This window comes from Streptomyces sp. Q2 (assembly GCF_056820935.1).
The window spans coordinates 1-55,544 of record NZ_JBXEJE010000010.1 but is presented as its reverse complement, the minus strand read 5'-3'; the positions used below and the strand labels follow the sequence as shown (position 1 = coordinate 55,544).

Annotated in this window: 53 protein-coding genes (1 of these 53 running past the window's edge); 26 read left to right on the top strand and 27 right to left on the bottom strand. The window is 72.5% G+C overall.

Annotated elements, in window-relative coordinates; all coding sequences use genetic code 11:
• On the bottom strand, window positions 1-290 hold the 5' portion of the coding sequence (locus tag ACWBNA_RS12865) for an NAD(P)H-dependent flavin oxidoreductase (protein ID WP_482704445.1). It extends 820 nt beyond the left edge of the window; the window shows 290 of its 1,110 coding nt (coding positions 1-290); its start codon is at window positions 288-290; its stop codon lies off the left edge, out of view.
• 198 nt (window positions 291-488) lie between these two features.
• Here ACWBNA_RS12865 and ACWBNA_RS12860 point away from each other — a divergent pair, with 198 nt between their 5' ends.
• A complete protein-coding gene (locus ACWBNA_RS12860) occupies window positions 489-2,285 on the top strand; it encodes a serine hydrolase domain-containing protein (RefSeq protein WP_482704444.1) in 1,797 nt (598 codons plus the stop codon).
• 52 nt (window positions 2,286-2,337) lie between these two features.
• On the opposite strand, the gene ACWBNA_RS12855 is transcribed toward ACWBNA_RS12860, so the two are convergent.
• From ACWBNA_RS12855 to ACWBNA_RS12835, 5 genes are all read right to left on the bottom strand, one after another.
• Window positions 2,338-3,915, bottom strand: a complete 1,578-nt coding sequence (locus ACWBNA_RS12855) for a phytoene desaturase family protein (protein ID WP_482704443.1) — start codon at window positions 3,913-3,915, stop codon at window positions 2,338-2,340.
• A 54-nt stretch (window positions 3,916-3,969) separates the two neighbouring features.
• Window positions 3,970-6,210, bottom strand: a complete 2,241-nt coding sequence (locus ACWBNA_RS12850; protein WP_482704442.1) for a serine/threonine-protein kinase — start codon at window positions 6,208-6,210, stop codon at window positions 3,970-3,972.
• Between the two features lie 21 nt (window positions 6,211-6,231).
• The gene (locus ACWBNA_RS12845) at window positions 6,232-7,131 is read right to left on the bottom strand and encodes an oxygenase MpaB family protein (protein ID WP_482704441.1); all 900 of its coding nucleotides are present in this window, start codon (window positions 7,129-7,131) and stop codon (window positions 6,232-6,234) included.
• Between the two features lie 9 nt (window positions 7,132-7,140).
• Complete coding sequence (locus ACWBNA_RS12840) at window positions 7,141-8,310, bottom strand: acyl-CoA dehydrogenase family protein (protein ID WP_482704440.1); 1,170 nt, start codon at window positions 8,308-8,310, stop codon at window positions 7,141-7,143.
• 112 nt (window positions 8,311-8,422) lie between these two features.
• Window positions 8,423-8,797 (bottom strand): four-helix bundle copper-binding protein, encoded by a 375-nt coding sequence (locus ACWBNA_RS12835; protein ID WP_482704439.1) that lies wholly within the window; start codon window positions 8,795-8,797, stop codon window positions 8,423-8,425.
• 130 nt (window positions 8,798-8,927) lie between these two features.
• Between ACWBNA_RS12835 and ACWBNA_RS12830 the strand changes: the two genes are divergently transcribed.
• Together ACWBNA_RS12830 and ACWBNA_RS12825 are read left to right on the top strand one after the other, a co-directional pair.
• On the top strand, window positions 8,928-9,293 hold the full coding sequence (locus ACWBNA_RS12830) for a DUF6479 family protein (RefSeq protein ID WP_482704438.1): 366 nt from the start codon (window positions 8,928-8,930) through the stop codon (window positions 9,291-9,293).
• A gap of 117 nt (window positions 9,294-9,410) precedes the next feature.
• Window positions 9,411-9,764 carry a DUF8129 domain-containing protein gene (locus ACWBNA_RS12825; protein WP_482704437.1) on the top strand — a complete coding sequence of 118 codons (354 nt, stop codon included), beginning with the start codon at window positions 9,411-9,413 and terminating at the stop codon, window positions 9,762-9,764.
• Between the two features lie 75 nt (window positions 9,765-9,839).
• On the opposite strand, the gene ACWBNA_RS12820 is transcribed toward ACWBNA_RS12825, so the two are convergent.
• The 5 genes from ACWBNA_RS12820 to ACWBNA_RS12800 form a co-directional block, all read right to left on the bottom strand.
• Window positions 9,840-10,535: a type 1 glutamine amidotransferase domain-containing protein gene (locus tag ACWBNA_RS12820; RefSeq protein WP_482704436.1), complete on the bottom strand. Its 696-nt coding sequence runs from the start codon at window positions 10,533-10,535 to the stop codon at window positions 9,840-9,842.
• Between the two features lie 164 nt (window positions 10,536-10,699).
• Window positions 10,700-11,260 (bottom strand): isochorismatase family protein, encoded by a 561-nt coding sequence (locus tag ACWBNA_RS12815; protein ID WP_482704435.1) that lies wholly within the window; start codon window positions 11,258-11,260, stop codon window positions 10,700-10,702.
• Window positions 11,261-11,355: 95 nt separating this feature from the next.
• Window positions 11,356-11,640: a hypothetical protein gene (locus tag ACWBNA_RS12810; protein ID WP_482704611.1), complete on the bottom strand. Its 285-nt coding sequence runs from the start codon at window positions 11,638-11,640 to the stop codon at window positions 11,356-11,358.
• Between the two features lie 203 nt (window positions 11,641-11,843).
• A complete protein-coding gene (locus ACWBNA_RS12805; protein WP_482704434.1) occupies window positions 11,844-12,431 on the bottom strand; it encodes a SigE family RNA polymerase sigma factor in 588 nt (195 codons plus the stop codon).
• Window positions 12,428-13,990 carry a sodium:solute symporter family protein gene (locus ACWBNA_RS12800; RefSeq protein WP_482704433.1) on the bottom strand — a complete coding sequence of 521 codons (1,563 nt, stop codon included), beginning with the start codon at window positions 13,988-13,990 and terminating at the stop codon, window positions 12,428-12,430. Before ACWBNA_RS12800 ends, ACWBNA_RS12805 begins: the two co-directional genes overlap by 4 nt.
• A 166-nt stretch (window positions 13,991-14,156) precedes the next feature.
• Here ACWBNA_RS12800 and ACWBNA_RS12795 point away from each other — a divergent pair, with 166 nt between their 5' ends.
• The 4 genes from ACWBNA_RS12795 to ACWBNA_RS12780 all read left to right on the top strand — a co-directional run bounded on the left by ACWBNA_RS12795 (window position 14,157) and on the right by ACWBNA_RS12780 (window position 18,122).
• Complete coding sequence (locus tag ACWBNA_RS12795; protein WP_482704432.1) at window positions 14,157-14,378, top strand: DUF3311 domain-containing protein; 222 nt, start codon at window positions 14,157-14,159, stop codon at window positions 14,376-14,378.
• 83 nt (window positions 14,379-14,461) lie between these two features.
• Window positions 14,462-16,633, top strand: a complete 2,172-nt coding sequence (locus ACWBNA_RS12790; protein ID WP_482704431.1) for a carbon starvation CstA family protein — start codon at window positions 14,462-14,464, stop codon at window positions 16,631-16,633.
• Window positions 16,630-16,818: a YbdD/YjiX family protein gene (locus ACWBNA_RS12785; protein WP_482704430.1), complete on the top strand. Its 189-nt coding sequence runs from the start codon at window positions 16,630-16,632 to the stop codon at window positions 16,816-16,818. The genes ACWBNA_RS12790 and ACWBNA_RS12785 overlap by 4 nt, the downstream gene beginning before the upstream one ends.
• Before the next feature lie 128 nt (window positions 16,819-16,946).
• Window positions 16,947-18,122 carry a pyridoxal phosphate-dependent aminotransferase gene (locus ACWBNA_RS12780; RefSeq protein WP_482704429.1) on the top strand — a complete coding sequence of 392 codons (1,176 nt, stop codon included), beginning with the start codon at window positions 16,947-16,949 and terminating at the stop codon, window positions 18,120-18,122.
• A gap of 8 nt (window positions 18,123-18,130) precedes the next feature.
• On the opposite strand, the gene ACWBNA_RS12775 is transcribed toward ACWBNA_RS12780, so the two are convergent.
• Window positions 18,131-18,727 (bottom strand): TetR/AcrR family transcriptional regulator, encoded by a 597-nt coding sequence (locus ACWBNA_RS12775; RefSeq protein WP_482704610.1) that lies wholly within the window; start codon window positions 18,725-18,727, stop codon window positions 18,131-18,133.
• Between the two features lie 146 nt (window positions 18,728-18,873).
• Here ACWBNA_RS12775 and ACWBNA_RS12770 point away from each other — a divergent pair, with 146 nt between their 5' ends.
• The 4 genes from ACWBNA_RS12770 to ACWBNA_RS12755 all read left to right on the top strand — a co-directional run bounded on the left by ACWBNA_RS12770 (window position 18,874) and on the right by ACWBNA_RS12755 (window position 21,880).
• Window positions 18,874-19,761, top strand: a complete 888-nt coding sequence (locus ACWBNA_RS12770) for an NAD(P)-dependent oxidoreductase (protein WP_482704428.1) — start codon at window positions 18,874-18,876, stop codon at window positions 19,759-19,761.
• A gap of 74 nt (window positions 19,762-19,835) precedes the next feature.
• Entirely contained in the window at window positions 19,836-20,828 is a 993-nt protein-coding gene (gene dhaK / locus ACWBNA_RS12765) for a dihydroxyacetone kinase subunit DhaK (protein WP_482704427.1), read from the top strand.
• Between the two features lie 49 nt (window positions 20,829-20,877).
• Window positions 20,878-21,477 carry a dihydroxyacetone kinase subunit DhaL gene (dhaL, locus tag ACWBNA_RS12760; RefSeq protein WP_482704426.1) on the top strand — a complete coding sequence of 200 codons (600 nt, stop codon included), beginning with the start codon at window positions 20,878-20,880 and terminating at the stop codon, window positions 21,475-21,477.
• Entirely contained in the window at window positions 21,470-21,880 is a 411-nt protein-coding gene (locus tag ACWBNA_RS12755; RefSeq protein WP_482704425.1) for a PTS-dependent dihydroxyacetone kinase phosphotransferase subunit DhaM, read from the top strand. The genes dhaL and ACWBNA_RS12755 overlap by 8 nt, the downstream gene beginning before the upstream one ends.
• 248 nt (window positions 21,881-22,128) lie before the next feature.
• Here ACWBNA_RS12755 and ACWBNA_RS12750 read toward each other — a convergent pair whose 3' ends face one another.
• Entirely contained in the window at window positions 22,129-22,767 is a 639-nt protein-coding gene (locus ACWBNA_RS12750; protein WP_482704424.1) for a TetR/AcrR family transcriptional regulator, read from the bottom strand.
• Between the two features lie 147 nt (window positions 22,768-22,914).
• Here ACWBNA_RS12750 and ACWBNA_RS12745 point away from each other — a divergent pair, with 147 nt between their 5' ends.
• Window positions 22,915-23,676: an SDR family NAD(P)-dependent oxidoreductase gene (locus tag ACWBNA_RS12745; protein WP_482704423.1), complete on the top strand. Its 762-nt coding sequence runs from the start codon at window positions 22,915-22,917 to the stop codon at window positions 23,674-23,676.
• A gap of 175 nt (window positions 23,677-23,851) precedes the next feature.
• On the opposite strand, the gene ACWBNA_RS12740 is transcribed toward ACWBNA_RS12745, so the two are convergent.
• Window positions 23,852-24,562, bottom strand: a complete 711-nt coding sequence (locus tag ACWBNA_RS12740; protein ID WP_482704609.1) for a glycoside hydrolase family 75 protein — start codon at window positions 24,560-24,562, stop codon at window positions 23,852-23,854.
• A 1,350-nt stretch (window positions 24,563-25,912) separates the two neighbouring features.
• On the opposite strand from ACWBNA_RS12740, the gene ACWBNA_RS12735 reads away from it, so the two are divergent.
• Entirely contained in the window at window positions 25,913-26,920 is a 1,008-nt protein-coding gene (locus ACWBNA_RS12735; RefSeq protein ID WP_482704422.1) for a fibronectin type III domain-containing protein, read from the top strand.
• Between the two features lie 181 nt (window positions 26,921-27,101).
• Entirely contained in the window at window positions 27,102-27,638 is a 537-nt protein-coding gene (locus ACWBNA_RS12730; RefSeq protein WP_482704421.1) for a hypothetical protein, read from the top strand.
• A 46-nt stretch (window positions 27,639-27,684) separates the two neighbouring features.
• On the opposite strand, the gene ACWBNA_RS12725 is transcribed toward ACWBNA_RS12730, so the two are convergent.
• The 5 genes from ACWBNA_RS12725 to ACWBNA_RS12705 all read right to left on the bottom strand — a co-directional run bounded on the left by ACWBNA_RS12725 (window position 27,685) and on the right by ACWBNA_RS12705 (window position 32,895).
• Window positions 27,685-28,233, bottom strand: coding sequence for a PadR family transcriptional regulator (locus tag ACWBNA_RS12725; protein WP_482704420.1), 549 nt, complete (start codon window positions 28,231-28,233; stop codon window positions 27,685-27,687).
• A 31-nt stretch (window positions 28,234-28,264) separates the two neighbouring features.
• Window positions 28,265-30,280 (bottom strand): NADPH-dependent 2,4-dienoyl-CoA reductase, encoded by a 2,016-nt coding sequence (locus ACWBNA_RS12720; protein WP_482704419.1) that lies wholly within the window; start codon window positions 30,278-30,280, stop codon window positions 28,265-28,267.
• A 103-nt stretch (window positions 30,281-30,383) separates the two neighbouring features.
• Window positions 30,384-31,229, bottom strand: a complete 846-nt coding sequence (locus tag ACWBNA_RS12715; RefSeq protein ID WP_482704418.1) for an oxidoreductase — start codon at window positions 31,227-31,229, stop codon at window positions 30,384-30,386.
• A gap of 293 nt (window positions 31,230-31,522) precedes the next feature.
• Window positions 31,523-31,888, bottom strand: coding sequence for a hypothetical protein (locus ACWBNA_RS12710; RefSeq protein ID WP_482704417.1), 366 nt, complete (start codon window positions 31,886-31,888; stop codon window positions 31,523-31,525).
• A 131-nt stretch (window positions 31,889-32,019) separates the two neighbouring features.
• Complete coding sequence (locus ACWBNA_RS12705; protein ID WP_482704416.1) at window positions 32,020-32,895, bottom strand: hypothetical protein; 876 nt, start codon at window positions 32,893-32,895, stop codon at window positions 32,020-32,022.
• Window positions 32,896-33,204: 309 nt separating this feature from the next.
• On the opposite strand from ACWBNA_RS12705, the gene ACWBNA_RS12700 reads away from it, so the two are divergent.
• Window positions 33,205-35,280 (top strand): SpoIIE family protein phosphatase, encoded by a 2,076-nt coding sequence (locus ACWBNA_RS12700; protein WP_482704608.1) that lies wholly within the window; start codon window positions 33,205-33,207, stop codon window positions 35,278-35,280.
• Window positions 35,281-35,324: 44 nt separating this feature from the next.
• On the opposite strand, the gene ACWBNA_RS12695 is transcribed toward ACWBNA_RS12700, so the two are convergent.
• On the bottom strand, window positions 35,325-36,203 hold the full coding sequence (locus ACWBNA_RS12695; protein ID WP_482704415.1) for a putative protein N(5)-glutamine methyltransferase: 879 nt from the start codon (window positions 36,201-36,203) through the stop codon (window positions 35,325-35,327).
• A 263-nt stretch (window positions 36,204-36,466) separates the two neighbouring features.
• On the opposite strand from ACWBNA_RS12695, the gene ACWBNA_RS12690 reads away from it, so the two are divergent.
• Window positions 36,467-36,868, top strand: coding sequence for a MarR family winged helix-turn-helix transcriptional regulator (locus ACWBNA_RS12690; RefSeq protein ID WP_482704607.1), 402 nt, complete (start codon window positions 36,467-36,469; stop codon window positions 36,866-36,868).
• A gap of 23 nt (window positions 36,869-36,891) precedes the next feature.
• Here the strand turns inward: ACWBNA_RS12690 and ACWBNA_RS12685 are convergent, their stop codons facing one another.
• Window positions 36,892-37,659 (bottom strand): GNAT family N-acetyltransferase, encoded by a 768-nt coding sequence (locus ACWBNA_RS12685; protein WP_482704606.1) that lies wholly within the window; start codon window positions 37,657-37,659, stop codon window positions 36,892-36,894.
• Between the two features lie 20 nt (window positions 37,660-37,679).
• Window positions 37,680-38,606, bottom strand: a complete 927-nt coding sequence (locus tag ACWBNA_RS12680; RefSeq protein ID WP_482704414.1) for an NADP-dependent oxidoreductase — start codon at window positions 38,604-38,606, stop codon at window positions 37,680-37,682.
• A gap of 216 nt (window positions 38,607-38,822) precedes the next feature.
• Here ACWBNA_RS12680 and ACWBNA_RS12675 point away from each other — a divergent pair, with 216 nt between their 5' ends.
• From ACWBNA_RS12675 to ACWBNA_RS12665, 3 genes are all read left to right on the top strand, one after another.
• The gene (locus ACWBNA_RS12675) at window positions 38,823-39,428 is read left to right on the top strand and encodes a sulfite oxidase-like oxidoreductase (RefSeq protein WP_482704413.1); all 606 of its coding nucleotides are present in this window, start codon (window positions 38,823-38,825) and stop codon (window positions 39,426-39,428) included.
• Between the two features lie 97 nt (window positions 39,429-39,525).
• Complete coding sequence (locus ACWBNA_RS12670) at window positions 39,526-40,245, top strand: ferredoxin reductase (protein ID WP_482704604.1); 720 nt, start codon at window positions 39,526-39,528, stop codon at window positions 40,243-40,245.
• Window positions 40,246-40,477: 232 nt separating this feature from the next.
• Window positions 40,478-41,062 (top strand): Rv1733c family protein, encoded by a 585-nt coding sequence (locus ACWBNA_RS12665; RefSeq protein ID WP_482704412.1) that lies wholly within the window; start codon window positions 40,478-40,480, stop codon window positions 41,060-41,062.
• A 297-nt stretch (window positions 41,063-41,359) separates the two neighbouring features.
• Here ACWBNA_RS12665 and ACWBNA_RS12660 read toward each other — a convergent pair whose 3' ends face one another.
• Entirely contained in the window at window positions 41,360-42,736 is a 1,377-nt protein-coding gene (locus ACWBNA_RS12660) for an 8-oxoguanine deaminase (RefSeq protein WP_482704411.1), read from the bottom strand.
• 104 nt (window positions 42,737-42,840) lie between these two features.
• Here ACWBNA_RS12660 and ACWBNA_RS12655 point away from each other — a divergent pair, with 104 nt between their 5' ends.
• The 3 genes from ACWBNA_RS12655 (at window position 42,841) to ACWBNA_RS12645 (ending at window position 45,528) form a co-directional block, all read left to right on the top strand.
• Entirely contained in the window at window positions 42,841-43,809 is a 969-nt protein-coding gene (locus ACWBNA_RS12655; RefSeq protein WP_482704410.1) for an acetylxylan esterase, read from the top strand.
• 10 nt (window positions 43,810-43,819) lie between these two features.
• The gene (locus ACWBNA_RS12650; RefSeq protein ID WP_482704409.1) at window positions 43,820-44,224 is read left to right on the top strand and encodes a nuclear transport factor 2 family protein; all 405 of its coding nucleotides are present in this window, start codon (window positions 43,820-43,822) and stop codon (window positions 44,222-44,224) included.
• A gap of 137 nt (window positions 44,225-44,361) precedes the next feature.
• Window positions 44,362-45,528: a serine hydrolase domain-containing protein gene (locus ACWBNA_RS12645; RefSeq protein ID WP_482704408.1), complete on the top strand. Its 1,167-nt coding sequence runs from the start codon at window positions 44,362-44,364 to the stop codon at window positions 45,526-45,528.
• Between the two features lie 167 nt (window positions 45,529-45,695).
• Here ACWBNA_RS12645 and ACWBNA_RS12640 read toward each other — a convergent pair whose 3' ends face one another.
• Window positions 45,696-46,421, bottom strand: a complete 726-nt coding sequence (locus ACWBNA_RS12640) for a class I SAM-dependent methyltransferase (protein WP_482704407.1) — start codon at window positions 46,419-46,421, stop codon at window positions 45,696-45,698.
• 93 nt (window positions 46,422-46,514) lie between these two features.
• Between ACWBNA_RS12640 and ACWBNA_RS12635 the strand changes: the two genes are divergently transcribed.
• Window positions 46,515-46,739 carry a hypothetical protein gene (locus tag ACWBNA_RS12635; RefSeq protein ID WP_482704406.1) on the top strand — a complete coding sequence of 75 codons (225 nt, stop codon included), beginning with the start codon at window positions 46,515-46,517 and terminating at the stop codon, window positions 46,737-46,739.
• Between the two features lie 235 nt (window positions 46,740-46,974).
• On the opposite strand, the gene ACWBNA_RS12630 is transcribed toward ACWBNA_RS12635, so the two are convergent.
• A complete protein-coding gene (locus tag ACWBNA_RS12630) occupies window positions 46,975-47,190 on the bottom strand; it encodes an SDR family NAD(P)-dependent oxidoreductase (protein ID WP_482704405.1) in 216 nt (71 codons plus the stop codon).
• A 45-nt stretch (window positions 47,191-47,235) separates the two neighbouring features.
• Window positions 47,236-47,388 (bottom strand): hypothetical protein, encoded by a 153-nt coding sequence (locus ACWBNA_RS12625; protein ID WP_482704404.1) that lies wholly within the window; start codon window positions 47,386-47,388, stop codon window positions 47,236-47,238.
• A gap of 628 nt (window positions 47,389-48,016) precedes the next feature.
• Here ACWBNA_RS12625 and ACWBNA_RS12620 point away from each other — a divergent pair.
• Entirely contained in the window at window positions 48,017-49,273 is a 1,257-nt protein-coding gene (locus ACWBNA_RS12620; RefSeq protein ID WP_482704403.1) for a glycoside hydrolase family 16 protein, read from the top strand.
• Window positions 49,274-49,517: 244 nt separating this feature from the next.
• Here ACWBNA_RS12620 and ACWBNA_RS12615 read toward each other — a convergent pair whose 3' ends face one another.
• The gene (locus tag ACWBNA_RS12615; protein WP_482704402.1) at window positions 49,518-52,655 is read right to left on the bottom strand and encodes an ATP-binding SpoIIE family protein phosphatase; all 3,138 of its coding nucleotides are present in this window, start codon (window positions 52,653-52,655) and stop codon (window positions 49,518-49,520) included.
• 407 nt (window positions 52,656-53,062) lie between these two features.
• On the opposite strand from ACWBNA_RS12615, the gene ACWBNA_RS12610 reads away from it, so the two are divergent.
• The gene (locus ACWBNA_RS12610) at window positions 53,063-53,890 is read left to right on the top strand and encodes a class I SAM-dependent methyltransferase (protein ID WP_482704401.1); all 828 of its coding nucleotides are present in this window, start codon (window positions 53,063-53,065) and stop codon (window positions 53,888-53,890) included.
• A 286-nt stretch (window positions 53,891-54,176) separates the two neighbouring features.
• Complete coding sequence (rho, locus tag ACWBNA_RS12605; protein ID WP_482704400.1) at window positions 54,177-55,319, top strand: transcription termination factor Rho; 1,143 nt, start codon at window positions 54,177-54,179, stop codon at window positions 55,317-55,319.
• Window positions 55,320-55,544: the final 225 nt, after the last annotated feature.

The following is a 55,544-nucleotide window of genomic DNA, read 5'->3' as shown; positions in this document are numbered from 1 at the left end:
TCCTTGACGTACTGGCGATGGCCTTCGGGGATCATCGCCTCCACGTCCGCCTCGGTGACGCCCTCCACCTTCCTGGCGGGCATGACGACGTCCAGCCCGTACGGCCTGCCGTCGACGTTCGCCTCGATCCAGTCGAGGTCGCGTTTGAGGTCGTCGGGGGCCGTGTAGCGGACCGCGCCGAGCACTCCGAAGCCGCCGGCCCGGCTGATGGCCGCGGCGACGGCGGGGAACGGCGTGAAGCCGAAGACGGCGTGCTCGACTCCCAGTGTCTTGCTCAGCTCCGTCTGCATGGGCGCAGGATGCCGCAGTCCCCCGGACGAGGGAAGAGCATTCCTGATGCTCCGTCAGATTTCTGTGAGGTCCGCATGACTCCTGGATACCGACACGGACGGCCGCACGCCCCGTTGACACACCGCACACCTGACACGAAAGTTTCACACCGCAAGGTGATCCCGGAAAGATACTTTCAGACAGCGGGAGGTTCACCCATGACACAAGACGCGGCCGACAGAGCAACGGCCGGATCCGGACCAAGCCTGACCCGACGTCAACTGGCCAGACACACCCTCGCACTGGGCGGCGCCCTCGCCATCGCCCCCTTCCCCGCGGGCCCGGCGTCCGCCGCCCCACAGAGCGCGCACCCCACCCTGCGCCACGGGTCCCCCGAGCGCGCCGGTCTGCTCCCTGCCCACCTGCGGCAACTCGTCACGGACGCCGAGACGTTCCTCGCCCCCTCCCCCAAACACCCCTGGTACGCGGGCGCCGTGCTGCTCGCCGGCCGCGGCTCCACCGTGGCCCTGCATCAGCCCATCGGCATGGCGGTGCGCTACCGGGCGTACGACGAGAAGACCGACACCGGCGTCGAGTTCCCGGCCGACCGGCAGATCCCCATGGCCGAGGACACCGTCTTCGACCTCGCCTCGGTGTCGAAGCTGTTCACGTCGATCCTCGCCGTGCAGCAGATCGAGCGGGGCGCGCTGGAACTGGAGGGAAAGGTCGCCGGGTACCTCCCGGAGTTCGGCGGGGCGGGCAAGCAGGACGTCACCGTCCGCCAACTCCTCACCCACACCTCGGGTTTCCGCGCCTGGATCCCGCTGTACAACGCGCCGACGTACGAGGAGAAGCTCCAGCTCGTCTGGAAGGAGGCGCCGCTCAACGCGCCCGGCTCCACGTACCTCTACTCGGACCTGAACCTGATCTCGCTCCAGCTCGTGCTGGAGAAGGTCACGGGCCGCCCGCTGGACACGCTCCTCCACGACGAGGTCACCGCCCCGCTCGGCCTGCACCACACCCGCTACAACCCGCCCGCCTCCTGGAAGCCGGGGATCGCCGCCACGGAGGACGCCCGCAGGCCCTGGTCAGGGCTGGAACGGGGCCTCGTGTGGGGCGAGGTGCACGACGAGAACGCCTTCGCTCTCGGCGGCGTCGCCGGCCACGCGGGCGTGTTCTCCACCGCGTGGGACCTGGCCGTTCTGGGCCGGACGCTGCTCAACGGCGGCAGGTACGGCCGGATGCGCATCCTGCGCCCCGAGTCCGTGGAGTTGATGTTCACCGACTTCAACACCGCCTTCCCCGGTGACGAGCACGGCCTCGGCTTCGAGCTCTACCAGCACTGGTACATGGGCGCGATGGCCACACCGCGTACGGCGGGACACACCGGCTTCACCGGTACCTCGCTGGTGCTCGACCCGACGACCGACTCCTTCCTCGTCGTCCTCGGCAACTCCGTCCACCCGGTGCGCAGTTGGCGATCCGGCTCCGCTCCCCGGGTCGCCGCGGGGAACCACATGGCGCGCGCCGTGCCGGTCCGCCCCGCGTACGGCCGTACCGCCTGGTTCTCCGGAACGGCGAGCGCCACCACCGCCACCCTCGCGCTGCCCGCACTCGACACGGCCTCGGGCGCCGCCCGGCTGCGCTGCGCGCTGTGGTGGGACACCGAGCCGACGGCCGACGTGCTCGTCCTGGAGGCCACGACGGACGGCGGCACGACCTGGCAGCCCGTCCCGTTCACGACCGTCCGCCACGGGGACGAGCCGCACGAGCACCCCGCCGGCACGGTCACCGGCTGGTCGGGACGCGTCTGGCACCGGCTCCGGGCGGACCTCCCGGCCGCCCCGCGACTGGGCCTGCGCTGGCGGTACACGACCGACAAGCTGTACGCCGGCCGCGGCGCCTACGTCGACGGACTGCGGGTCGAGGCGGCCGACGGCGTCCTCTTCGACGAGGCCCGTCCGGCGGACGCGGCGCGGATCGACGCGCAGGGCTGGGCGGCGTCCGCCGACTGACGGTCCGGCCCGGGACGTCGAGGCGCTGCGTGTGCACGCGCGGGCCTGACTGTCAGCCGTCGAGTTCCTCCAGCACGGCCATGGCGGCGTTGTGCCCGGGCACCCCGCTCACTCCTCCTCCGCGTACCGCGCCCGCCCCGCACAGCAGCACGTTCGCGTGCCGGGTCTCCACGCCCCAGCGGCCGGTGCCCTCCTGGGCGTACGGCCAGGTCAGTTCGCGGTGGAAGATGTTGCCGCCGGGCAGCCGCAGGTCCCGCTCCAGGTCCAGCGGTGTCCTGGCCTCGATGCAGGGCCGCCCGTCGGCGTCGGTCGCCAGGCAGTCGGCGAGCGGCTCGGCGAGATGGGCGTCCAACTGCGCGAGCGTCGACTTCAACAGTTCCTCGCGCACGGCGTCGTTGTCCCGGTCGAAGAGCCGGGCGGGCGTGTGCAGGCCGAACAAGGTCAGTGTCTGGTAGCCCTGTTCGACGAGGTCCGGGCCGAGGATCGTCGGGTCGGTCAGCGAGTGGCAGTAGATCTCGGAGGGCGGGGCGGCGGGCAGTTCACCGGCGGCTGCCTGGGTGTGCGCGGCGGCCAGTTGCTCGTAGCCCTCGGCGATGTGGAAGGTGCCGGAGAACGCCTCGCGGGGGTCGACAGAGTCGTCGCGCAGCCTCGGCAGACGGGTGAGGAGCATGTTCACCTTGAGCTGGGCGCCCTCGGCCGGGGTGGGCGGCTCGTCGCCGGTGAGCGCGGCCAGCTCCCGCGGAGAGGCGTTGACGAGGACGTGCCGGGCGGTGACGACGCCCTCTCCGTCGGCGGTGCGGTAGGTGATCTCGGCGGTACGACCGTCCGTGTCGACGCGCGTGGCCTCGTGGCCGGTGGCGAGGACGGCGCCCGCGTTGCGAGCTGCCGTGGCGAGGGCGTCGGTGAGGGCGCCCATGCCGCCGACGGGTACGTCCCAGGCGCCGGTGCCGCCGCCGATCACGTGGTAAAGGAAGCAGCGGTTCTGCGGGAGAGCGGGGTCGTGGGCGTCGGCGAAGGTCCCGATGAGAGCGTCGGTGAGGACCACGCCCCGCACCAGGTCGTCGCTGAAGCGCTCCTCGATCGCCGCCCCGATCGGTTCCTCGAAGAGGGTCCGCCAGGCGTCCTCGTCGTCGATGCGCTGGCGCAGTCCGTCGCGGCTGGGCAGCGGCTCGGTGAGGGTCGGGAAGACCCGCTGGGCCACGTGGGCGGTCATGCCGTAGAAGCGCTGCCACGCCTCGTACTCGCGCTCGCCGCCGGTGAGCCGCGCGAACGCCTCCCGGGTGCGGCGCTCGCCCCCGCCGACCAGGAGTCCGGTCGGCCGGCCGTCGCGTTCCACGGGGGTGTACGACGAGACGGTGCGGGTCCGGACGCGGAAGTCCAGGCCGAGGTCCCGCACGACCTTCTTCGGCAGCAGGCTGACCAGGTAGGAGTAGCGCGACAGCCGCGCGTCCACCCCGGCGAACGGGCGGGTGGAGACGGCGGCGCCGCCGGTGTGGTCCAGCCGCTCCAGCACCAGTACGGAGCGTCCGGCCCGGGCCAGGTAGGCGGCGGCGACGAGGCCGTTGTGGCCGCCGCCGACGATGACGGCGTCGTACGTGCGGTGTGCCGGGTGTCCCTCGTGTGCAGGCATGGTTCTTGGTAACACGGGGTGATCCACATCGGCCAGCGATGGACCGCGCCGGTGTCAGTGGCCGCCCGGCGACCGCTGCTGCCGCAGCACCGCCACCCTGCGGTACAGCTCGACCGCCTCCGCGCCCCGGCCCAGCTGTTCCAGGCAGTGGGCCTCGTCGTTGCGGCTGGCGAGGGTGTCGGGGTGGTCCGGGCCCAGGACGCGCTCGCGGGCGTCGGCGACGCGCCGGTACTCGGTGAGCGCGTCCGGCCAGCGGCCGAGCCAGCCGAGGCCGACGGCGACCTCACGGCGGCTGACCAGGGTGTCCGGGTGGTCGGGGCCCAGGACGCGCTCGCGGATGGCGCACACGTCGCGGGACTCGGCGAGGGCTTCCTCCCAGCGGCCGAGGCGGCCGAGGTTGACGCCGAGACCGTGGCGGGCGCGGAGGGTCTCGGGGTGGGCGGCGCCGTGGACGCGGGTGCGGTCGTCGATGAGGTCGCGGTAGAGCTGGAGGGCCTCCGCGCTGCGGCCGAGGCGGCCGAGGCTGATGCCGATCTCGTAGCGGGCGGCGAGGGTGTCGGCGTGGTCGGGGCCGAGGGCCTGGGCGCGGGCGTCGGCGACCTCGCGGTAGGTCTGCAGGGCCTCCGGCCAGCGCCCCAACTGGCCGAGTGCGTAGGCGACCTCGTACCGGGTGACGAGAGTGTCGGGGTGGTGCGGGCCGAGGACGCGGGCGCGGGCGGCCGCCACCTCGCAGGCCATCCGGTACGAGTCCTCCAGGCGGCCGAGTCTGCTGAGGTTGAAGGCGAGGTTGTGGCGGCAGCGCAGGGTGTCGGGGTGGTCGGCGCCCATGGCGCGCTCGCGGGCGGCGAGGACGGAGTTGTAGACCTGGTGGGCGTCGAAGTGGCGGCCCAACTGGCCGAGGACGTACGCCATTTCCTGGCGGGCGGCGAGGGTGTCGGGGTGGTCCGGGCCGAGCGCGATGCTTCTGGCCCGGGTGACGTGCTTGTACTCGCGCAGGGCGTCTGCGGCGCGGCCGGTGCGGCTGAGGGTGAAGGCGACCTCGTAGCGGCTGGCCAGCGTGTCGGGGTGGTCGGGGCCGAGCAGGTGCTCGCGTTCGGCGGCGACCGCGCGGTGCACCTCGCCGGCCTCGGCCCAGCGGCCCAGCCGTCCCAGACTGAGCCCGGCGTTGTGCCGTGCGGCGAGCGCGGTGACCGCTTGCGCCGAGGGGGTGGGCGGTGCGGCCGGTACGGGTTCCGCGGTCCGTCCGGTGAGGGAGCGCGCGATCCACTCGCCGGTGAGGCCCGCTCCGGCGTCCGGGGGTGCGGTGCCGAGGCCCGCGCCGGTGGCCTTGTGGCCGGTGGTCATGCCGCGCGTCCAGGACGGCAGGCGCACCTCACGGGGGCGTGCGGACTCGGGCGGGCCGAGGTCGGGCTGCGGGGTGACGACGGTCGGCACGTAGGCCGGGGTGGACCGGCCCGCGTCGATCCGGCGGCCCACCTCCCTGGCGTCGTCGGGGCGTTGGCCGGGTTCCTTGGCCAGCAGGTCGAGGATGACCCGGTCCAGGTAGGCGGGCAGTTCGGAGCGGTGGCTGCGCGGCGGGCGGGGCGGTGTGTCACGGTGGCCGATGAGGATCGCCCAGGCGTCTTCGAGGTCGAACGGCGGCGCCCCGGTGGCGATCTCGTACAGCACGCAGCCCAGCGAGTACAGGTCGCTGCGCTGGTCCACCTCGTCGCCGCCGATCTGCTCCGGCGACATGTAGTGCGGGGTGCCCATCGCGATGCCGGTGCCGGTCAGCCGTGAGGTGAAGCCGATGTCCGCGCCGAGCCGGGCGATGCCGAAGTCGCAGATCTTCACCGTGCCGTCGGTGAGCCGGACGATGTTCGCGGGTTTCAGGTCACGGTGCACGATGCCCTGCCGGTGCGTGTACGCGAGGGCGGCGGCCACCTGGTCGGCGATCTCGACGACGTCGGCCACGGGCAGCGGGTGCTGTTTGTTGTCCTCCAGGAGCTGGCTGAGGTTACGGCCCTCCAGGAGCTCCATGACGAGGTACAGGACGCCGTCGTACTCGCCGAAGTCGTGGACGACGGTCACGCCCCGGTGCTGGAGGGAGGCCGCCACCCGGGCCTCGCGCCGGAACCGCTCTCTCAGGACCCGGGTGAAGGCCTGGTCGTGCTGCGCGCCCAGCGGCTTGAGGCACTTCACGGCGACATGCCGGCCCAGCGACTCGTCCCGCGCCCGCCAGACCTCGCCCATGCCACCGCGCCCGATCACCTCGAGCAACCGGTACCGGCCCTGGATAAGCCTGCTGTCCCCCATCTCCTGCGACCGCCCCCGTCGTCACCGCGCCCCGCCCTCCCCTGACTCGTCCAGTATGGCGAGCTGTCGTCCGAGTTTGTACGGCGCGGGTCGGGAGCCCGGCCCCAGGCGGGCCATGGCGCGCAGGATGTGTTTGGGCGGGAGCTGCCAGCGCAGACGTGCGGGGATACAGCGCAGCAGGGTGCCCGTGGCGCGCAACTGCCGGGTGACGGTGGAGGGTTCCGGGGCGGGTCTGCCGTACAGCTCGTGGGCGTACGGCGGCAGGGCGGCGTACGCCAGGTGCGCCACGCGCCGCCACAGCACCCCGCGCGCCGGGATGAGAAGAGGGTGCGTCGGAGGGCGGAGGAGGAAGTCGTCCACCGCGCGTGCCTCCTCTCCGGCGGCGAGTTCGGGCCGGACCTTCTCGAAGTAGGCGTTCATCTGGGCCAGGTCGGCTGGTACGGCGTCCGGGTCGAGGCCCACCAGGCGGGCGCTGACCCGGTGCTCGGCCACGTAGCGGTCGGCCTGCGCGTCGGTGAGCGGGAAGCCGGAGCGGCGCGCCACCTGCAGATACGAGTCGATCTCGGCGCAGTGCACCCACAGCAGCAGCTCGGGTTCGTCGACGCCGTAGTGTTCGCCGGTGTCGGGGTCGGTCGCCCCCAGCCTGCTGTGGATCTTCCGGACCCGGGCGCCCGCCTTCTCTGCGGCCTCGGTGGTGCCGTACGTCGTGGTGCCGACGAAACTGGCGGTGCGGAACAGCCGGCCCCAGGCGTCGGCCCGGAAGTCGGAGTTCTGCATGACGCCCCGGACCGCGCGCGGGTGCAGTGCCTGGAGGTAGAGGGCACGGACGCCCGCGACCCACATCATCGGATCACTGTGCACCTGCCAGGTCACCGAGTCGGGACCGAAGAGTCCTGGGTCACCTGTTCGGGGATCCGCCATGTCAGCAGGCTAACGCCGCACCCTCGGCATCCCCAGCCCGATCCACGAGATGATCTCCCGCTGGATCTCGTTGTTGCCGCCGCCGAAGGTGAAGATGACCGCCGAGCGGTAGCCGCGTTCCAGTTCCCCCCGGAGCACCGCGCCCGCCGAGCCCTCCTTCAGCGCGCTCGCGGCTCCCACGATCTCCATGAGCCAGGCGTACGCGTCCCGGCGGGCCTCGGAGCCGTACACCTTGACCGCGGAGGCGTCCTGCGGGGTGAGGGTGCCGTCCTCGACGGCGTTCACCATCCGCCAGTTGAGGAGCTTGAGCGCGTCGAGCCTGGTGTGGGTACGGGCGAGCAGGCGTCGCACCCAGGGCAGGTCGACGACGCGGCGGCCGTCGGCCAGCTTGGTCTCCATGGCCCAGCGCTGGACGTCGTGCAGGGCGCGGATCGCCATGGTGCCGTGCGCGGCCAGGGTGACGCGCTCGTGGTTGAGCTGGTTGGTGATCAGGCGCCAGCCGCCGTTCTCCTCGCCGACCCGGTGGGCGACGGGGACGCGGACGTTCTCGTAGTAGCTGGCCGTGGTGTCGTGCGAGGCGAGGGTGTTGATGACGGTGCAGGAGTAGCCGGGGTCGGTGGTCGGCATCAGGAGCATGGTGATGCCCTTGTGGGGCGGCGCGTCGGGGTCGGTGCGGACCGCGAGCCAGACCCAGTCGGCCGTGTCGCCGTTGGTGGTCCAGATCTTGTGGCCATTGACGACGTACTCGTCTCCGTCCCGGACGGCACGGGTCTTCAGGGACGCCAGGTCGGTGCCGGCGTCGGGCTCGCTGTAGCCGATCGCGAAGTCGATCTCGCCGGAGAGGATCTTCGGGAGGAAGGACGACTTCTGTTCCTCGGTGCCGTACCGCATGATCGTCGGGCCCACGGTGTTCAGGGCCATCAGCGGCAGCGGTACGCCGGCCTGGGCGGCCTCGTCAAAGAAGATGAACTGTTCCATCGCGGTCAGGCCGCGGCCGCCGTACTCCTTCGGCCAGCCGACGCCGAGCCAGCCGTCCCTGCCGAGGCGGCGGACGGTGTCGCGGTAGAAGCGTTTCTGGGCGGCCCGGTCGGTGAGGGTGGCGTCTCCCACCAGGCCGGCGAAGTAGACGCGCAGTTCGGTGCGCAGTCGCTGCTGCTCGGGCGTGTGATCGAGATGCACGGCGCCTCCAGGCTCCCAGGCCGGTCCTGACGGCGCACACCGTAGAACGTGTTCCAGAAATTGGGAATGGGCATGCGTGCGGGCACCTGGGACGCCCTGGTCGTCCGGGCTCTCAGACCAGCGTGGCCATGAAGTCCGAACACGCCTGCGCGCACTCCCGGCACGCCTTCGCGCTGTCCTCGGCGCCCGGGTACTGGTCGAAGACGTGCGCGCACTCCAGGCACACGGACCGGCACCATTCCAGCTGGGCGCGGATTCCCTCCTCGTCCAGGTGGTTCTGCTCGGAGAGCACCCGGCACGTCGCGTCGCAGACCTCCGCGCACATGACGCCCTTGCGGCGTACGAGTTCCTGTTCCTGGGTGGCGTCCGGATCCACGAGGCTGGCGCGCAGGGCGCAGGCCCGTGCGCACTCGGTGCAGGCCTGGGCGCAGGCGAACCTGTCCTCCAGGAACCGGAAGAGCTCCTGCTGGGATGTCGTCGATGTCACCTCGGTCGGGTAGCCGCCGCAGAGCGGGCCAAACCCGGTGTTCGCAAGGGTTCCGGCGTGTTTCCGGTTGCCGTGCCCCGACCGCGCGGGGCGTCGGTTCACCTGCGAGGCCCAGGGGTACTCGCGTTCCATGGATACCTCATGGATGGACATCGCCGCAGGCCGGGGCGCTCTCGGCATCGGCCTGGTCGTGGCGGGTGCGGTGGTCGTGGCGGTGCTGATCGGCGCCTTCGCTCTGGGTGTCCGCGTCAAGCGCCGGGAGCTGCCTCGCCCGACGCCGGAGGAGCAGCCGCGGCCGCCGGAGGGCGGTCCGGTACGAGAGGTGCGGGAGCACCGGGAACCCGACGAGGTCCCGGAGAGCGACCACCGTCTCACCCCGCACCAGCTGCCCGGTCACGGCAACGCCTCGACCCGGACCAGCGCGTCGCAGGACCGGCCCCGCTGGGACGAGGGCAGCAGCGGTTCCTTCGGCAGCGGCGGGGCGGGCGGGCGCTGACACCAGCGCCGGGCACCGGCGCCGACGCCACCGAGCCGGTCGTAGTGCCGCGTTCCACCGCGTCACAGGGGCCATCACAGACTCGTAGAGCCCACAGCACAGAGGGAAGTGAGATCCATGGCCGACTCCGGCCGCGACAGCCTGCCGCTGCCCGACTACGACCAGCTGCCGATCGGCGGTCTGGAGAGCCGCGTACGGTCACTGACCGCGCAGGACGTCGAGGAGCTGCTGGCATACGAGCGGACGCACGCCGACCGCGTCCCGGTGACCGCCGTGCTGACGGCACGTCTGGAGCAACTGGAGGCGGGCGCCGAACCGACGTCCGGCGACCCGGGCGCCCTGCGTCCCGAGCAGGCCGCCTCCCACGCCGGCTCCCGCGTGTCGCCCGCGACCTCGCCGCAGCCCTTCAGCCCGCCGCCGCACGGCACCCCGGACCAGCGGGGCAGGCCGAAGGGTGACCGTACGCAGTGACCAGCGAGGGGGTCACGGACGGGGCGGCCACCGTCGCCGTCCCGTCCGCGCCCCGCCCTCGTCACGGCTGGGGATTCACGCCAGCTTCTTGAGCAGCTCGGCGGCGAGGAGCGCCGAGGACGCGGGGTTCTGGCCGGTGACCAGGTTGCGGTCGGTCTCGACGTGCGGGGCCCAGGGTGCGCCGGCCTCGACCTTGATGCCCGCCTCGGTCAGGCGGTCCTGGAGCAGCCACTTGGCGCGCTCGGCGTTGCCGGCGAGCTGCTCCTCGGTGTTGGTGAAGGCCGTGACGCGGTATCCGGCGAAGGCGTTGGTGCCGTCTTCCTTGACCGAGGCGAGCAGCGCCGCCGGGCCGTGGCAGACCACGCCGACCGGCATGCCGCTGCCCACCGCCCGCGTGAGGATGCCGCCCGAGTCGGCGTTCACGGCCAGGTCCTCCATCGGGCCGTGGCCGCCGGGGACGTAGACCGCGTCGTAGTCGTCGAGGCGTACGTCGGTCAGCGTGATCGGGGACTGGAACTCGGGGGCCGTCTCGATGACGGCGCGGATCTTGGCGGCCTGCTCCGGGCCGCCGTTGGCGTCGGAGCCGAGGCTGCCCTCGTCGACGGGCGGGACCACGCCGCCGGGGGTGGCCACGGTGACCTCGTGCCCGGCGGCCCTGAAGGCCTGGTACGGCACCGCGGCCTCCTCGGCCCAGTAGCCCGTGGGGTGCGTGCTGCCGTCGGCCAGCGTCCACCGGTCGGCGCCGGTCATCACAAAAAGGATCTTCGCCATCGTCATCTCCTCAAGCACGGTCCGTCTCGGACAGGAAGGGGGCTGCCGTGACGGACGGTGATCGCGCGGCTCTCTCGGGTGCATCATCGCCACCCTTGCTTACTGCCGCCAGCGGGCGACCTTCTCTCGACCGTAGGCGCAAGGCTCGCCCGGAATCCAATCCTTCAGGACGCACCGCCGAAGTCGACGTCCTTGGTCCCGACGGTCCCGGCCGTCCGTCCCGGCGCCGTCTGGTAGGTCCAGTACAGGTTCGTGTGGGCGATGACCTGCTCCGGCGGCGGCGCTCCCCATGCCGTCTGGTCGTCCGTCGTGTGAGCGTCGCTGACCAGGGTCGCGTCGTATCCGCGGACGAGCGCACCGTGGAGTGTCGAGCGGATGCACGCGTCCGTCGACGCGCCGACGACGACGAGTCGCCCGACGCCGAGGCCCGACAGCACGGTCTCCAGCATGGTGTCCTCGAAGGAGTCGCCGTAGTTCTTCTCGACGAGTGGCTCGCCGATGCCCGGAGTCAGCTCGGGGACGATCCGCCAGTCGTCGCTCCCCTTCACGATCTCCTCGTCGGAATGCTGGACCCAGACGACGGGCACCCGTTCCTGCCGCGCCTTCTCGACGAGAGTGCCGACGTTCGCCACGACCGTGTCGCGCTCGTGGGCTTCCTCGACGACGCCCTTCTGCACGTCGACGACGAGGAGTGCCGTATTCGGACGGTTGTCGAGTGTGGTCATCGGTTTCCTTTGATCCAGGCCGGGTTCCGGTGTCCCACGACAGTAGACCCGCCCACCGACAAGCGGGCCGGCCCCAACTCCGTGCCGCACGCCCCTTATCCCGGCCCCACCGTCGCTCCGCCGTGGACCACGGCCCCTCCGGCGCCGGAGAAGATGACGCCGGGGTCGGCCGGGGCCTGGTTGAGGACCCACAGGCCGATCAGCGTGGCCAGGGTGAAGACGACGGCGATCAGGACGGTCAGGACGAGTCGGCGGCGGCGTTCACGGCGCAGCCACTCGCCGCGGGCCGTGCGGTAGGCGTCGGGCGCGGCCCGTACTCCGCCGGCCAGCGCCTCCAGGGCTTCGGTAAGTTCTCGCTCCGTCCGGCCCCTGTCCGCCACTCCTTCCGGCGCCCGGCCGCGCTCGTGTTCCCCGCGGTTTTCCTCCGTGCCGTCCTTCCCAGGCTGTTCGTTCTCGGTGCGTCCGGGCTCCGTGCGCCCAGGGTCCGTGCGCTGAGTGTCCGTGCGTTCCTCGTCGGTGCGTTCGCTGTCGGTGCGTTCGTTGTCGGTGCGTTCGTTGTCGGTGCGACCCCGACCGGTGTCGTTCATCGCCGAGCCTCCATCGCCTGACTCAGGGCGGCGATGCCGCGCGAGGTGTGTGTCTTGACCGACCCGCAGGAGATCCCCATCGCGGCGGCGATCTCACTCTCCTTCAGTCCGAGCCAGTGCCGCAGCACGAGCGCCTCGCGCTGCCGGGCCGGCAACTGCTGGAGGGCGTCGATCAGCACCCGCTGGTCGTCGTGCAGGAGGGCGGTGCTCTCGGCGGAGGCGACGACCTCCTCCGGCGGGTTCTCCACATGTCTGCGGGCCACCTGAAGGTGGCGTATCCGCATCCGGGTCAGATTGCAGACGGTGGAGCGCAGGTACGCCTCCGCCGCCGCGATGTCCCGCAATCGCCGCCACTTGCGGTAGATCTGGTAGTACGCCTCGGCCACCACGTTCTCCGGGTCGTCCGCGCCGAGCAGCACGGCCAGGCGCAGCATCGAGGCGTAGTGCAGCTCGAACAGGCTGGCCAGGGCGGCCTCCCGTTCCACGTCGGCCGGGTCGCTCACCGTGGGCACGAGGGGATCGGCCGGAGGGGCGGGCGGCGGCACGGGCGGCAGCGTGAGGGGGATGTTCTGTCTGCGTCTCACGGATTGTTCGCTCCCGTCTCGGGGCGCCGCCTGACGGCCAGGCGGGTCGGCAGGTCGGTGAGGTCGGCGCCGCGCGGGACGCCGAGACGTTCCAGGGCCGGGGTCGCGGCCAGGGCGACGGTCAGATTGAGCAGGAGGGCGACGAGCCCGGCGTAGATCTCCGCGGACGGGCCGCCGATGCCGATCGGCACGACGGACGAGAACCCCTCCCGCACCACCAGGACGGTTCCGGCCACCATGCCCACGACCCAGCCGGCCAGCAGCGCCCGTGGATGCAGCCGGCCGGTGAACAGTCCGACGGCCACGGCTGGGAAGATCTGCAGGATCCAGACGCCGCCGAGCAGTTGGAGATTGATCGCGTCCTGGTCGCGCAGCCCGAACACGAACGCGACCGCGCCCACCTTCGCGGTCAGCGACACCGCCTTGGCGATGCGCACCTGCCGTTTGGGGGTGGCGGTCGGGTGGACGTACTCGACGTACACGTTCCGGACGAAGCTGGTGGCGGCGGCGATGGACATCACGGCGGCCGGGACCAGCGCCCCCACGGTGATCGCGGCGAACACCAGCCCGGCCAGCGGCCCCGGCATCAGCCGGTCGACCAGCATCGGCACGGCGGCCTCCGCGCCGCCCTCCGGCGCCCGTACGCCCACCGCGAGTGCGGCGACGCCGAGGAAGCCGAAGAGCGCGAGCAGCGCGGTCCAGGCGGGCAGCGCCACGGAGACCTTGCGCAGGGTGCGCGGGCCGTCGGCGGCGAACCCGGCGGTGAGGACGTGCGGGTACATCAGCAGGGCCAGGGCGGAACCGAGGGCGAGGGTGGCGTAGGCGGGCTGCTGGGCGGGCGACAGCAGCAGCGCGGAGTGCGCCGCGTCCGTGCCGCCGAGCCGCCGGGCGGCGCCCTCGAAGACCGGTCCGGGGCCGCCGAGCCGGTTCAGGACCAGCCAGCAGACGGCGGTGAGCGAGACGAACACGGCCACCGCCTTGAGCGCGGAGATGACGGTGGGCGCGCGCAGCCCGTGCCGGTACGTCGCCACCGCGAGCCCGGCGAAGAGGGCCACCATCACCAGGTCCCCGCCCGCGCCGCGCGGGTACACGCCCCCGGCCGTCAGTACCGCGCGTATGCCGAGCAGCTGCAACGCCAGGTACGGCATCGTCGCGAGGATCCCGGTCAGCGCGACCACCAGCGCCAGCAGCGGCGACCCGTAGCGGCCGCGGACGAAGTCGGCGGCGGTGATGTAGCCGTGCCGGCGGGCGACGGTCCACAGGCGGCTCAGCAGGACGAAGGCGAGCGGGCAGACGATCACCGTGTACGGCACCGCGAAGAAGGCGGGCGCCCCGTTGCCGTACGCCAGTCCGGGGACGGCGGTGAAGGTGTACGCGGTGAAGATCGTGCCGCCGAGCAGGAACCAGGTCCACACCGGGCCCAGACTCCGGTCGGCCAGGGCCCAGCCCTCCAGGGAGGGCAGCCGGTCGCTGGGGTGCAGACGGCGTGCCGTCACGGCGAGCAGCGACGCTCCGCCGATCACGGCGAGAAACGTCGCGGTCATGGCGCCGTCGGCCATGGGTCACCGTCCTTGGTGTGCCTGGATCTCACCGGTTGGTTGCGCAGACGGCTGGTTCGGTTGACGCGACACCGGCGGAAATCTTCTGGAAATCCGCTGTCAACCACTTCCGGCGGGTGGGCAACTCTTGCACAGACCCACAGCGAGCGGGAGAGGAGCGCAGGTCATGGTGCGGACCGGTCATCCCCGGCTACGGCGCGTCGCCGTCGCCGTGCTGCTCCTCGCGCCCGCGGCGGGGCTGCTGTGGGTTCCCTGGTACGCCGGGGCGGGGCCGCGACTCGCGGGCACGCCGTTCTTCTACTGGTACCAGCTCGCCTGGGTGCCGGGGTGCGGCCTGTGTCTGCTCGGCGCGTACGCGCTGACCAGGCACGAACACCGCGATCCCTGATCCGGGAGAAGGGGAGTCCCTTCCCGGTCGCTGATCTTCACGCACGTCCTTTCACGACATCACCCCCGAGGTGAGGAGCCGCCATGCCTACGTCAGTCATGCCCGAATCCGGTCTGCCGGCGCCACAGGAGCCGCCGCCCGTACGGTCGTCCCGCCTGTCGCCACGGTCGATCCTGCTGTGGGGCATCGTCGCGCTGCTGGGCGCCGTCGCCTGGGGCGTCCTGGCCCTGGCCCGTGGTGAGGAGATCTCCGCGGTCTGGCTGGTGGTGGCCGCGCTCGGTTCGTACGCCATCGCCTACCGCTTCTACTCGCGCTTCATCGCCCGCCGCGTGCTGAAGCCGGACGACCGCCGGGCCACCCCGGCGGAACGTCTGGAGGACGGCGTCGACTTCCAGCCGACCGACCGCCGGGTCCTGCTCGGCCACCACTTCGCCGCGATCGCCGGCGCCGGGCCGCTGGTGGGGCCGGTGCTCGCGGCCCAGATGGGGTACCTGCCCGGCACCCTGTGGATCGTCGCCGGGGTGATCTTCGCGGGGGCCGTGCAGGACATGGTGGTGCTGTTCCTGTCGATGCGGCGGGACGGCAAGTCGCTGGGGCAGATGGCCCGTGACGAGATCGGCCGGGCGGGCGGCGCGGCTGCCCTGATCGCCGTCTTCGCCATCATGATCATCCTGCTGGGTGTGCTGGCCCTGGTCGTGGTCAACGCGCTCGCGCACTCCCCCTGGGGCACCTTCTCGGTCGCCATGACCGTCCCCATCGCCCTGTTCATGGGCTTCTGGATGCACCGCATCCGCCCCGGCCGGGTCGTCGAGGCCAGCTTCATCGGGGTGGCGCTGCTGCTGCTCGCCATCGCCGGCGGCGGCTGGATCCAGAACTCCTCACTCGCGGACACCTTCACCCTCAGCCCGACGACCCTCGTGTTCTGCCTGGTCGGCTACGGCTTCGTCGCCTCGGTCCTGCCGGTGTGGATGCTCCTCGCGCCGCGCGACTACCTGTCCACCTTCATGAAGATCGGCACGATCGCACTGCTCGCGGTCGGCGTCGTGGTCGCCGCCCCCGTGCTGCGCGCCGACGCGGTCAGCGAGTTCGCGACCTCGGGCGCCGGTCCCGTCTTCGCCGGCTCCCTCTTCCCCTTCCTCTTCATCACCATCGCCTGCGGCGCGCTGTCCGGCTTCCACGCCCTGGTCGCCTCGGGCACCACCCCGAAGCTGATCCAGAAGGAGTCCCAGGTCCGGCTGATCGGCTACGGCGCCATGCTGATGGAGTCGTTCGTCGCGATCATGGCGCTGATCGCCGCGGCCACCCTCGAACCCGGCCTGTACTACGCGATGAACGCCCCCGCGGGCCTCCTCGGCGCGACCGCCGAGTCCGCGTCCCACGCGGTGGCCGGCCTCGGCTTCACCATCACCCCCGACCAGCTGACCCAGGCGGCCAAGGCGGTGGAGGAGCAGACCCTGATCGCCCGGTCGGGCGGTGCGCCCACCCTGGCCGTCGGCATGTCGGAGATCTTCTCCGGGGTCTTCGGCGGCGCGGCGATGAAGGCCTTCTGGTACCACTTCGCGATCATGTTCGAGGCCCTGTTCATCCTGACGACGGTCGACGCGGGCACCCGCGTCGGGCGGTTCATGCTGCAGGACATGCTCGGCAACGTGTGGAAGCCCCTCGGCCGGGTCAACTGGAAGCCCGGCATCTGGCTGTGCAGCGCCCTCGTCGTCGCCGCCTGGGGCTACTTCCTCTACACCGGCGCCACCGACCCGCTGGGCGGGATCAACCAGCTCTTCCCGCTCTTCGGCATCGCCAACCAGCTGCTCGCCGCCATCGCCCTCACCGTCTGCACGACGGTCCTGATCAAGTCCGGACGGCTGCGCTGGGCCTGGATCACCGGTGTCCCGCTGGCATGGGTGGTCGCGATCACCTTCACCGCCGGCTGGCAGAAGATCTTCTCCGACGACCCCAAGGTGGGCTTCTTCACCCAGCGCACGCGGTACGCCGACGCCATCGACGCCGGCCAGATCCTGCCGCCCGCCAAGAGCGTCGACGACATGCACACCGTGGTCACCAACTCCACCGTCGACGGCGTCCTCATCGCCGTCTTCCTGCTCCTGGTCGCCGTGGTGATCGTGAACGCCGCGGTGGTGTGCGTACGCGCCGTGCGGTCCCCGTCTGAGCTGCCGACCACCGAGGCGCCGTACGTCGAGTCGCGCATCGACGTACCCGAGCAGACCTCCAAGCCGCTGGCGGGAGCCCGCTCATGAGCGCCCGGCAGTGGGCACGGGCGGTGCGCTGGTACCTGCGCGAGCTGACGGGCGAGGCCGAGTACGACCGGCACTGCGACCGGTACCGACGCCACCACCCGCTCGCGCCGGTACCGACCCGCCGCGAGTACGAGGTGCAGCGCACACGCCACCGGGAGAGCCACCCCCAGAGCCGCTGCTGCTGACGGCCGAGCACCGGCCGTGGGGCGGGCGCACCTCCCGACCGGGAGTGCGCCCGCCCCACCCGGCTTCGCGCCCGGCTCAGCGCATAAACTGGGCCCCTTCCGTACGCGATCCAGCCGAAGGCCGCCGCATGAAAATCTCGCAACGCGCCCAGGCCGTCGCCCCCTTCTACGCCATGGAGTTCGGCAAGCGTGCCGCGGCGCTGGAGGCCCAGGGCCACCACGTCGTCAAACTCAGCCTCGGTGAGCCGGACTTCGGCGCGCCCGAGGCGGTACGGAACGCGATGCGCGAGGCCATGGACGGCCGGCCGATGACCTACACCGCGGCGCTCGGGCTGCCCGCCCTGCGGCAGGCGATCGCGCGGTTCTACCGGGACCGGCACGGTGTGAAGGTCGACCCCGCCCGGGTCGTGGTGACCGCGGGCGCCTCGGCCGCCCTGGTGCTGGCCACGGCGGCCCTCGTCGACGCCGGTGACGAGGTGCTCATCGCGGACCCGTCGTACCCCTGCAACCGGCAGATCGTCGAGAGCTTCGGCGCGGACGTCACGCTCGTGCCCACCACCGTCGAGTCCCGCTTCCAGCTGGACGCCTCGTCGGTACGGTCGAGCTGGACGGACCGGACCCGCGGCGTCATGATCGCCACTCCGTCGAACCCGACGGGCACCTCCGTCCCGGCCGACGAGCTGGCGGCGATCTGCGCGTTCGCCCGCGAACGCGACGCGTGGCGCATCGTCGACGAGATCTACCTCAACCTCGGCGACCCCGACGCCCAGGGTGAGCCGCCGCGCAGCGCGCTGTCGTACGACCCCGAAGCCATCGTCATCAACAGCTTCTCGAAGTACTTCGGCATGACCGGCTGGCGGCTGGGCTGGTGCGTCGTCCCCGAGACTCTCGTGCCGGCACTGGAGCGTCTGGCCCAGAACTACTTCCTGTGCGCCTCCACTCCCGCGCAGCACGCGGCCCTGTCCTGCTTCACCCCCGAGTCCCTCGCGGTCTGCGAGGCACGCCGGATCGAGTTCGCCGAGCGGCGCGCGCTCGTCCTGGACGGCCTGGCCCGGATCGGTCTGCCGGTCCCCGTCCCGCCCGACGGCGCGTTCTACGTCTACTTCGACGTCGGCCACACCGGACTGACCTCGTGGGAGTTCTGCGAACGCGCGCTCCAGGAGGCGCACGTGGCACTCACCCCCGGCCGGGACTTCGGCGTCCGCACCGCGGACACCCATGTCCGCCTCTCCTACGCGGCGTCGGCCGACGACCTCCGCGAGGGGATCGCCCGCCTCGGGAAGTTCCTGGCCACGCTTCGGTAGACGGCCGGTCAGTCGCTCTCGCGCACCGCCGCGTCGAGAAGAGGGCCGAGTTCCCGGGCCGCGTTCGTCAGCGCGCGGACGTCCCGCTCGGCCCGGGCGATGAGGATCGCCCCCTCCAAGGCACTGATCATGAGGGTGGCGAGCGCGTCGGCCCGCTCCTCGGGCACGCCCATGTCCGCCAGGGCCCGGGCCACCGGTCCGGCCCAGGTGGCGAACGCGGCGGCCGCGGCCCTGCGCGTGGACACGGCGGACTCCGCGCAGTCCACGGTGGCGGCGGCCACGGGGCAGCCGCCCACGAAGCCGGCGGCCTCGTACTCGTCGGTCCACTGGCGCACCATCTCGGCGAACAAGCCGCTGGGCGTCGGCTCGGGCAGCGCTGCCAGGAAGCGGGCGACACGGTTGCCCGCGTAGCGGCCCGCCCAGTCCACGGCCTCGTTGACGAGCTGCTCCTTGCCGCCGGGGAAGTAGTGCTGGAGCGAACCGCGCGGCGCGCCGGCGTGGGCGGCGACCTCCCGCATTCCCGTCGAGGCGACCCCGTCGCGCCGGATGAGCTGGGCCGCGCTGAAGACCATCCGCTCGCGCGGCCCCCGTTCGGACAGCGCCATCCCGACCTCCACCGCCATGTCGCGCACCATGTCGCGCGTGCTCCCCGCCCACCCTATGACCACCGTCATAGAGTCCACTACTATGACCGCTGTCATAGGCAGGGGACGGCTCGACCTCGCCATGGGGCCGGACAAGGCGGTGCATCGTGTACGTCGGTTTCGTCGGCCTCGGTGTCATGGGACAGCCCATGGCCCTCAACCTCGCCCGTGCCGGCACGCCCCTCGTCGTCTGGAACCGCACCCCCGTCCGGTGCGAACCCCTGCGTGCCGCCGGAGCCGAGGTCGCGGCGAGCCCCGCCGAGGTCTTCGAACGGGCCGGCACCGTGATCCTCATGCTGGCCGACGAGACCGCCGTCGACGCGGTCCTCGGTCGCGGCACCCCGGACTTCGCCGCGCGCGTCGCCGGACACACCGTCGTCCACATGGGCACGACCTCACCGGAGTACTCGGCCGGCCTCCAAAACGACCTCCGGGCCGCGGGCGGCGGCTACGCGGAGGCACCGGTCTCCGGTTCCCGAGTCCCCGCCGAGCAAGGGCAGTTGGTGGCGATGCTGGCGGGTGACGACGAAGTCGTGGAGGCCGTACGCCCTTTGCTCGCCCCCATGTGCCGGGACACGTTCGGCTGCGGCCCCGTCCCGGGCGCGCTACTGATGAAGTTCTCGGTGAACCTGTTCCTGATCACGCTGGTGACCGGACTGACCGAGGCGTTCCACTTCGCCGACCGGCACGGGCTCGACCCACGCCTGCTCCACGACGTCCTGGACGCCGGACCGATGGCCAGCGCCGTCTCCCGGATGAAGGCGCCCAAGCTGCTCACCCGTGACTTCGCCGTCCAGGCGGCGGCCGCGGACGTCCTGAAGAACAACCGGCTGATCGCGGAGGCCGCCCGCAAGGCCGGCCTGGCGTCCCCGCTCCTGGACGTCTGCCACGCCCTCTTCGACGAGACCGTCGAGCAGGGTCACGGCGGCCAGGACATGGTGGCCGTACTGCACGCGCTGGAGAACCGGACCCACGGCGCCGGCCCGCGAACGTGACCGACGCTGCCTCAGCATTGATACTTCCCGTAGAGGTCAGAGGCTCATCTTTCCAGTCTCACCAGGAGGTACCCATGAGGATGCTGATCAACGTCCCCGAGACCGTGGTCGCCGACGCGCTGCGTGGCCTGGCGGCCGCTCATCCCGAGTTGACCGTCGATGTCGAGAACCGGGTGATCGTACGGCGGGACGCCCCCGTGGCAGGGAAGGTCGCCCTGGTTTCCGGCGGGGGTTCGGGGCACGAACCGCTGCACGGCGGCTTCGTGGGGCCCGGGATGCTCTCCGCGGCCTGCCCCGGCGAGGTGTTCACGTCACCGGTGCCGGACCAGATGGTGCGGGCCGCTGCGGCGGTGGACAGCGGCGCCGGTGTGCTGTTCATCGTGAAGAACTACACGGGCGACGTGCTCAACTTCGACATGGCGGCCGAACTCGCCGAGGACGAGGGCATCCAGGTCGCCAAGGTGCTGGTCGACGACGACGTGGCGGTCACCGACAGTCTCTACACGGCCGGGCGGCGCGGCACCGGTGCGACGCTCTTCGTGGAGAAGATCGCGGGGGCCGCGGCCGACGAGGGGCAGCCCTTGGAGCGAGTGCAGTCGATCGCCCAGCAGGTCAACGAGAACTCCCGCAGCTTCGGGGTCGCGCTCAGCGCCTGCACCACGCCGGCCAAGGGCAGCCCGACCTTCGATCTGCCGCCCGGTGAGCTGGAGTTGGGCATCGGCATCCACGGCGAGCCCGGCCGGGAGCGGCGGGCGATGATGACCTCGCGGGAGATCGCCGACTTCTCGGTCGGCGCGATCCTGGACGACTTGACCCCGCGCAATCCCGTCCTCGTCCTGGTCAACGGCCTGGGCTCGACGCCACTGCTGGAGCTGTACGGCTTCAACGCCGAGGTGCAGCGGGTGCTCGCCGAGCGCGGCGTCGCCGTCGCCCGGACCCTCGTCGGCAACTACGTCACCTCCCTCGACATGGCCGGCGCCTCGGTCACCCTGTGCCAGATCGACGAGGAGCTGCTGCGCCTGTGGGACGCGCCCGTGAAGACGGCGGGACTGCGCTGGGGGGTGTGATCCGGCGAGGGCCAGCGGACACAACGTACCGACCACGCAAGGAGATCCAGTGCTCGACGCCGACTTCTTCCGCCGTTGGATGACGGCGACCGCCACCTCCGTCGACCGCGAGGCGGAACGGCTCACCGCCCTCGACTCACCCATCGGGGACGCCGACCACGGCAGCAATCTGCGGCGCGGCTTCACCGCGGTGACCGCGGCGCTGGACAAGGAGGCGCCCGACACGCCGGGTGCGGTCCTCGTGCTCGCCGGTCGCACGCTGATCTCGACCGTGGGTGGCGCCTCCGGGCCGCTGTACGGCACGTTGTTGCGCCGCACCGGCAAGGCGCTCGGTGACGCCGGCGAGGTCAGCGAGGAGCGGTTCGCCGACGCGCTGCGCGAGGGTGTGGACGCGGTCAGGACGCTCGGCGGAGCCGCGCCCGGCGACAAGACCATGATCGACGCGTTGGTGCCGGCCCTCGACGCGCTCGGCGACGGCTTCACCGCGGCCAGGGCCGCGGCCGAGGAGGGCGCTCTGGCGACCACGCCGTTGCAGGCCCGCAAGGGACGGGCGAGTTACCTCGGGGAGCGCAGCATCGGACACCAGGATCCCGGGGCCACATCGGCATCGCTGCTCGTGGCGGCACTCGCGGAGGCGGCCGGTGAGTGACGAGAAGCTGGTCGGGATCGTGCTGGTGTCGCACAGCGCTGAGGTCGCCGCGTCGGTGGCCGAGTTGGCCAAGGGGCTGGTGGGCGCCGGCGCCGAGGTGCCCGTCGCCCCGGCGGGCGGCACCGAGGGCGGCGGGCTCGGTACCAGCGCGGAGCTGATCGCCGCCGCGGCCGCCGCCGTGGACCGGGGTGCCGGTGTCGCGGTGCTCACCGACCTCGGGAGCGCGGTCCTCACCGTGAAGGCGCTGCTCGCCGAGGGCGACGAACTCCCCGCCCACACCCGCCTGGTGGACGCCCCGTTCGTCGAAGGGGCGGTGGCCGCGGTCGTCACGGCGGCCACGGGAGCCGACCTCGCGGCGGTGGAGGCGGCGGCCGTGGAGGCGTACACGTACCGGAAGGTGTGACGCCCCTTCAGATGGCCGGGGCCTGTCCGACGGATCTTGGATCCTGTCCCGGGAAGCGGCGGCGGCTCATCGACGTAGGTGAGCGGGGCCTTGTGCGCCGAGCTGCGAGGCGGAGGAGGGCGTCGACGCGATGGGATCCCCCCGCTCGAGGTCGTTCGAGCGGGGGAAAGTCGGGTCGGCAACCGACGACAACGCCGCGGATCGGAGTGCCAGGCCCCGCGTCTGCGGCCTGATCCGCCGGACAGTGCCTAGCCGACCCCTTCGGCCGCGACGGCGAGGGCCGAGCGCAAAGTGGCCACCAACTCGGCCTCCGCCGTCGCGGGGTCGGCCGACGGGTCGGCGGTGCGCCAGGCGTGGTGCTCGACCGCGGCGCGCAGGGCGGCGTTGAACATCGCCGCGAGGATCGTCGGCCGCAGGTCCTCGGGGGCCAGCCCGGCCCGCTCGGCCAGGGCGCGGGCGAACGCCGGCTCGGCCTCGTCGTACGTCTGGAGCCAGACGGCGCGCAGTCCTGGCTCGGTTCGGGTGAGCCGGACCAGGGCGCCGACGGTGGCGCGGGCGGGACCGCCGACGTGACAGAGCTCCCTCGTCAGCGTCCGGTCGAAGAGCTCCTCCAGGGGCTGTCCCGGGAGCCAGTCGCGCAGACAGCCGGCGATCACGTCGATGCCCTGCGAGAACAGCGGCCGTACGCAGCTCTCCTTGCTCGGGAAGTAGCGCCACACGGTCCGCGCGGAGACGCCGACCGCCTGTCCGATCTGCTCACCGGTGGTCGCCGTGACGCCCTGGGCGACGAACAGGTCCACCGCGGCCCGGGCGATCTCCAGCCTGATCTCGGCCTTGCGCTCCTCGGTCAGGGGTGGTCGTCCCGTGCGGACGCGAGGGGCGGTCATCGGTTCCTCCGGCTGGTGGCGATCACTCTCCGGGAATCTCACTCTCCGGGACTGTCTCCGACAAGTTTATGTCACTCACAGACATTAAGTCGTAGGGTGAGGACCCACCGGGCATCCCGCCTTCGGAGACACGGACAGGAGATCCCCATGGCCGGCGGATTCGACGGACGCAGCGTCATCGTCACCGGAGCGGGCTCGGGCATCGGACGGGCCGCCGCCGTGGCCTTCGGCGCGCAGGGCGCGCGCGTGGTGGTGGCGGACCTCAATGCCGACGGCGCTCAGGAGACGGCCGAGGAGATCGAGCGGGCGGGCGGGAGCCCGGTCGTGGTCACCGGTGACCTGAGCGAGCAGGCCGTCGTCGACCGGGTGACTTCGACCGCCGTGGAGCGCTTCGGCGGGGTGGACGTCCTGGTGAACAACGCCGGGATCATGGACCGCATGTCGGCGCTCGCGGACGTGAGCGACGCGGAGTGGGAGCGGGTCATCCGGGTCAACCTCACCGCGCCCTTCCTGCTCACCCGCGCGGTGTTGCCGCACATGCTGGCTGCGGGCAAGGGCGCCATCGTGACCACCGCCTCCGAGGCGGGCCTGCGCGGCAGCGCGGCCGGCGCCGCCTACACGGCCTCGAAGCACGGGCTGGTGGGGCTGACCAAGAACCTCGCGGTCATGTACCGCAAGCAGGGCATCCGGGCCAACGCCATCGCGCCGGGCGGTACGGCGACCCACATCGTCGTGGATGTCGAGCAGGGTGCCCACGGGCCGGCCGCGCTCGGCCCGCACTTCGTCAACATCGGCCGCGTAGCCGGGCCCGAGGAGCAGGCCGCCGCCATCGTGTTCCTCGCCTCGGACGCGGCGAGCAACATCAACGGCGTGGTGCTGCCGGTCGACGACGGCTGGTCTGCGGTCTGACGCACCGCCGGGGGGTCACCGGTCCCCCGGGCCGCCCCGCAGGCCCTCGCCGGCACACACAAACCGCACGCCCAGGCCGTCGCCATCCGCACGAACCGCACCACCAGACCGTCACCCATCCGCACGAACCACCCCGCCGACCGACACCAGCCCGCACAAACCGCCCGCCAGGCCGTCACCGGCCGCGGACGAACTGCCGTGCCAGCCGCTCCCCGACCATCACGGCGGCCGCGTGGTTCTCGATGGGTGCCACCCGCGTGTCCTTGAACACGATGTAGGTGACGCCCGAGTCGGTGCCGCCGCCGCGCGGGTCGGGGCGAATGCCGAGGGCCTTGGCGGCGGCATAGGACGCCTCGCCGATGAGGTCGCGCGGGCCGACGTCGCCGACGACCGCGTACCGCACCCGGTCACGGTGGACGACGGCCGCGACCGATCCGCCGCGCACGCCGTCGTCGCGGTGGTTCCAGATGCGGCTCGGGCCGGGCACGACGATGTACGGGAGCCGTTCGGCGTCCAGTTGGCGGCCGTCGGACTGCGGATAGGCCGTGGCGTCGGAGAAGAGCGGGTCACTGCGGCGGTTGCAGCGGCGGCCGGCCCGGCCGTCGCAGTCGATGTCCAGGTCGGCCCGCCAGAACACGGCGTCCCGGGTACCGCAGACGGGGGTGCTCGCGGGCGTGCCGTCGTCACTGCGGTAGCGGCCGCGGGAGACCGGGACGCAGTCACGCACCCTGGCCAGCAGGTCGGCGGCTCGGACGTCGCCCGCGCTCCGCGCCATCGGCCCCTCCCGGACGACGCGGGGCCCGGCGACGGGCCCGGCGACGGGACCGGCGACGGGCAGAGCGACCGGCGTGGTGGCGGGCAGAGCGACCGGCGTGGTGGCGGGCAGAGCGACCGGCGTGGTGGCGGGCAGAGCGACCGGCGTGGTGGCGGGCAGAGCGACCGGCGTGGTGGCGGGCAGAGCGACCGGCGTGGTGGCGGGCAGAGCGACCGGCGTGGTGGCGGGCAGAGCGACCGGCGTGGTGGCGGGCAGAGCGACCGGCGTGGTGGCGGGCAGAGCGACCGGCGTGGTGGCGGGCAGAGCGACCGGCGTGGTGGCGGGCAGAGCGACCGGCGTGGTGGCGGGCAGAGCGACCGGCGTGGTGGCGGGCAGAGCGACCGGCGTGGTGGCGGGCAGAGCGACCGGCGTGGTGGCGGGCAGAGCGACCGGCGTGGTGGCGGGCAGAGCGACCGGCGTGGTGGCGGGCAGAGCGACCGGCGTGGTGGCGGGCAGAGCGACCGGCGTGGTGGCGGGCAGAGCGACCGGCGTGGTGGCGGGCAGAGCGACCGGCGTGGTGGCGGGCAGAGCGACCGGCGTGGTGGCGGGCAGAGCGACCGGCGTGGTGGCGGGCAGAGCGACCGGCGTGGTGGCGGGCAGAGCGACCGGCGTGGTGGCGGGCAGAGCGACCGGCGTGGTGGCGGGCAGAGCGACCGGCGTGGTGGCGGGCAGAGCGACCGGCGTGGTGGCGGGCAGAGCGACCGGCGTGGTGGCGGGCAGAGCGACCGGCGTGGTGGCGGGCAGAGCGACCGGCGTGGTGGCGGGCAGAGCGACCGGCGTGGTGGCGGGCAGAGCGACCGGCGTGGTGGCGGGCAGAGCGACCGGCGTGGTGGCGGGCAGAGCGACCGGCGTGGTGGCGGGCAGAGCGACCGGCGTGGTGGCGGGCAGAGCGACCGGCGTGGTGGCGGGCAGAGCCGTCGGGGCGAGGAGGGCGGCGCCTGCCACGGCCAGGGTCAGTGACTGGGCACGCACGATGAGGACCCCCTCCTGGAGGCGTTGACGGACACTCAGCCCAATCTGACGCCGCGTCGATCGCGCGGCCACCGTTGGGGGGCCAGACGGAGCACGTCTTCGGGCAGCCGGACGGGGGCCGGGACCCCAGGCCCGCGAAGGACTCCGGCCTCCCGGCCGCCCGCACCGGCGCGGGACCAGCGACGACAGCGGCCCGCGTGCCGGCGTGAACTACCCACCACTCAGGGAGAGTTCAGCCGTGAGGCCGTCAGCATACGAAACGCCTGACGCACCGACACCCACCCCCCCCCCTGGAGACGGCCGTCGCGGGTGGTCACCGAACTCCGCCCGCTTCACGTGCCCTCTTGATGTGATCGCGCCAGCGCGCCATATTGGTCCGGACCAATGCCCCTCCATACCCGCCATACCCGCCATACCCGCCATGCTCGTCAAGCCCTCCGGGAGGCAGCCGTGCGACGCGTTCACGTCCCGCCTTCCGTGCCCCGTCGCCTCGCGCTGTGCGGAGCGCTCGCGCTGATCGCCTCCTGCGGAGGGGGTGGGACGGCCGACGGTGAGAGCGGCCGGCTGCCCGCGGCGCCGACGGGCGTCACCGCCACGGCCGGCAGTGCGACGAACGTGCACGTCATGTGGAACGCGGTGACGGCGGACGCAGGCCGCGGCGTCGACGTCTATGAGGTGTATCGCGACACCACCAAGGTCAGGGAGGTACCGGGTTCGCGGCACATGGTGGACGTCACCAGGCTCAGGCCGTCCACCGTGTACGTCTTCACCGTGCGGGCGCGTGACGCCGAGGGGCGCCTCGGCCCTGCCGGCCAGGAGGTGCGGGCGACGACGTTGGCGGCCGTGGCGGCGGACCGCTCGGCCCCGACGCGGCCGGGGAAGCTGCGGGGCCGAGCGGCCGGAAGCCGGGCGGTCCAGCTGTCCTGGGCCGCCTCGACCGACGACCGGGACGTGGCGTCGTACGACATCCATCAGGGCGCCACGAAGATCCACAGTGTGGGCGGGAACCAGACGGCGGCCGTGGTCACGGGGCTGCGTCCGGGCACCCGCTACTCCTTCACCGTGCGGGCGAGGGACGCGGCCGACAACGTCTCGCCCGCCGGCGGCCCCCTGCGCCTCACCACCGCGGGCGCCGACGACGGGCGGGACACGGCTCCCACCGCCTTCGAGGCGACGACCCGGCACGCCGACGGGGCGTACCACGTCGAGCTCGCCTGGGTACCGCCGCGCACGGACGAGGTGGTCACGGAGTACCAGGTCCATCTCGACGGACGGCCCGCCACCTCGCTGGTGTTCGGCGGATCGGCGCCGCGCGACCGGGCCACGTACGGCTTCTACCTGGGACGGGAGGCCGGCGTCAGCCATCGGGTGCGGATCCGGGCGAAGCTGCCGGACGGCACCTGGGGAGGCTTCTCCGCGGAGCGGACCGTGACCACGGGCGCCACCCCACGGCCGTGACGACCGGGCCCGCCTTCGCCGCCGCCGCGGCCGGACGACGGATCCGTCACCCGACCGGGGGCCGTCCGCATGCGGGCGGGGCCGTGAGCACGTTGGCTTCCCCTGAGGGCAGCACGGGCGTTCCCGATCCTCGGCGGCGCAAGGGATGTACCGCCAACCGTGCCGCCGGAGGAACAGGTCCATGGACACTACTCAGCTACTGCTCCGCTCCGGCCTGACCGTCGCAGCCGCCGCCGCGCTGCCGCTCGCCCTGACCGCCACGCCGGCTGCCGCCGGCCCGGGCATCTCCGTGAGCACGACCGGGTCCACGGTCTCCGTCACGACCAGCGCCTGTACGCAGGTCAACGGCAACTGGGGCACCGCAGCGCTCCTGAACAGCAGCCAGGCGACCTTCGCCCAGGGCCGTCAGGTGTCGCTGTCCGGGACGAGCAACCTTCAGTCGGCGGCCTGGTCGGGCGTGAGCGCGGGCACCTACACCGTCATCGTCCGGTGCGCGGACAACAGCACCGCGGGCACCCAGTCGGTCATCGTGACGCCCGTGTCCACCCCCACGGTCTCCGCCACGGCCTCGCCGTCGCGCGGCGTCATGGGCGGTGTGGGCGGCGCCACGAAGGACTACGGCACTCTCACGCTGGTGGCCGGAGGGACCTTGGTGGGAGCGGGCGCGCTGGCCACCGCCTGGTTCCTGCGCCGCCGCGCGAAGCCCTACCGGCTCTGAGGGCCTGTGCCGGAAGCGGCGCCTGCCGGGCGGCGCCTGGCACGCGCTAGCCCGGCCCCTCCTCGAGGGCGGGCAGTTCCGCCAGGGCCTCGGTGAGCCACTGCGTCCAGAAGGTCTCCAGTTCGATGCCCGCGCGCAGGACCAGGTGCTGGAGCCTGGCCTGCGCGCTGTCGTTGCCGGGCGGGAAGTCGCGCTTCTCGATCTGTTCGTACTCGGCCAACTGCAGCCGGTGCAGGTCGAGATGGCGGCGCAGGTCGGACTCCAGGCCCGCGGTGCCGACGACGGCCGCGGCGCGCAGGCGCAGGAGCAGCGCGTCGCGGTGCGGCTTGGGGTCCTGCCCGGCGGCCGTCCACCGCCCCAGTTCGGCACGGCCGGCGGGCAGGACCTCGTAGCTCTTCTTCTGGCCGCGCGCCGGCTGCTCGGCGGGCAGCGCCCGGATGTAGCCCTCGGCCTCCAGTTTTCCCAGCTCGCGATAGATCTGCTGATGCGTCGCCGACCAGAAGTAGCCGATCGACCTGTCGAACCGGCGGGTCAGGTCGAGGCCCGACGACGGCCTTTCGAGCAGGGCGGTGAGGATCGCGTGCGGGAGTGACATGGGGTCATCCTAGGGAGGCCGTCACGCGGCCCTACAGCGTCGCCGCCAGCTCGGTGCCCTGCTTGATGGCGCGCTTGGCGTCCAGTTCGGCGGCCAGGTCGGCGCCGCCGATGAGGTGGACGCTGCGGCCCGCGGCGAGCAGCGCCTCGTACAGGTCGCGGCGCGGATCCTGCCCCGTGCACAGCACGACGGTGTCGACCTCCAGCACCGTGCTCGCGTCACCGACGGTGACGTGCAGGCCGGCGTCGTCGATACGGTCGTAGCTCACGCCCGGGACCATCGTGACGCCGCGGTGCTTGAGTTCGGTGCGGTGGATCCAGCCGGTGGTCTTGCCGAGGCCGGCGCCGACCTTGGTGGTCTTGCGCTGGAGGAGGTGGACGGTGCGCGGCGGGGCGGGGCGCTCGGGGGCGGTGAGTCCGCCGGGTGCCGCGTAGTCCATGTCCACGCCCCACTGGCGGAAGTACGTCGCCGGGTCCTCGCTCGCCTTGTCGCCGCCGTCGGTGAGGAACTCGGCGACGTCGAAGCCGATGCCGCCCGCGCCGAGGATCGCGACGCGGTCGCCGACGGGGGCGCCGTCGCGCAGGACGTCGAGGTAGCCGACGACGCTGGGGTGGTCGACGCCGGGGATGTCGGGGGTGCGCGGGGTGACGCCGGTGGCGACCACGACCTCGTCGTAGTCGGCGAGGTCGCCGGCGGCCACCCAGGTGTTCAGGCGTACGTCCACGCCGTGGGCGTCGAGCTGGTGGCGGAAGTAGCGCAGGGTCTCGTCGAACTCCTGCTTGCCGGGGACCTTGCGGGCGACGTTGAGCTGGCCGCCGATCTCGCTCGCGGCGTCGAAGAGGGTCACCTCGTGGCCGCGCTCGGCCGCGCTGACGGCACAGGCGAGACCGGCCGGCCCCGCGCCCACGACGGCCACCCGCCTGCGCAGCCGGGTCGGGGCGAGGACCAGTTCGGTCTCGTGGCAGGCGCGCGGGTTGACCAGGCAGGAGGTGATCCGGCCGCTGAAGGTGTGGTCGAGGCAGGCCTGGTTGCAGCCGATGCAGGTGTTGATCGCCTCGGGGCGGCCGGCCGCGGCCTTGGCGACGAAGTCGGGGTCGGCGAGCATGGGCCGGGCCATGGACACCATGTCCGCGCAGCCGTCGGCGAGCAGTTCCTCGGCGACTTCGGGGGTGTTGATGCGGTTGGTGGTCACGAGCGGGACGGAGACCTCGCCCATCAGCCGCTTGGTCACCCAGGTGTAGGCGCCGCGCGGCACCGAGGTGGCGATGGTGGGGATACGCGCCTCGTGCCAGCCGATACCGGTGTTGATGATGGTGGCCCCGGCGGCTTCGACGGCCTTGGCGAGGGTGATCACCTCGTCGAGGGTCGAGCCGCCCGGGACCAGGTCCAGCATGGACAGCCGGTAGATGATGACGAAGTCCTCGCCGACAGCCTCGCGCACCCTCCGGACGATCTCGACGGGGAAGCGCATGCGGTTCTCGTACGAGCCGCCCCAGCGATCGGTGCGGTGGTTGGTCTGCGCGGCGATGAACTCGTTGATCAGGTAGCCCTCGGAGCCCATGATCTCGACGCCGTCGTACCCGGCCTGCCGGGCCAGGCGGGCGGCGCGGGCGTAGTCGTCGATGGTCCGCTCGACGTCGGCGTCGGTGAGCTCGCGCGGCACGAAGGGGCTGATCGGTGCCTGGAGGGGGCTGGGGGCGACGAGGTCCGGGTGGTAGGCGTACCGGCCGAAGTGCAGGATCTGCATCGCGATGCGGCCGCCCTCGCGGTGCACGGCCTCGGTGATCTCGCGGTGCTGCTCGGCCTCGGCGTCGGTGGTGAGCTTGGCGCCGCCCTCGCCCGGCCGTCCCTCGTCGTTGGGCGCGATGCCGCCGGTGACGATCAGGCCCACTCCCCCGCGTGCCCGGGCGGCGTAGAACTCCGCCATGCGCTCGAAGCCCCGCTCGGCCTCCTCGAGGCCGACGTGCATCGAGCCCATGAGGACGCGGTTGGGCAGCGTGGTGAAGCCCAGGTCGAGCGGGGACAACAGGTGCGGGTAACGGCTCATCGGGCCCCTCCGTGCGCGGCGGTGTCGTGCCCTCCTGTTCTAGAGGACCGGACCAGCTTTATGCAACTAGTTGCACAATCAGGGAGGGGTGATGCCGACCACGTCAGGCGGCCGGGAAGTCCGCACCGAGGGTGACGTCCCGCCAGGTGTCGAAGGTGTCCCGGAGGGTGTCGAGCCGCGCGGTGGCGATGTCGTACGCGGCCTTTCCCAGCAGCAGGCGAAGCGGGGGCTCGGCCGACTCGACGGCGTCGACGACGGCCGCGGCGGCACGCAGCGGGTCCCCCGGCTGCTGACCGTAGGTGGCGAGGGTGCTGGTGCGTCGGGCGCCCGCGGTGTCCGCGTAGTCGTCGATCACGGTCGCGGACTGGCGCATGGAGGGGCCGGACCAGTTGGTGCGGAACGCGGCGGGCTCGACGATCGTCACCTTGATGCCCAGCGCGGCGACCTCGGCCGCGAGGGACTCGGACAGCCCTTCCACCGCGAACTTGGTCGCGTGGTAGTAGCCGGTGGCGCCGAACGCGGCGAGGCCGCCGAGCGAGGAGACGTTCACGACGTGGCCGGCGCGACGGGCCCGCATGCCCGGCAGCACGGCCCGGGTGGTCTCGACGAGACCGAAGACGTTGGTGTCGAACAGGGCGCGGATCTCCTCGTCCTCGCCCTCCTCGACGGCGGCGAGATAGCCGTACCCGGCGTTGTTCACCAGGACGTCGATCCGCCCGAACTCCGCTTCCGCCCGCTTGACGGCCTCGGCGACCTGGTCGGGTCGCGTGACGTCGAGGGCCAGGGTGAGGACGCGGTCGCCGTGGCCGGCGGCCAGTTCGGCGAGGGTGCGTGGGTCGCGGGCGGTGGCCGCGACGCGGTGACCGCGCTCAAGGGCGGTGGTGGCGAGGGCGTGGCCGAGGCCGGTGGAGCAGCCGGTGACGAACCAGACCGGTGTGTCGTCGTTCACGGGGTGTTCCTTGTCAGACGGTTCGGTGGATTCGGTGTCAGCGGCGGCCGCCTCCGCGCGTCTCGCCGCGACGGGACCGCGTACCGGACGAGCCGGGCGTCGCTGTCCCTGCCATCGACCCTAGGCCGGACCGTCGGCCCGCGGGGGTCCTCAGGGTGGCCGTGGTACTCCTACGATCGGCCCTCCCGGCCGTACATCGAGGCGGCCCGGCCGCGCACGTCGAGGCGGCCCGGCCGGTCGTCGTACCGACGTCGGCCGGGCCGGTCCGTGCCTCGGTCCAGTGGGCCTCGGACCTAGTGGCTCTCCAGCCGTACGTGCAGTTCCCTCTCCTGGTCGCCGGAGGCCGTGGCGAGGTCGTGCACGGTGAACAGGGAGTCGAGAGTCGTACGGAACCGGTCGACGGCCCAGTAGCCGCCCTGCACGTCGGCCGTGACGGACGAGCCGAGACTGGCCGGCGGGCAGCCCTCGTGCTCGTCGGCCACGTCGAAGGTCCCGAGCCACACGGTGGGACGTACCTCGTGGTGGTCCCGGGGTACGTCGTCCGCGCACCGGTCGGAGCCGAAGCACGCGCAGAGGGTGTCGAACACGATCCGGGCGTCCTCCTTGGTGCCACTCAGTTCCACGGAGACGGATTCCGGGTGCGGTCGCTCGCTGTCCATCGTGACGCTCCTCTCGTGGCCGCCCTGCGGTGCCGCGGGGCAAACCCTGCGGTACCGCACCCCACCCCCAGATAAGCACCACCGGGGGCAGAGCACTACCGGCACCGCCCCACATCCTCGACCGGGTGCGGTCAGCCCCGCGTGAAGCGGTACGTCTTGCTGTCGGTCAGGACGCAGAACCCCGGCGACACGACGATCACGCGCAGGGTGCCGGTACGGCGGTCGTAGTCGACGCCCTCCGCCTCGAAGGTGCCCGAGCAGGAACTGCGCAGGGGCAGCTGACGCAGCGCGGTGACATGGCCGGTGACGTCGGACGTGCCGTTCGGTTCGGCCGACAGGTCGATCTGCAGCAGCGGCTTGGTGATGCCGAAGAGGGTGCCGGCGGGATCGTCGGAGGAGCACAGCAGCTGGGTCGCGCTGAGGAAGTCGCAGCCCTGTACGTCGCGTACGGCGTGGTCCAGGCGGACGGTGGACGCCTGCGGGAGGTTCGCCGAGGGCGAGGTGCTCGCATTGACGCCCGGGGTGGGGAAGACCAGCAGCCGGCTCATGGTGCCGTACTCCCCCGCCAGCATCCACTGGCCGCCGGGCGTGACGGCGACCCAGGAGTTGTTCAGCGCCTCTCCGGAGCTCAGCGTGTGGACGTACTCCGACCAGGTCCCGCCCGGCGACTGCGCGCGGAACATCTTCGTGGTGCCGGAGTCCCGCTGGTAGGGCTCGATGTAGTGGCCGTCGTAGGAGGCGTCGGGGTCGCCCACGTGGTTCCAGCCTCGGCTGCTCAGGCCGACGGGGACGGTGCCGATCCCCGTGTACCGGTTGGCCGCCCCGGCCGGGACCTCGACGGAGGCCAGGCCCTGGCTCTCGGTCAGCGGGTCGGCCCGGTCGGAGCCCGCCTCGGTCCAGGCGTCGGCGGCGACGGCGGGTGGGGCGGTTCCCAGCACAGTGGCGGCGGTGAGGGCGACGGCGGCCGCGAGGACCGCGTGACAACGTTGCCGGGCACGCAGGGGCATGAAAGGGCTCCTCCGGGGGGTGGACGTACTCGGCGGACAGTGTGGCCCGTCTGAATGGTCATGTACAGACCAATGCGAGAACGAGGGGCGGCGACTCGGTCACGAGGCCGTGCTCCGGCCGTGCCCGAGGGCCACCGCCGTGTTGAGGGATGGTGGAAGAACCCTCCGATGACGTCGCGGAGACGGCTGGACGCGGTAGAACAGAGGGGTCGACACGGGCAACGGCGTGCCGCGAGGGCGGCCGAAGGCGGTGCGTGCAATGAGAGCAGCCGGGAGAGTCCGGTGACCGAGGGCGGCGAGCGGCAGGCGATGCCAGGCGACCCAGCCGCCGGCCCGGTGCGTGGTCCGGTGCGTGGTCCGGTCCAGCCCAGCGGGCTGCTCGACGTGCTCGGGGTGGCCTCGATCGTCCTGGACACCGAAGGACGCATCGTGCTGTGGAGCCCACAGGCCGAGGAGTTGTTCGGCTACCCGGCACGGGAGGCGCTCGGGCACTACGCGGCGCACCTGATAATCCACGAACAGCATGTCGACCTGGTGGCCAAGCTGTTCGCCGACGTCATGGAGACCGGTCAGGGCTGGGCCGGCGCGTTCCCCGTCCGGCACAAGGACGGCAGCACCAAGCTGGTGGAGTTCCGCAACATGCGGCTGCTCGACGACCGGGGCGACGTCTACGCCCTGGGCCTCGCCGCCGACCAGTCGACCGTACGGCGACTGGAGCGGGACGTGGCGCTGTCCACGCGGATGGTCACGCAGTCCCCGACCGGGCTCGCCGTCCTCGACACCGACCTGCGGTACGTCTCCGTCAACCCGGCCCTGGAGCGGCTCGACGGCATCCCTGCCGAGGACCACGTCGGACGGGCCATCGGCGAGGTCCTGCCGGAGATCGACGCCGAGGCCCTCGAGACCGCGGCCCGTCAGGTACTGGAGACCGGACAGCCGCTGCTCGGCCGGCAGAGCGTGGGCCGCACACCCGCCGATCCGAACGAGGAGCACGCCTGGTCGGTCTCGCTCTACCGGCTGGAGGACGCGGTCGGGACCGTGCTGGGCGTGGCCTGCTCGGTCGCGGACATCACCGAGCAGCACCGGGCGGAAGCCGAGGCCGAGGCCGCTCGCCGGCGGCTGGCCCTGGTCGCCGACGCCTCCGCCCGGATCGGCACCACCCTGGACCTTGATCGCACCGCACGGGAGCTGGCCGAGGTCGCCGTGCCCGACCTCGCGGACATCGCCGCCGTGGATCTCCTGGAAGCGGTGGTGCAGGGCAGGCCCAGCACCCTCGGTCCGGCGGATCCGGCCGTCATGCGGGCCCTGGCCGTGGAGGCGGACCGCGCCCCCGATGCCCTGTGCGCCGCCGACCCGCCCGGACAGGTGGCCCGGTACGCCCCCGACCGCCTGGTCACCGAGTGCGTGCGTACCGGACAGCCGGTCCTGGTCGCGCACGTCGAGGCCGGGGACCTGCCACGCATCGCCCGCTCCCCCGAGGCGGTCGGGCTGCTGGCCCGGGCGGGCGTGCACTCCTATCTGGCGGTGCCGCTGATCGCGCGCGGCGAGGTGCTCGGCTCCCTCGATCTCAAGCGCGCCCGCAACCCGCGGCCGTTCGCCGAGGACGACGTGCTGCTCGCCCGTGAACTGGCGTCCCGCGCGGCCGTGCAGATCGACAACGCACGCTGGTACCAGAACGCCCGCGACACCGCCCTCACCCTTCAGCGCAGTCTGCTGCCCAGCCATCCGGCCGTGACGGGCGGCCTGGAGGTCGCCTCGCGCTACCAGCCCGCGGGCGCCACCGCCGAGGTCGGGGGCGACTGGTTCGACGTGATCCCGCTGGACGGCGGCAAGACCGCGCTCGTGGTGGGCGACGTGATGGGCAGCGGCCTCAACGCGGCGGCGACCATGGGCCGACTGCGCACGGCGACGAACACCCTGGCCTCCCTCGACCTCGATCCGGCCCGGCTCCTGGAGCACCTCGACCGGATCACCGACGGGCCGGACCAGTCGATCGCGACCTGTGTGTACGTCGTCCACGACCCGGGGCTGCGGCAGTGCCGGATCGCCAACGCCGGGCACCTGCCGCCCGTCCGGCTGCGTCCGGGCCGCCCTCCGGAGCTGCTCGAACTGCCCACCGGGGCACCGCTGGGCGTGGGCGGCGTCGCCTTCTCCACCACGACCGTCGACCTCGAACCCGGCGACCGGCTGGTGCTCTACACCGACGGCCTCGTCGAGACCCGGCAACACCCGCTCGACGAGCGCCTGAACGCCCTGCTTGCCCTGCTCGACGGCCCCGACCGCCCGCTGGAGGAGGTCTGCGACCTCCTGCTGCGCACACTGCACCAGCCCGACAACTCCGACGACGTGGCGCTGCTCATCGCGCGGGTGCAGACCGCCCCCTGACCTGAGGTCTCAGGCACGACCGAGGTCGCCGCCGACGGCTTCGCTCAGCGCCCCCCGTTACGGCGGGGCGCCACCGCCCTACGGTCGCGCCACGGCCGGGTTCCGACCACCACGTTGGCGTACATCTCCTCGGACACGGCCAGGCGGGTGTCCAGGCCGCTGCTGACAAAGGCATCGACGGCCGCCGGCGCCTGGCGCTCGCTCGTCTCGACCAGGAGGCAGCCGCCCGGGGCGAGCCACCGGGGGGCCTGGGCCGCGACCCGGCGCAGGACGTCCAGGCCGTCCGCGCCGCCGTCGAGGGCGACCAGTGGTTCGTGGTCGCGTGCCTCGGCGGGCAGGAGGGCGACCTCGCCGGTGGGGACGTACGGCACGTTGGCCGCCAGGATGTCGACGCGGCCGCGCAGTTCGGCGGGGAGGGCGTCGAAGAGGTCGCCCGCGTGGACGTGACCGCCGACGGCGGCGACGTTGCGGCGGGCGCAGCGCACCGCGGCGGGTTCGATGTCGGCGGCGTGCAGTTCGACGTGGCCGAGCGCGGTGGCGAGGGCGGCGCCGACGGCACCCGAGCCGCAGCACAGGTCCACCACGACGGAGGCCTCGGGGACTTGGACGAGGGCCTGCTCGACGAGGAACTCGGTACGGCGGCGGGGCACGAAGACGCCGGGTTCCACGGTGATCCGCAGGCCCCGGAACTCGGCCCAGCCCAGGACGAGTTCGAGGGGCCGGCCCCCGACGCGGTCGTCGACCATGGCGGCCAGCACGGCCGGGGTGCGGGCGGCGGCCAGGAGCAACCGCGCCTCGTCCTCGGCGAAGACACAGCCGGCGGCGCGGAGCGCGGCCACGACAAAGTCACGGGACGAGGGAGAGGGCCGCGGCGAAGAGGGAGATGCAGGTGAGGGGGGAGACGGGGGTGACAGTGGAGGCATGGAAGCCGAGAGCCTTTCGGAAGCCGAAGGGTGCTCTCGCGGCCGCCTACTGGCGGTGGTCCGCGCCGGTTCGAGGAGAGAGCACCCGACCTGACACAGCGGTAATGGGTCTCACCTCCTTGGTCGTTCACGACGGGCACAGCGCGGACACACTACCCCAACGATCACGAGTTGTATTATGCAACCAGTGGCGTGAGGGAGGAACCGTGAAAGCATCCGCAGCAACCGTCGGTGACGCGGCCGTGGAGACCATCCAGCGCGAGATGACGTCCTTCGCCCGCCGGGCCCGGGCCTCGGCCGGACGGATGCATCCCGAGCTGTCGCTGGTCTCGTACACCCTGCTCGGGCACCTGGAGGAGAGCGGCGGCTGCCGCGCCACCGACCTGGCCGCGCACTACGCCCTCGACAAGTCCACGGTCAGCCGCCAGGTGACCGCCCTGGAGCGGGCCGGGCTCGTCGAGCGGCGCCAGGACCCGGAGGACCACCGCGTCCAGGTCCTGGACCTCACTCAGGCGGGCCGGCACATCCTGGCCCAGGTCACCGAGAGCCGCCGCGCCGCCTTCCGGGAGCGGCTCGCGGACTGGCCCGCGGAGGACCTGGAGCGGTTCGCCCGGTATCTCGTGCGGTACAACGCCTGGCCGGCGGCCGGCTCCGGGGAGGACTGATTCCCCCTACCGCCTCCCCGCGCCTACGACACCGTTGCGGCCGTACGTCCCTCCGGCAGCCGTTCCGGTACCCGGGCGGCCATGAAGGCGGTCGTACGGCGCAGCCGGAAGCCCAGGGACTCGTAGAGCCGGATGGCGTTCGTGTTGCCGGCGCCGGTGTGCAGGAACGGGGTCTCGCCACGGTCGCGGATGCCGTGGGCGACGGCGAGGATCAGCCGGCTCGCCAGGCCTTCGCCGCGGAAGGCCGGGTCCGTGCAGACCGCGCTGATCTCGGTCCAGCCCGGCGGGTGCAGCCGCTCGCCGGCCATGGCCACGAGGGCCCCGTCCCGCCGTATGCCGAGGTAGGTGCCGAGCTCGATGGTGCGGGGCAGGAACGGGCCGGGCCGGGTGCGGGCGACCAGGTCGAGCATCTCGGGCACGTCGTCGGGGCCGAGGCGGACCGCCTCGGGTTCCGGGGCGGTGGTCAGACCGTCGTCCACGAACTGGACGCCCTCTATGCGGAAGGTGATCTCCCAGTCGTCGGGGAGCCGCCCCCCGAACCCGAGCAGCGGCACCTCGGCGCCGGGACCGGCGAAGGCCGCGAGGTCGGCCCAGTCGCCGGCGTCGGGCTCGTCGGAAAGGGCCAGCCACGGCGTCACGTCCACGGGGTAGCGCAGGATCCGGCCGTGGCGCTCGGCGAAGTGGGCATGCGGTCCGGTCAGCGCGGCGCGGGCGGGGTTGTCGAGGACGTGGAGGGTGTCGCTGATCCGCGGGCGGTCGGCGGACCGTGCGATGTACCGGGGTCCGTCCATGGTCTTCGCGGCTTCGGTGGTCATCGGGCGACCTCGATCACGACCTTGCCTCGGGCGTGACCGCCCTCGACCGTGCGCAGGGCCTCGCCGGCCCGGTCGAGCGGGAACCTCTCCGTGATGTGCGGGTTCAGGTCGCCGTTCACCACGAGCTGCGCCACCGCCTCCAGGACGGCCGCCGTGCGGGCCCGGGCCACTCGGGCACCGCCCAGCCGCCCCACGTCCTCGGGCGGGGCACCGGCGGTGATCAACTTCGTCCGGTCGGTGAGCAGTTGGGCCGCCTCGGACAGCACGTCGCCGCCCACGAGGTCGTAGACCCCGTCGACGCCCTGGGGTGCGGCGGCCCGTGCCCGCTCGGCCCAGTCCGGCCCGGAGGTGACGTGCACGGCGCCGAGCGATTCGACGAAGTCCTTCTTGCCCTCGCTCGCGACACCGACGGCGCCCAGTCCGAAGGCGCGGGCGATCTGCAGGACCGCCGCGCCCACGCCGCCGCCCGCGCCGGTGACGAGCACGGTCGCACCGGACGGCAGGTCGAGCTGGCGGATCCCGTCGTACGCGGTCGCGGCGGCGACGGGCAGGGTCGCGGCGCCGGCGAAGGACAGCTCGGCGGGCTTGTGCGCGGCCACCGCGGCAGGCAGCAGGGCGTACTCGGCGTAGCCACCGGCGACCGCGTTGCCGAAGACCTCGTCCCCGACGGCGAACCCCTCGACGCCCTCGCCGACCTCTTCCACCACCCCGGAGGCCTCGCTGCCGAGGACGGCGGGGAACGCGCGGTCGCCCGGCTCACCGGGCCGGCGGTACCCGGTGCGCAGCTTCCAGTCCACGGGATTGACCCCGGCGGCTCGTACCGCGATCAGGAGCTGCCCGGGACCGGGCACGGGCCGGTCCACCTCGACGAGGGCCTCGGTCTCCGGACCGCCGTACCGCGTGAAGACGTACGCCTTGGGCACTGCTCCCACTCTCCTTCGCTGTCGCCGGTCAGGCGGTTGTATGAGACACGGGTCGCGACACCAGTCGGCAAGGAGGATCGGCGGTCCGCTATTCCCCGGGCGCCGGAGAGTTCACGCTGCCGCAATGATCGTGGGACCGCCCCGGAACCGCGACGGTCTGACGTGCGCGTACGGTTGACGCGTAAGACATTGCCGTCGCTGACACGCTGGACCCATATGAACGTCACCCGAGGCTTCACCGGACGCGCCCGTGTCCACAACCCGGGCCTGCCGCCCGGCCAGTACGACGCCAAAGACGACTGGCCCGTCCTGTCCGCGGAGGTCACGCCCGACCTGGCCCCCGCCGACTGGACGTTCCGTGTCGACGGGCTGGTCGAGGCGCCCCGCACCTGGGACTGGGCGCAGGCGCACAAGCTGCCCGCGTCCGTGTACGAGGGCGACATCCACTGCGTGACGAGCTGGTCGAAGTTCGGGGTGCGGTTCGGCGGCGTGTCGCTGGACGCGTTCTTGGATGTGGTGCGGCCACATGGCTCCGCGACCCATGCCGTCGCCTACTCGCACACCGGCTACACCACCAACCTCCCGCTCGCCGACCTGACCGGCGGGCGCGCCTGGATCGCCTGGGAGTACGACGGGAAGCCGCTGGCCGCCGAGCACGGCGGGCCGGCCCGGCTGCTGGTGCCGCACCTGTACTTCTGGAAGAGCGCCAAGTGGATCGCGGGCCTGCGGATCCTCGACCACGACGAGCCGGGTTTCTGGGAGCAGAACGGCTACCACGAACGCGGCAATCCCTGGGAGGAGCAGCGGTACTCCGGTGACTGAGACGTCCACTTCCCCCGGCTCCCCCGGTACCACGTCCCCTGGCCTCCTTTCCCCCGGCTCCTCTCCCTCCGGCTTCACGCCCGCGACGCGGTTCGCCGTGCCCGGACGGATCGCCGTGAGCAACCGGGCCGCCTCGGTGTGGCAGACCGCCACGCTCACCGAGATCCGGCGCGAGACCCCGCGCGTCTCCACCTACCGCTTCGCGGTGCCCGCCTGGGCCGGGCACCTGCCGGGCCAGCACCTGATGCTGCGGCTGACCGCCGAGGACGGCTACGCGGCGCAGCGCCACTACTCGATCGCGTCCGCCCCCGACGACTCCGGGCACATCGAGCTGACCTTGGACCACGTGGAGGGCGGTGAGGTCTCGGGCTGGTTCCACACGGTGGCGGCGCCCGGCGACGAGGTGCGGGTACGCGGTCCGCTGAGCGGCTTCTTCGCCTGGCCCGGCGACCGGCCGGCCCTGCTGATCGGCGCCGGCTCCGGTGTCGTACCGCTGATGTCGATGGTGCGCCACCACCGAGCGCGGGACCTGTCCGTGCCGTTGCGGATGCTGGTGTCGGCGCGCAGTCCCGAAGAGCTCATCTACGCGCGGGAGTTGGGCGCGGAGACGACGCCGGTGTTCACGCGGACCGCGCCGGAGGGTGTGCCGGTGGGACGTATGGCGGCCGCCCATGTGGCGTCGCTCCTGGCCGAGCAGCCTCCTGGTGGGTGGGAGGCCTATGTGTGCGGGTCCAACGCCTTCGCCGAGCACGCCTCGCGCCTCCTGGTCGAGGCGGGTCAGCCGGTGGACCGTATCCGGATCGAACGCTTCGGCTGACAGGCGGGAACCGGGCGCGTCAAGGGCGGAGCCCCGCGCGTCACGGGACGCCACCGTCTTCGCGACCCTGTGGCCGGTTCACCCGGCCACCGCAGCCCCCCGGCGTTTCGGCATCACCCCGCTGGGCACTCCTCACCGGCGGCCCGACGCGGGGCCGCCGGTGAACGATGCCGGTAAAACGGGTACTAGATGCTTGGGGGCACTCGCAGGCGTGCGCGGTGCGGAGGTCGACATGCGAACCCGGGTGCGCGGCTGGCGCTGGCGGCGCAGTCCGCTGCGACGTCGGTCGGACGTCGTCGAGGCGTGGACGGTCCTTGCCGTCGCGGTGCTGATCTGTCTGGGAGCTCCCCTGGTCGGGGCGTTCGCCGCCTCCTGGGCCCACTCCGAGGCACGCTCGGCCGCGGTGGAACAGCGCGCCGAGCGCCATCGGGTCCGCGCCGAGGTCATCGGCAAGACCGGCGGCTCCCTGCCCTCGGTGCAGGGCGGCCGCGAGCACGCCTACCGGGCGACCGTGCGCTGGACGGAGCCGGGCACCGGTCCGCGGACGGCCACCGCCCGGGTTCCGGCGGGCTCGCAACGGGGTGAGGTGGTGGACGTGTGGTTCGACACCAAGGGCCGCAGCGTGCTCCCGCCGCCGGACGAGAGCGCGGTCTGGCAGCACACGCTCACCATCGGCGCGTGCGCGGCCGGAGGTGCGGCCGCGGTGGTGCTCCTCGGCCACTCCGTCGTACGAGGGGCGGCACGCCGTCACCGGATGGCCGAGTGGGAACGCGACTGGGCCCTCACCGAGCCGCAGTGGACGCGCCGCAGGGCGTGACCGGCCCGCGCCCGACAGCTCGTGCCCCGGCAGGCGACGCCTGCCCCCGTCGCGACGCCCGGCACGCGCCCTGACGCCGCACCGGAGGTTCCGTCGGTGCGGCGTACTGGGTGGCGTACGGCGGTTTGTTCGGCCACGTCCGCTCCGGCCGCGCGGGCCGCGGCGCGCAGGGTGCGGTCGAACAGCGGCCGGTCCACCGAAAGCCCGCGTACGTCCGGTACGAGGGCTTCCGGCCGGCACACCGAGAGCACGCACCGGACGCCGCTCCTCGACGGGCGAACGTCGCCTGCCGCGCCACTAGATCCGCTGCATCCGCCGAGCGATCCCTCCATGCGTCCGCAGCGCGTCCGCCAGTCCCGGCAGCACCGGTTCGCCCCGGTCGACCAGGAGTCTTCCGGCGACCACCGTCGCCCACGCCCGGGCGGGCCCGCAGCGCAGCCACGCCTCCACCGGGTCGCTCAACGCCCCGGCCAGCGCGACCTCGTGCAGGTCCCAGACGACCAGGTCGGCGCACGCGCCGGGCCGCAGGTGGCCCAGTTCGTCCGCGCGGCCCAGGCAGCGGGCCGAGCCGCGGGTGGCGAGGTCGAGGGCGTCCCGTGCGGTCATCGCACCGGGGCCGCCGCGGTAGCGGCCGAGGAGAAGGGCCCCGCGGGTCTCCATCCAGAGCGAGGCGTGGTCGGTGGAGGCGGAGCCGTCGCAGCCGATGCCGACGGGCAGCCCCAGTTCGCGCATCTCCCTGACCCGGGCCGTGCCGCCGCCGATGAGCATGTTGGAGCTGGGACAGTGCGCCACACCGACGCCCGCGGCGGCGAGGCGGCGCAGTTCGTCGTCGTTCGGGTAGATGCAGTGGGCGACCCAGGTGCGGTCGCTCATCCAGCCGGTGTCCTCGAAGTACTCGACGGGCCGGCAGCCGTACGTCTCCAGACAGTAGGTGTCCTCGTCGCGGTCCTCGGCGAGATGGGTGTGCAGCCGCACGTCGTGGCGCTCGGCGAGTTCCGCGGTCGCCGTCATCAGCTCCTTGGTCACCGAGAACGGCGAGCAGGGTGCGAGCGCGACCCGGATCAGCGCACCGGGTTCGGGGTCGTGGTGGGCCCTGATGAGGCGCTCGCTGTCGGCGAGGACCTCCTCGTCGGTCTGCGTGACGCTCCGGGGAGGCAGTCCCCCGTCCTCGACGGAGCGGGTCATCGAGCCGCGGGTGGCGTGGAAGCGGAAGCCGATGTCGCGGGCGGCGCGGATCTCGGCGTCGACCAGGCGCGGGCGGGGGTGGACGTAGAGGTGGTCCGAGGAGGTCGTGCAGCCGCCCATCAGCAGTTCGGCCATGCCGACGTACGCCGACACGTAGGCGGCCTCCTCGTCCAGGGCGGCCCACAGGGGGTAGAGGGTGGTCAGCCAGTCGAAGAGGGAGCCGTTCACGGCGGGCGCGTAGGAGCGGGTGAGGTTCTGGTAGATGTGGTGGTGCGTGTTGATCAGGCCCGGCGTGACGAGCCGGCCGGCCGCGGAGACGGTCGTGAGGGCCTCGGGTTCGGTCCCGGCCGATCCGACGCCGGTGACCCGACCACCCGTGACGGACACCCAGCCGCCCGGGATCTCCCGCCCATCGTCGACGACGAGCAGCCGGGCGTCCCTGACCAGCAGATCCACTACCTCGACCGGCACTTGGGCGGCAGACGTCATGGCGCCATCGTAGGCACGTGCGTGGCGAAAGACCTGGCGAGTCGTCCGACCATCCCCGTACGGTGTGATCATCCGCACGCTCCCTGTCGCAAAGGCGGTCCCAGATGGCCCTGTTCGACCTTCCGCTCGACGAGCTCCGCGAGTACCGCAGCGCGTCGACCGAGCCCGAGGACTTCGACGCGTTCTGGTCCAAGACGCTCGAGGAGGCACGCGAGCACGATCTGGACGCCCGTTTCGAACTCGTCGACACGGGTCTGTCCACGGTCAAGGTGTACGACGTGACGTTCTCCGGGTTCGGTGGTCACCCGGTGAAGGGCTGGTTCACGATTCCCGCCGAGGTCGCCGCGCCGATCCCGCTGGTGGTGGAGTTCGTCGGGTACGGCGGCGGGCGCGGTCTGCCGCACGAGCATCTGCTGTGGGCGTCCACGGGCCGGGCGCACTTCGTGATGGACACCCGCGGTCAGGGCAGCGCCTGGGGCGGCGGTGGCGGCACCGCCGACCCGGTGGGCGGCGCGCCCGCGTATCCCGGTTTCATGACGCGGGGCATCGACGCCCCGGAGAACTACTACTACCGCCGGGTGTTCACGGACGCGGTGCGTGCCGTCGAGGCCGCCCGCGCGCACCCCCTGGCCGATTCCGCGCGCACGGCGGTGATCGGTGCCAGCCAGGGCGGCGGCATCACGATCGCGGTGGGCGGTCTGGTCCCGGACCTGGCGGCCGTCGCGCCGGACGTGCCGTTCCTGTGCGACTACCCGCGCGCGGCGACGCTCACGGACCGCCACCCGTACCGGGAGATCGGCCTCTACCTCAAGACGCACCGCGGCCGCACCGAGGACGCCCTGCGCACCCTCTCCTACTTCGACAGCGTGCACTTCGCGTCCCGCGGCCGCGCCCCCGCCCTGTTCTCGGTGGCTCTGGAGGACCAGACCTGCCCGCCCTCCACCGTCTTCGCGGCCTTCAACGGCTGGGCGCACGACGAGAAGACGATCGAGGTGTACGACTTCAACGACCACGAGGGCGGCGGGCCCTACCACGAGGCGGCCAAGGTGCGCTGGCTGCGGTCGTACGCCTGAGGGGTCGCGCGTGGAGACGGGTGAGGCCGCGGAGCGGTTCGTGCGGGTGTGGGAGCGGGCCTGGGCCGGGCACGACGTGGCCGGGCTGCTGGAGCTGTACGCCGAGGACTGCGTGCACCGCTCCATGCCGTTCCGCGAGCCGCACCGTGGCCGGGCCGGACTGGCGGAGTACCTGCGTTGGTCGTTCGCCCGGGAGCAGGTGACGGACGTCCGGTTCTCGACGCCGGTCGTCGGCCGGGACGGGGTCGCGGTGGCCGAGTTCCGGGTGTTCTCCGAGGAGGCCGGCGAAGCGTCCACGCTGGCCGGGTGCGTCTTCGTACGGTTCGACGGGTCCGGCCTCGCGGTCGAGACGCGCGACTACTGGCACACGAGTGCGGGCCACCGGGAGCCGGAGGGATCGCTCTTCTTCCCCTGAGGCCGGGAGGCCCGTGAAACCGTGAGGCCTCCGAGCCTTCGCGTACGACACCTTCCACCTAGTCCGACCAGTCGGTATGTTCATGGGGCCCGGGTCGCAGCATGGCGGCCCGGGCTTCCGAGGACGACGGAGGGTCCATGTCCGAGAACGAGTCGGCGGTCCACGGCCACTGCGACGAGCGCTTCGACGCGGTGCGGACGGCGTTCGAGGAGAACTTCCGGGACCGCGGGGAGCTGGGCGCCGCGGTGGCCGTGGCGGTCGACGGCAAGACCGTGGTGGACCTGTGGGGCGGCTGGTCCGACGCGGCGGGCACCCGCCTGTGGGAGCGCGACACGCTGGTCAACGTGTGGTCGACGACGAAGGGCCCGGTCGCCCTGTGCGCGCACATCCTCGCCGACCGCGGACTGCTCGACTTCGACGCGCCGGTGGCCCTGTACTGGCCGGAGTTCGCCGCGGCCGGCAAGGAGAAGGTCCTCGTACGGCACCTGCTGTCGCACCGGGCCGGTCTGGCCGGGCTGCGCGAGCCGCACACCCTCGCCCAGCTCTGCGACTGGGAGCTGACGGTGGAGCGGCTCGCCGCGACGGAGCCCTGGTGGGAGCCGGGAACCCGGTCCGGGTATCACGCGCTGACGTACGGCTTCCTGGTCGGGGAGGTCGTACGACGTGTGTCTGGACTGCTGCCGGGGGCGTTCCTGGAGCGGGAGGTGACCGGCCCGCTCGGGATCGACTTCACCGTCGGGCTGCCCGAGAAGGAGGCCGGCCGAGCCGCCGAGCTGGTGCATCCGCCGACCGCGTCGAGCAGTGAACAGGCCGCGGTGTTCAGCCAGTTGGCGCCCGCCGCGATCGCCGCGCTGACCAACCCCCCGGCGGGCGCGGCCGAGGCCAACACGCCCGAATGGCGGGCCGCCGAGATACCCGCCGCGAACGGCCACGGCACCGCGCGGGCCGTCGCCGCGCTCTACGGCGTCTTCGCGGGCCGGGGCTCGTACGACGGTCACCGCGTCCTCTCCCCCGAGGCCGCCGAGCGGGTGCGCGAGGGCCAGGGCAGCTGCCGTGACCTGGTCCTTGGCGCCGGCTTCGAGAACGAGACGGAGATCGGGCTGGGCCTGTGGCTCAGCGGACCGAACGGGTCGTACGGCCCCAACCCGCGGGCTTTCGGACACGACGGTTTCGGCGGCTCGTGCGGACTGGCCGACCCGGAGGCGGAGGTGTCACTGGGGTACGTGATGAACCGCATGGGACCGCACATCGCCGACGACCCACGGAAGATGGCGCTGATCGACGCCCTGTACCGGGCACTGTGAGGTAGGGCGGGCCTCCGGCCCTCCGGCGGGCGTGATCGGCGGCCCGACGGCCGAGCCCACGGTCGCCGGCCTCTGTCGACGACCGGTGGCCGGAGGTCGCGGATACCGCACCGCCCTGTCGTTCGTACGCCGCTTCGTCCGATCCCCCATCGGATGCCGTCGTTCGGCTACGGCAGCCGTCGGGCCACGACCATCCGGACCCGTGGGCTGCCGTCCCGCCGGTGCCCGAACTCGGGCAGGGCGTGCAGGTCCACCTCGAATCCGGTGCGCTCCAGCTCCCGTCGTACCTCCGAGAGCCGGAAGGCCCGGTAGTACATGACGAACGGCGGCCGCCACACGGCGTTGCGCACCCACATCACGGCGTCGAAGCCCAGCAGCATCCAGTAGGCGCGGGACGCGGGGCGCGGCGGGGCGAGGACGGGGAAGGCGAAGCTCCCGCCGGGGCGCAGGACGCCGTGGACCTGGGCGAACAGTCCCGGAAGTTCGCGTGGCAGGAAGTGCCCGAAGGCCCCGAAGCTGACGACGAGATCGAAGGCGGGGCCGAACGGCAGGGCCCGGGCGTCCGCGCGCACCCAGGAGACGTGCGGCCCGGCGGGCCTGGTGCGCTCCCGGGCCACGTCGAGCATGCCCGCGCTGAAGTCGACCCCGGTGACGCTCTGCCGGCACACCTGCGCCAGCACGGGTACGCCGGCGCCGGTCCCGCAGCACAGGTCGAGCCCTGCGTCGAAGGGACCCATGCGGCGCAGCGCCGAGGCGACGGCGTCGAGCACCGGCTCCGGCGTACGGAAGGGGGTGTGGTCGAACTTCGGGGCGAGCAGGTCGTAACCGCGTTCGACGGACGACAGCGCCTGGACGGCGAGCTCGCGCAGACTGGGGCCTTCGGGGCTGAACACCGGGTCAGCTTAGGCGCACCGGGACGCGGAGGCGCGGCTCGGTGAGCATCCGCCTCGGCCGGGTCTCCTACGACGGACAGGGTGATCGCCCCGATGCAGATGCCGCCGGGCTCGATCTCCGTCGCCGTTCCGTCGACGGTCATGGTCACCGAGGTGCCGTGTGGCGCCCGGAGGGTGGCGTCGACGGAGACGGTGAGCGAGGTCAGGTACGAGGTGCCGGTGACCGTCCACGTGGAGCCGCTGTTCAGGCGTACGATCACGCCCTTGTTGACAGCCGCCTGCGGGGTGTTGGTGACGATGCCCAACTCCTGGAAGTGAGGGTCACGACGGCCCGGGCGGGGCACCTGAGGTGCGAGTGGTCAGGATCGGCGGGTCAGGCCGGTGTGATCATCCCCGCCGAGAGGTCAATGTCCGCACCGCACGGGGCCGGCATCGACAGCATCGCCACCAGGGAGCGGGCCACCTCGTCCTCCACGACGAGGCGGCCGAGAGCGGCGCGGGAGAACGAAATCCGGTTCGGCCTGTTCCGGGGTGCGGCCGGCGAGTTCCGCGGTCAGGCGGAAGCTGCGGTCCATACGCGTGGGCCGCGGACGGGGCCGGGTGAAAGGGAGTTGACGGAGATGCCTTGCGGTCCGACCTCGCCGGCCAGGGTACGGGCCAGGCCGGGCAGCGCCATCTTGGAGGCGGTGCAGGGGGTGCGGTGGAGCAGTGGGCGCTTGCCGCTGACCGAGGCGACGTTGACGATGTCACCGTGTCCGGCGGCGATCATCCGGGGCAGGAAGGCCCGGCACGTCAGGTACGCCCCCGTGCACATTCACCGCGAACACGTCGTCCCACTCGTCCGGTTCACTGCGGTGAGCGGCTTCACCGGCCCCGCCACTCCCACGTTGTTGACGAGCAACGACACGTCCTCGTCGGCGAGTTCGGCGATGAGCCGCCGTACCGCCTCGGGTCGGGTACCTCGCACACGGCCGTACGGGAGTCCCCGCCCTCCTTGATCACCTTCGCCGCCGCGGCATGCGAGCCGGCGCCTCGCGCGGGTCGGCGGTCAGGACCTCGACGTGTTCGAAGGCGAGCTCGTCGGCGAGTACTCCGCCCGTGACATCCGGGCGGGCCCCGGGGACGTCCTGGGGTCGGGCACCTGTGACTGGGGGCGCTCGCGGAGTTCTGGGGGCTGTCCGGGGAGCACACACCGCCGCCGCTGCGGCCCGGCGACGAGGTGACGCTCCCGTGGATCGCCTCGGCACCTCGCCAACCGTGTGGCGCCCGGCCGCTCGGACTCCTATCTGCCGCGGGCGCGCAAGCGGGGCCGGACCCCGCGACCCCAGAACTTCCGTTAAGAATCGGGAGTCTTGCCCATTTAGTCCCATTTGCGGGATAAGCGACACAGCTATGGCGCACATCACAGCGGGGGTCTCGATTCCCTCAACCGCCCCCCTCTGCATGCGCATTTGAGAACAGGAGGACTTAACGAACCTGCTCCGCGGTGCGCACGGTGGTTGCGGACAGGAATTGGCTCACGCAAAGTCCAGTGCGTTCGAGTCACTCCGACGCGACCCACAGGCGGACACGCGGGGGGAAAGGTCGACCACTACATGCACATGACCAAAAGGAAAAACCAAAGACGCCGTCCTCGGCTCACGATGGTCCACAAGTTGTCGCCGCTGCTGCTCGCCGCGGCAGTTATCGCCGCAGGCACCACGGCGCGAGCGAGCCAACCCGCATCGACGTCGGCCGACGTGATCGTCGACTCTCTGTCGGTCTCGGCGACATCCGGCGGACAATTCGCCGCCACCGCGAAACTCCATTCCGAGCGCACGACAAAAGTGCAGGAACTGACGGTCGCCGCGCGCTCAGGAGACGGTTCGCACTACGATTTCCCTGGTACGACCGCGGCGAAAGTGGGCCCCTCCGGGACGACCTACACCTCGGGCAGCCGCACGTTTCCCACAGGCACGTACACCTATTTCGTCACCTACAAGATTCAGGGCACGCGGTACCAACTGCCTCCGGTGAAGACGTTCACCTCCGGCAGCGCGAGCACCTCCCCGAGCCCCACCGCGAGCGCGAGCCCGGCCCCGTCCTCGGTACCCAGCCCGAGCCCGACTGCCGACCCCGGCACCACCACGGCACCCACGCCGACCCAGACCGAAGTGACCGGTTCGGCCGTTCCGTTGGGCATACCGGGCACCTGGCGGAAGGTGTTCGGTGACGAGTTCAGCGGCACCACGCTTGACTCCACCAAGTGGAACCCCAACTGGCTGGGCTGCCCCACCTGCACCACAAAGCCGGTCAATTCCGCCGAGCTGGGCGCCTACGCCCCGTCCCAGGTCAGCGTCAGCAGCGGCTCGCTGCACCTGACGGCAGTTCAGCAGCAGACCACGGTCAACGGCACGACCTACCCGTACCGTTCCGGCCTGGTCGAGAGCAACGACAAAGCCCAGTTCACCTACGGTGCTTTCGAGGCCAGAATCTACTCACCGGCGTCCGGCACACAGATCGCCAACTGGCCCGCTTTCTGGACCGACGGGCAGAACTGGCCGACCGACGGTGAAATGGATGTCATGGAAGGGCTCAGCGGCCGCGCATGCTACCACTTCCATTCCGACGCGGGCGGCCCGGGCGGCTGCGCATCCGGTGACTTCACCGGATGGCACACGTACGGCGCCGAATGGAAGTCGGGTTCGGTTACCTACTATTACGACGGAAAGCAGGTCGGACAGATCACGTCCGGAATCACGTCACAGCCGATGTACCTGATTCTCAACAATGGGGTCAGTGATCAGCACGGCGGTCCAAGGCTGACCCCCGCTGACATGATGGTCGACTATGTGAGGGTCTGGCAGCACTGACCCCGTCGAATTCCCCGGGGCGTCACGGGCCCGTCACCGCGGCCCGTGACGCCCCTCCCGCGTACAACACGGGCGTTGGAAGCACTTCCAGCCTCAATTGTTCATGAGTCCTCGTCTGTTCGTTGGCGGCCGGGTCTTTGTCCAGGCGCACCTGGCGATGACTCCGCAGAGTCGCGCGGGCACTGTCGACGAGGTGGTGCCCCTGGTGGTCCATCTGCTAGCGATCACCAACGCGCCGGACGCCTCACGAGGCGCGCGGCAGAGGCTGCTCGGTCCAGATGATCTTCGCGTTGGGGGTGTAGCGGGTCCCCCAGCGTTCGGTGAGCTGGGCGACCAGGAAGAGGCCGCGGCCGCCCTCGTCCTCGGTGCGGGCGCGGCGCAGCCGGGGTGAGGTGCTGCTGCCGTCGGAGACCTCGCAGATGAGCGCGCGGTCACGGAGCAGGCGGAGCTGGACCGGGCCGGTGGCGTGGCGGATGGCGTTGGTGACCAGTTCGCTGGCGACGAGTTCGGTGGTGAAGGCGAGCTCGTCCAGGCCCCAGGCGGCCAGTTGCTCGGTGACCGCCGCGCGGGAACGGGAGACGACCGCCGGATCGCTGGGCAGGTCCCACTGGGCGACCCGGTCGGGCCCCAGGGCGTGCGTGCGGGCGACCAGAAGGGCCACGTCGTCGCTGGGCCGCTCCGGGAGCAGGGCGTCGAGGACCGCCTCGCAGGTGTCCTCCGGTGCCCGGTCGGCGTGGGCGAGGACGGTCCGCAGCCGGTCGAGGCCGGAGTCGATGTCCCGGTGCCGGTCCTCGATCAGGCCGTCGGTGTAGAGGACGAGCTGGCTGCCTTCGGCCAGCTCCAGTTCGACGGTCTCGAAGGGCATCCCGCCGAGTCCGAGCGGCGGTGCCGAGGGCAGCTCGACGAACTCCACCGTGCCGTCGGGTGCGACGACCGCGGGGAAGGGGTGCCCGGCGCGGGTGAGGGTGCAGCGCCGGGACACCGGATCGTAGACGGCGTACAGGCAGGTGGCTCCGACGATTCCACAGTCGGTCTGGCTGTTGTCCACCGCCCAGCCCTCGCCCCGGTCGAGGCGTCCGACCAGGTCGTCGAGGTGGGTGAGGAGGTCGTCGGGCGGCAGGTCCAGGGAACAGAAGTTGTGTACGGCGGTCCGCAGCCGTCCCATGGTGGCGGCGGCGTGCAGGCCGTGGCCGACGACGTCGCCGACGACGAGGGCGACCCGGGCGCCGGAGAGCGGGATGACGTCGAACCAGTCGCCGCCCACCCCGGCCTGCGCGGGCAGGTAACGGTAGGCGACGTCGACGGCGCTCTGCTCGGGCCGGCCCCGGGGCAGCAGGCTGCGCTGCAGGGCGAGGGCCGTGTTGTGTTCGCGGGTGTAGCGACGGGCGTTGTCGATGCAGATCGCCGCGCGGCCGGCCAGTTCCTGGGCCAGGGACAGGTCGTCCTCCTCGAAGGGGGCGGGCTTGTCGGAGCGGTAGAAGCTGACCACGCCGAGGGTCGCGCCCCGGGCCCGCAGCGGCACCGTGATCAGGGAGTGGATACCCGCCGCGAGGACGCGTTCGAGCCGTGCCGGGTCCTGGGCGAGCCAGCCCTCGGCCTCGACGAGCACGGGTTCGAGCACGGACCGCCTGCTCTCCAGGCTGCGGGCCTGCGGTGTGGTCGGGACGTAGTGGACCGGATCGCCGACGCCGTACAGGTAGGGCACCTCGTGGACGGAGCCCAACGCGATCCGGCGCAGTGGGGTCCCTGCTCCGAGCGGGCCCGGCTCGTCGCCCTGCAGCACCGCGTCGGGGAGGTCCACGGCCGTGAAGTCGGCGAACCTCGGGACGGCGACCTCGGTCAGTTCCTCGGCCGTGCGGGTGACGTCGAGGGTGGTGCCGACGCGGACACCGGCGTCGTGCAGCCACTCCAGGCGCCTGCGGGCCAGCACGGCGAGCCGGCCCACGCCCGGCTCGCCGACGAGCAGCAGACGGTCATCGGCACCGCTGCCGTCCTCGCCGGGCCGGGTCGGGGGCGGCAGGTGCTCGGTGTCCCCGTCGGGCGCGGGCCGCGGCGCGGACGGGATGGTCACGGACGGCATGGTGACGGGCGGAATCAGGGTCGGCGCGGGCGGATCGGCGGACGCGGTGGACAGGAAGGTGCCGTCGCCGGTGGCCGGCGTGGTCGCAGGCCCTGGTGTCGTCGGCGCGGTCGCGACGACCCGGGCCGTCGCCGGCGCGGCCGCGGGCGGTACATCCGTGACGCTGCCGGACGGGCGCGGCCCGGACGCGGCCGCGGTCGTCGCGGCCGTTGCCGCTGCCGAGGTCGCCCCCGCAGCGGTCGTTCCGGCCTCTGCCCCCGTCTCCGCCGGTCTCGCCGAGGCCGCCCCGGCCGCGATCGTCCCCGCCTCAGTCCCCGCCTCAGTCCCCGCCACGGTCGTCATCCCGGCCGCCGTCGATCCGGCCTGGCGTAGCCGGGGTCCGCCGAGGATCCGGGCCTCGACGACCACGCCGGTCTCGCCCTCCGCGCCCATGACCGGGCGGCGCAGCAGGGTGGCGACGCGGCCGCCGGACAGGACGACCTCGTCGAGGTTGCGCTGGGGCGAGGCGAGGAGCTCCTCGGCCTTCTCCCGCAGCACGGCCAGGTCGATGCGGCCGAGGCCGCCGTCACCGCGGCCGTCTCCCAGGTCGGGCGCCGCGAGGCGGGGCTGGCGCGGCCATCCGCCCACGTCGGGGCCCGCTCGCCGGTACGCCGCGAGCAGCGCGCGTTCGCGCTGCGTGGACAGCTCCAGCAGCCGTGCCTCGATGCCGCGGGCGGCCTCGCGGACGAGCCTCAGCATGGTGGGGTCGCTGTCGGTACGCAGGCAGGTCAGGTCGAGTACGGCCTCGATGCGTCCGCTGAAGGGGTCACGGACGGGCGCCCCGGCGCAGGCGAAGGGCTGGAGGCAGTCGGCGAAGTGCTCTCGGCCGACGACGTAGACGGGGCTGCGCTCGGCGAGCGCGGTGCCGACACCGTTGGTGCCGACGGCTCGCTCGGAAGCGTCGAAGCCGGGTGCGAACCGCACCTCGTCCAAGCGGTCGCGCAGCTTCCGGTCACCGCCGAGCCGCTGGATCATGCGGCCTCGCGCGTCGCAGAGCGCGACGGCCATGCCGACCTCGGTGAGCGACGCGCTCAGATCCGTCAGGACGGGGTCGGCGGCGCGCAGGAACCGGTCCTCCAACGTCAGGTCCGGAGCGTAGGGAACCAGCAGTTGGTGCGGCTCGAGCCCCGCCGACCTGCATCGTTTCCAGGAGTCGAGCACCGAGTCCCGGACCGTGGCGTCGACGAGCGCACCGGCCAGGAAACGTTCGTGGGCATCGACGAGTCCGCCGATGTCGTCCCAGGCGACCGACAAGGGGATCACTTCCCTCACCCGGAGACGGCCAGGTCGCGCACCGCTGTTCGACGCGCCGCCCGGCGGTTCTCCAAGCGACCTCACCCTATTCCTTTTGTGACGCACACCACAACGCTGGCCGGTGCCCGGGCAGGGTCGCGCGAGGAGAGGCCGGGACAAGGGCCACTGGCCCTGAAGTGTGCCGTCGGCCAGACGGAGGCGGGCCGCATCGCCGTCCCGAGTACGGAGGCACCGTCGCGGATGACCACGCCGACGGCCGGGCCGTGGCCGAGGCCGAGGGCGGTCCGGGCGCCAGCCTCCACGCCCGCGTCCGCACCGCACCGCACCGTTGAGCCTGTCAGCGACCATGCGCCGGAGGCGGCCATCGGGGTTCGGACCGTTGGCATTGAGGGGTCCGTTCACGGTTGGATGCCGTCATGACCACCGACGAGCACGAGCGGCTGATGCGGGCCAACCGGGCGAACTGGGACGCCCGCACCCCCGTCCATCTCGCCAGCCGGTTCTACGGGCTCGACCAGGACCTCGACCCCGAGCGCTGGTTCGGTGCCTTCGAGTGGGACGACCTGGGTGAGCTCGCCGGCCGCGACGTGCTCCATCTGCAGTGCCACCTCGGCACCGAGACACTGGCCTTCGCCCGGCGCGGGGCGCGGGCCGTCGGCCTCGACTTCTCCGAGGCGTCCGTGGCGGCGGCGAAGGCCATCGCGGCCAAGGCCGGGCTCGACGTGGGATACGTGTGCGCGAACGTCTACGACGCCGTCGAGGCCCTGGAGGGACGGCGGTTCGACGTCGTCTACACCGGCAAGGGCGCACTGTGCTACCTGCCCGACCTGGAGCGCTGGGCGAGTGCCGTGGCCCAACTCCTGCGCCCCGGCGGCCGGTTGTACATCGTCGAGTTCCATCCGCTGCTCAACTCGCTGGGCCCCAAGCCCGCCGCAGGCGAGGGCCCCGAGCTGCTGCTGCGCCACGACTACCTGGGCGGCGAGAGCCCAGTGCGCCGGGACGCGACCCACACCTACACCGACGGCCCGCCCGTCGAGGGCGCGACCGACAGCTACGAGTGGATGCACGGAATAGGAGAGGTCATCGGCGCGTTGACGGGGGTGGGACTGAACGTCCGGCGCCTGCGGGAAAGCGACGAACTGCCCTGGCAGCGCTGGCCGCAGATGGTCCGTACACCGTCAGGCTGGTGGCGGCTTCCCGAGCCGCGCATCCCCCTCCTGTACGGCCTGCTGGCCGACCGTTGAGTCCCGCGTCACAGACCTGACCGCGCATCGCGTGGTACATTGCGGCTAGCACTTGTGTACGCCCGTTCCGGGCGCCGGTGCCAGTTCCTCTCAACCAGCCGCACCGCCCGCCGTTTCCACGGCCGGCACATCGGCTTCCCAGCACCACCTCGTCGAAGGCCTCAGTCGCCGTACCCGAGGTGCGTTCCCGCCGCCGAGGCGCGTCTTCGCTCCGCCTCCCCTCGCGGCTCACCCCTTCCTTCTTCCGCATGCCTCAAGACTTCCGTCCGTGAAAGGACCACCCAGCATGACCACCACACTCGAACACCCCCCTGTCCAGCAGCAGGCCCCCGCCCGGGTCGCCACCGGCGTCCTCGACGTCGACGCGCACGGGAAGGGGCACCTGCGCCCCCTGGACCTCCACCCCTCGCCCTCCGACCTCCAGGTCCCTCCCCAGCTGATCCGCCGGTACGGCCTGCGCAAGGGCGACCACGTCGACGGCGTACGCGGCGCCCAGCGGGTCCTGACCGAGGTCGCCCGGGTCAACGGGCGCAGCCCCGAGGAGCAGCGGGGCCGTCGCCACTTCCGGGACCTGACACCGCTGCACCCGCAGGAGCGGCTGCGCCTCGAACACCCGGCGGCCGGGCTCACCGGCCGCGTCGCCGACCTGATCGCCCCCGTCGGCAAGGGGCAGCGCGGGCTCATCGTGGCCCCGCCCAAGACCGGCAAGACCGTCCTCCTCCAGCAGATCGCGGCCGCCGTCGCCGGCAACCATCCCGAGGCCCGGCTGATGGTGGTGCTGCTCGACGAACGCCCCGAGGAGGTCACCGACATGCGGCGCTCCGTGCGCGGCGAGGTGTACGCCTCGACCTTCGACAAGGCGCCCAGGCAGCACATCGCCCTCGCCGAGCTCGTCATCGAGCGGGCCAAGCGGCTCGTCGAGGCAGGCGAGGACGTCGTCATCCTGCTCGACTCCCTGACCCGGCTGTGCCGGGCCCACAACAACGCGGCCGCCGCCGGTGGCCGCACGCTCAGCGGCGGTGTCGACGCGACCGCGCTGATCGGCCCCAAGCGGTTCTTCGGCGCCGCCCGCCTGGCCGAGGAAGGCGGCTCGCTCACCATCCTCGCCACCGCGCTGGTGGAGACCGGATCGCGCGCCGACGACTTCTACTTCGAGGAGCTCAAGAGCACCGGCAACATGGAGCTGCGCCTGAGCCGCGAGCTCGCGAGCCGCCGCGTCTTTCCCGCCGTCGAGATCAACCCCTCCGGCACCCGTCGCGAGGAACTTCTCTTGTCTACGGCCGAGTTGACCGCCGTACGCGGCCTGCGCCGAGCCCTGCAGACCCGAGACGGCCAGCCCAGCACGGAGACCCTGCTGGAGCGGATGCGGGAAACCCCCGACAACGCCACGTTCCTGCGCCGCATCCAGCCGACGCTGCCCGTCGGCTGACGAACCGCTCAGGAACGGCGACTCGGCGTGCGGCATCCGGGTGCTCGCGGGCCCCGCTCGGCCCGGGCAGCGCTGTGTTCGGCGACTTCGTTCCTACGTTTGCGGTATGACAATCGGACTTACTTCCCGGGCTGTCCTGTCCACCGGTGCGCTCTGCGCGGCGGGCCTGCTCGCGCTCGCGCCCGCCGCCGCGGCGGCGCACACCGGGGCGGACCCCGCCGCGCC

Coding starts and splice junctions, on each gene's coding strand:
- ACWBNA_RS12795 (WP_482704432.1), top strand. CDS start 14,157: ATGGTGCGGACCGGTCATCCCCGGCTACGGCGCGTCGCCGTCGCCGTG.
- ACWBNA_RS12785 (WP_482704430.1), top strand. CDS start 16,630: ATGAGCGCCCGGCAGTGGGCACGGGCGGTGCGCTGGTACCTGCGCGAG.
- ACWBNA_RS12860 (WP_482704444.1), top strand. CDS start 489: ATGACACAAGACGCGGCCGACAGAGCAACGGCCGGATCCGGACCAAGC.
- ACWBNA_RS12700 (WP_482704608.1), top strand. CDS start 33,205: ATGCCAGGCGACCCAGCCGCCGGCCCGGTGCGTGGTCCGGTGCGTGGT.
- ACWBNA_RS12705 (WP_482704416.1), bottom strand. CDS start 32,895: ATGCCCCTGCGTGCCCGGCAACGTTGTCACGCGGTCCTCGCGGCCGCC.
- ACWBNA_RS12720 (WP_482704419.1), bottom strand. CDS start 30,280: ATGAGCCGTTACCCGCACCTGTTGTCCCCGCTCGACCTGGGCTTCACC.
- ACWBNA_RS12730 (WP_482704421.1), top strand. CDS start 27,102: ATGGACACTACTCAGCTACTGCTCCGCTCCGGCCTGACCGTCGCAGCC.
- ACWBNA_RS12645 (WP_482704408.1), top strand. CDS start 44,362: ATGTCCGAGAACGAGTCGGCGGTCCACGGCCACTGCGACGAGCGCTTC.
- ACWBNA_RS12655 (WP_482704410.1), top strand. CDS start 42,841: ATGGCCCTGTTCGACCTTCCGCTCGACGAGCTCCGCGAGTACCGCAGC.
- ACWBNA_RS12665 (WP_482704412.1), top strand. CDS start 40,478: ATGCGAACCCGGGTGCGCGGCTGGCGCTGGCGGCGCAGTCCGCTGCGA.
- ACWBNA_RS12710 (WP_482704417.1), bottom strand. CDS start 31,888: ATGGACAGCGAGCGACCGCACCCGGAATCCGTCTCCGTGGAACTGAGT.
- ACWBNA_RS12745 (WP_482704423.1), top strand. CDS start 22,915: ATGGCCGGCGGATTCGACGGACGCAGCGTCATCGTCACCGGAGCGGGC.
- ACWBNA_RS12620 (WP_482704403.1), top strand. CDS start 48,017: ATGCACATGACCAAAAGGAAAAACCAAAGACGCCGTCCTCGGCTCACG.
- rho (WP_482704400.1), top strand. CDS start 54,177: ATGACCACCACACTCGAACACCCCCCTGTCCAGCAGCAGGCCCCCGCC.
- ACWBNA_RS12855 (WP_482704443.1), bottom strand. CDS start 3,915: ATGCCTGCACACGAGGGACACCCGGCACACCGCACGTACGACGCCGTC.
- ACWBNA_RS12830 (WP_482704438.1), top strand. CDS start 8,928: ATGGATACCTCATGGATGGACATCGCCGCAGGCCGGGGCGCTCTCGGC.
- ACWBNA_RS12690 (WP_482704607.1), top strand. CDS start 36,467: ATGACGTCCTTCGCCCGCCGGGCCCGGGCCTCGGCCGGACGGATGCAT.
- ACWBNA_RS12775 (WP_482704610.1), bottom strand. CDS start 18,727: ATGGCGCTGTCCGAACGGGGGCCGCGCGAGCGGATGGTCTTCAGCGCG.
- ACWBNA_RS12825 (WP_482704437.1), top strand. CDS start 9,411: ATGGCCGACTCCGGCCGCGACAGCCTGCCGCTGCCCGACTACGACCAG.
- ACWBNA_RS12610 (WP_482704401.1), top strand. CDS start 53,063: ATGACCACCGACGAGCACGAGCGGCTGATGCGGGCCAACCGGGCGAAC.
- ACWBNA_RS12675 (WP_482704413.1), top strand. CDS start 38,823: ATGAACGTCACCCGAGGCTTCACCGGACGCGCCCGTGTCCACAACCCG.
- ACWBNA_RS12780 (WP_482704429.1), top strand. CDS start 16,947: ATGAAAATCTCGCAACGCGCCCAGGCCGTCGCCCCCTTCTACGCCATG.
- ACWBNA_RS12800 (WP_482704433.1), bottom strand. CDS start 13,990: ATGGCCGACGGCGCCATGACCGCGACGTTTCTCGCCGTGATCGGCGGA.
- ACWBNA_RS12815 (WP_482704435.1), bottom strand. CDS start 11,260: ATGACCACACTCGACAACCGTCCGAATACGGCACTCCTCGTCGTCGAC.
- ACWBNA_RS12850 (WP_482704442.1), bottom strand. CDS start 6,210: ATGGGGGACAGCAGGCTTATCCAGGGCCGGTACCGGTTGCTCGAGGTG.
- ACWBNA_RS12845 (WP_482704441.1), bottom strand. CDS start 7,131: ATGGCGGATCCCCGAACAGGTGACCCAGGACTCTTCGGTCCCGACTCG.
- dhaK (WP_482704427.1), top strand. CDS start 19,836: ATGAGGATGCTGATCAACGTCCCCGAGACCGTGGTCGCCGACGCGCTG.
- ACWBNA_RS12630 (WP_482704405.1), bottom strand. CDS start 47,190: ATGATCGCCGCCGGACACGGTGACATCGTCAACGTCGCCTCGGTCAGC.
- ACWBNA_RS12660 (WP_482704411.1), bottom strand. CDS start 42,736: ATGACGTCTGCCGCCCAAGTGCCGGTCGAGGTAGTGGATCTGCTGGTC.
- ACWBNA_RS12790 (WP_482704431.1), top strand. CDS start 14,462: ATGCCTACGTCAGTCATGCCCGAATCCGGTCTGCCGGCGCCACAGGAG.
- ACWBNA_RS12635 (WP_482704406.1), top strand. CDS start 46,515: ATGCAGATGCCGCCGGGCTCGATCTCCGTCGCCGTTCCGTCGACGGTC.
- ACWBNA_RS12725 (WP_482704420.1), bottom strand. CDS start 28,233: ATGTCACTCCCGCACGCGATCCTCACCGCCCTGCTCGAAAGGCCGTCG.
- ACWBNA_RS12685 (WP_482704606.1), bottom strand. CDS start 37,659: ATGGACGGACCCCGGTACATCGCACGGTCCGCCGACCGCCCGCGGATC.
- ACWBNA_RS12695 (WP_482704415.1), bottom strand. CDS start 36,203: ATGCCTCCACTGTCACCCCCGTCTCCCCCCTCACCTGCATCTCCCTCT.
- ACWBNA_RS12750 (WP_482704424.1), bottom strand. CDS start 22,767: ATGACCGCCCCTCGCGTCCGCACGGGACGACCACCCCTGACCGAGGAG.
- ACWBNA_RS12820 (WP_482704436.1), bottom strand. CDS start 10,535: ATGGCGAAGATCCTTTTTGTGATGACCGGCGCCGACCGGTGGACGCTG.